The sequence below is a fragment of the Bacillus sp. (in: firmicutes) genome, assembly GCF_031983925.1.
Classification (GTDB): Bacteria; Bacillota; Bacilli; order Bacillales; family Bacillaceae_G; genus Bacillus_A; species Bacillus_A pacificus.
Map to the genome: position 1 here is coordinate 1 of NZ_DALYZR010000015.1, position 57,671 is coordinate 57,671.

General features: G+C 35.5%; 57 protein-coding genes. 18 read left to right on the forward strand and 39 right to left on the reverse strand.

The features are described 5' to 3' along the window. Window positions 1–1,345 (reverse strand): DNRLRE domain-containing protein (locus RTP99_RS24820; RefSeq protein ID WP_312367991.1); only part of this gene is annotated, 1,345 nt, incomplete at its 3' end. Window positions 1,346–1,501: 156 nt separating this feature from the next. Then, the gene (locus RTP99_RS24825) at window positions 1,502–2,356 is read right to left on the reverse strand and encodes a CvfB family protein (protein ID WP_000281266.1); all 855 of its coding nucleotides are present in this window, start codon (window positions 2,354–2,356) and stop codon (window positions 1,502–1,504) included. Between the two features lie 247 nt (window positions 2,357–2,603). On the opposite strand from RTP99_RS24825, the gene RTP99_RS24830 reads away from it, so the two are divergent. Further along, window positions 2,604–3,095: a YajQ family cyclic di-GMP-binding protein gene (locus RTP99_RS24830; RefSeq protein WP_001040153.1), complete on the forward strand. Its 492-nt coding sequence runs from the start codon at window positions 2,604–2,606 to the stop codon at window positions 3,093–3,095. 832 nt (window positions 3,096–3,927) lie between these two features. Here the strand turns inward: RTP99_RS24830 and RTP99_RS24835 are convergent. Beyond that, complete coding sequence (locus tag RTP99_RS24835; RefSeq protein ID WP_000397884.1) at window positions 3,928–4,812, reverse strand: helix-turn-helix domain-containing protein; 885 nt, start codon at window positions 4,810–4,812, stop codon at window positions 3,928–3,930. Window positions 4,813–5,072: 260 nt separating this feature from the next. Further along, window positions 5,073–6,374 carry an alpha-amylase family glycosyl hydrolase gene (locus RTP99_RS24840; protein WP_011040104.1) on the reverse strand — a complete coding sequence of 434 codons (1,302 nt, stop codon included), beginning with the start codon at window positions 6,372–6,374 and terminating at the stop codon, window positions 5,073–5,075. Window positions 6,375–6,587: 213 nt separating this feature from the next. Here RTP99_RS24840 and RTP99_RS24845 point away from each other — a divergent pair, with 213 nt between their 5' ends. Further along, window positions 6,588–7,823: an ammonium transporter gene (locus tag RTP99_RS24845; protein WP_001091649.1), complete on the forward strand. Its 1,236-nt coding sequence runs from the start codon at window positions 6,588–6,590 to the stop codon at window positions 7,821–7,823. A 120-nt stretch (window positions 7,824–7,943) separates the two neighbouring features. Here RTP99_RS24845 and RTP99_RS24850 read toward each other — a convergent pair whose 3' ends face one another. The 11 genes from RTP99_RS24850 to asnB form a co-directional block, all read right to left on the reverse strand. Beyond that, window positions 7,944–8,585: a helix-turn-helix domain-containing protein gene (locus RTP99_RS24850; protein WP_000076217.1), complete on the reverse strand. Its 642-nt coding sequence runs from the start codon at window positions 8,583–8,585 to the stop codon at window positions 7,944–7,946. Window positions 8,586–8,760: 175 nt separating this feature from the next. After that, on the reverse strand, window positions 8,761–8,997 hold the full coding sequence (locus tag RTP99_RS24855) for a hypothetical protein (RefSeq protein ID WP_071713437.1): 237 nt from the start codon (window positions 8,995–8,997) through the stop codon (window positions 8,761–8,763). A gap of 20 nt (window positions 8,998–9,017) precedes the next feature. Further along, the gene (gene ytaF / locus RTP99_RS24860; protein WP_229130798.1) at window positions 9,018–9,698 is read right to left on the reverse strand and encodes a sporulation membrane protein YtaF; all 681 of its coding nucleotides are present in this window, start codon (window positions 9,696–9,698) and stop codon (window positions 9,018–9,020) included. Between the two features lie 51 nt (window positions 9,699–9,749). Further along, window positions 9,750–9,983: a hypothetical protein gene (locus RTP99_RS24865; protein WP_000149057.1), complete on the reverse strand. Its 234-nt coding sequence runs from the start codon at window positions 9,981–9,983 to the stop codon at window positions 9,750–9,752. Continuing rightward, a complete protein-coding gene (locus RTP99_RS24870) occupies window positions 9,973–10,269 on the reverse strand; it encodes a hypothetical protein (RefSeq protein WP_000619722.1) in 297 nt (98 codons plus the stop codon). The genes RTP99_RS24865 and RTP99_RS24870 overlap by 11 nt, the downstream gene beginning before the upstream one ends. A 13-nt stretch (window positions 10,270–10,282) precedes the next feature. Next, window positions 10,283–14,821 (reverse strand): cation-translocating P-type ATPase, encoded by a 4,539-nt coding sequence (locus RTP99_RS24875; RefSeq protein ID WP_001190927.1) that lies wholly within the window; start codon window positions 14,819–14,821, stop codon window positions 10,283–10,285. A gap of 45 nt (window positions 14,822–14,866) precedes the next feature. Then, complete coding sequence (locus RTP99_RS24880) at window positions 14,867–15,217, reverse strand: YtxH domain-containing protein (RefSeq protein ID WP_000488240.1); 351 nt, start codon at window positions 15,215–15,217, stop codon at window positions 14,867–14,869. Window positions 15,218–16,001: 784 nt separating this feature from the next. Then, window positions 16,002–16,307 carry a hypothetical protein gene (locus RTP99_RS24885; protein ID WP_000382768.1) on the reverse strand — a complete coding sequence of 102 codons (306 nt, stop codon included), beginning with the start codon at window positions 16,305–16,307 and terminating at the stop codon, window positions 16,002–16,004. Window positions 16,308–16,423: 116 nt separating this feature from the next. After that, window positions 16,424–17,890 (reverse strand): catalase KatB, encoded by a 1,467-nt coding sequence (gene katB, locus RTP99_RS24890; protein ID WP_046646733.1) that lies wholly within the window; start codon window positions 17,888–17,890, stop codon window positions 16,424–16,426. Window positions 17,891–17,949: 59 nt separating this feature from the next. Continuing rightward, window positions 17,950–18,909 carry a ferrochelatase gene (gene hemH / locus RTP99_RS24895; RefSeq protein ID WP_001075098.1) on the reverse strand — a complete coding sequence of 320 codons (960 nt, stop codon included), beginning with the start codon at window positions 18,907–18,909 and terminating at the stop codon, window positions 17,950–17,952. A gap of 188 nt (window positions 18,910–19,097) precedes the next feature. Then, on the reverse strand, window positions 19,098–20,945 hold the full coding sequence (gene asnB / locus RTP99_RS24900; protein WP_000334012.1) for an asparagine synthase (glutamine-hydrolyzing): 1,848 nt from the start codon (window positions 20,943–20,945) through the stop codon (window positions 19,098–19,100). A gap of 238 nt (window positions 20,946–21,183) precedes the next feature. On the opposite strand from asnB, the gene RTP99_RS24905 reads away from it, so the two are divergent. Further along, window positions 21,184–21,738 (forward strand): DUF2777 domain-containing protein, encoded by a 555-nt coding sequence (locus tag RTP99_RS24905; RefSeq protein ID WP_000616071.1) that lies wholly within the window; start codon window positions 21,184–21,186, stop codon window positions 21,736–21,738. A gap of 60 nt (window positions 21,739–21,798) precedes the next feature. On the opposite strand, the gene RTP99_RS24910 is transcribed toward RTP99_RS24905, so the two are convergent. Continuing rightward, complete coding sequence (locus tag RTP99_RS24910) at window positions 21,799–22,164, reverse strand: YisL family protein (protein ID WP_000233489.1); 366 nt, start codon at window positions 22,162–22,164, stop codon at window positions 21,799–21,801. A 150-nt stretch (window positions 22,165–22,314) separates the two neighbouring features. Between RTP99_RS24910 and rocD the strand changes: the two genes are divergently transcribed. Both rocD and RTP99_RS24920 read left to right on the forward strand, forming a co-directional pair. Continuing rightward, window positions 22,315–23,505 (forward strand): ornithine aminotransferase, encoded by a 1,191-nt coding sequence (gene rocD / locus RTP99_RS24915; RefSeq protein ID WP_000616655.1) that lies wholly within the window; start codon window positions 22,315–22,317, stop codon window positions 23,503–23,505. Between the two features lie 110 nt (window positions 23,506–23,615). Continuing rightward, window positions 23,616–23,900, forward strand: a complete 285-nt coding sequence (locus tag RTP99_RS24920; RefSeq protein ID WP_000926868.1) for a hypothetical protein — start codon at window positions 23,616–23,618, stop codon at window positions 23,898–23,900. 35 nt (window positions 23,901–23,935) lie between these two features. On the opposite strand, the gene RTP99_RS24925 is transcribed toward RTP99_RS24920, so the two are convergent. Beyond that, window positions 23,936–24,835 carry a fumarylacetoacetate hydrolase family protein gene (locus tag RTP99_RS24925; protein ID WP_001241718.1) on the reverse strand — a complete coding sequence of 300 codons (900 nt, stop codon included), beginning with the start codon at window positions 24,833–24,835 and terminating at the stop codon, window positions 23,936–23,938. Between the two features lie 247 nt (window positions 24,836–25,082). On the opposite strand from RTP99_RS24925, the gene RTP99_RS24930 reads away from it, so the two are divergent. The 7 genes from RTP99_RS24930 to gerPF all read left to right on the forward strand — a co-directional run bounded on the left by RTP99_RS24930 (window position 25,083) and on the right by gerPF (window position 27,347). Further along, complete coding sequence (locus tag RTP99_RS24930) at window positions 25,083–25,262, forward strand: aspartyl-phosphate phosphatase Spo0E family protein (protein WP_000462840.1); 180 nt, start codon at window positions 25,083–25,085, stop codon at window positions 25,260–25,262. Window positions 25,263–25,358: 96 nt separating this feature from the next. Further along, window positions 25,359–25,580 carry a spore germination protein GerPA gene (gene gerPA, locus RTP99_RS24935; RefSeq protein ID WP_001111187.1) on the forward strand — a complete coding sequence of 74 codons (222 nt, stop codon included), beginning with the start codon at window positions 25,359–25,361 and terminating at the stop codon, window positions 25,578–25,580. Window positions 25,581–25,594: 14 nt separating this feature from the next. Further along, window positions 25,595–25,801: a spore germination protein GerPB gene (gerPB, locus tag RTP99_RS24940; RefSeq protein ID WP_001012508.1), complete on the forward strand. Its 207-nt coding sequence runs from the start codon at window positions 25,595–25,597 to the stop codon at window positions 25,799–25,801. 70 nt (window positions 25,802–25,871) lie between these two features. After that, a complete protein-coding gene (gerPC, locus tag RTP99_RS24945; RefSeq protein ID WP_001070749.1) occupies window positions 25,872–26,486 on the forward strand; it encodes a spore germination protein GerPC in 615 nt (204 codons plus the stop codon). 6 nt (window positions 26,487–26,492) lie between these two features. Continuing rightward, the gene (gene gerPD / locus RTP99_RS24950; RefSeq protein ID WP_001102341.1) at window positions 26,493–26,687 is read left to right on the forward strand and encodes a spore germination protein GerPD; all 195 of its coding nucleotides are present in this window, start codon (window positions 26,493–26,495) and stop codon (window positions 26,685–26,687) included. A gap of 15 nt (window positions 26,688–26,702) precedes the next feature. After that, on the forward strand, window positions 26,703–27,089 hold the full coding sequence (locus RTP99_RS24955) for a spore germination protein GerPE (protein WP_000902338.1): 387 nt from the start codon (window positions 26,703–26,705) through the stop codon (window positions 27,087–27,089). Window positions 27,090–27,131: 42 nt separating this feature from the next. Beyond that, a complete protein-coding gene (gerPF, locus tag RTP99_RS24960; protein WP_001141566.1) occupies window positions 27,132–27,347 on the forward strand; it encodes a spore germination protein GerPF in 216 nt (71 codons plus the stop codon). An 80-nt stretch (window positions 27,348–27,427) separates the two neighbouring features. Here the strand turns inward: gerPF and RTP99_RS24965 are convergent, their stop codons facing one another. The 10 genes from RTP99_RS24965 to RTP99_RS25010 form a co-directional block, all read right to left on the reverse strand. Next, window positions 27,428–27,715, reverse strand: coding sequence for an RNA polymerase alpha subunit C-terminal domain-containing protein (locus RTP99_RS24965; RefSeq protein WP_000179961.1), 288 nt, complete (start codon window positions 27,713–27,715; stop codon window positions 27,428–27,430). Between the two features lie 12 nt (window positions 27,716–27,727). Beyond that, complete coding sequence (gene addA / locus RTP99_RS24970; RefSeq protein WP_000970454.1) at window positions 27,728–31,453, reverse strand: helicase-exonuclease AddAB subunit AddA; 3,726 nt, start codon at window positions 31,451–31,453, stop codon at window positions 27,728–27,730. Beyond that, window positions 31,450–34,965 carry a helicase-exonuclease AddAB subunit AddB gene (gene addB, locus RTP99_RS24975; RefSeq protein WP_000058555.1) on the reverse strand — a complete coding sequence of 1,172 codons (3,516 nt, stop codon included), beginning with the start codon at window positions 34,963–34,965 and terminating at the stop codon, window positions 31,450–31,452. Before addB ends, addA begins: the two co-directional genes overlap by 4 nt. 116 nt (window positions 34,966–35,081) lie before the next feature. Then, the gene (gene lepB / locus RTP99_RS24980; protein WP_000751900.1) at window positions 35,082–35,645 is read right to left on the reverse strand and encodes a signal peptidase I; all 564 of its coding nucleotides are present in this window, start codon (window positions 35,643–35,645) and stop codon (window positions 35,082–35,084) included. Window positions 35,646–35,702: 57 nt separating this feature from the next. Beyond that, window positions 35,703–36,296 (reverse strand): TVP38/TMEM64 family protein, encoded by a 594-nt coding sequence (locus RTP99_RS24985; RefSeq protein ID WP_000347516.1) that lies wholly within the window; start codon window positions 36,294–36,296, stop codon window positions 35,703–35,705. A gap of 603 nt (window positions 36,297–36,899) precedes the next feature. Then, entirely contained in the window at window positions 36,900–37,481 is a 582-nt protein-coding gene (locus RTP99_RS24990; protein ID WP_312368010.1) for a hypothetical protein, read from the reverse strand. A gap of 274 nt (window positions 37,482–37,755) precedes the next feature. Then, window positions 37,756–38,415, reverse strand: a complete 660-nt coding sequence (locus RTP99_RS24995; protein ID WP_042874587.1) for a response regulator transcription factor — start codon at window positions 38,413–38,415, stop codon at window positions 37,756–37,758. A gap of 54 nt (window positions 38,416–38,469) precedes the next feature. After that, entirely contained in the window at window positions 38,470–39,690 is a 1,221-nt protein-coding gene (locus tag RTP99_RS25000; protein ID WP_225991048.1) for a sensor histidine kinase, read from the reverse strand. A 92-nt stretch (window positions 39,691–39,782) separates the two neighbouring features. Next, entirely contained in the window at window positions 39,783–40,745 is a 963-nt protein-coding gene (locus RTP99_RS25005; protein ID WP_225991049.1) for a hypothetical protein, read from the reverse strand. Between the two features lie 377 nt (window positions 40,746–41,122). Next, window positions 41,123–41,704: a competence protein ComK gene (locus tag RTP99_RS25010; RefSeq protein WP_000444430.1), complete on the reverse strand. Its 582-nt coding sequence runs from the start codon at window positions 41,702–41,704 to the stop codon at window positions 41,123–41,125. 284 nt (window positions 41,705–41,988) lie between these two features. Here RTP99_RS25010 and RTP99_RS25015 point away from each other — a divergent pair, with 284 nt between their 5' ends. Both RTP99_RS25015 and RTP99_RS25020 read left to right on the forward strand, forming a co-directional pair. Next, complete coding sequence (locus tag RTP99_RS25015; RefSeq protein WP_000391455.1) at window positions 41,989–42,174, forward strand: hypothetical protein; 186 nt, start codon at window positions 41,989–41,991, stop codon at window positions 42,172–42,174. A 319-nt stretch (window positions 42,175–42,493) separates the two neighbouring features. Beyond that, entirely contained in the window at window positions 42,494–42,715 is a 222-nt protein-coding gene (locus RTP99_RS25020) for a hypothetical protein (protein ID WP_000412680.1), read from the forward strand. Between the two features lie 337 nt (window positions 42,716–43,052). Here RTP99_RS25020 and cspA read toward each other — a convergent pair whose 3' ends face one another. Beyond that, window positions 43,053–43,256 carry an RNA chaperone/antiterminator CspA gene (cspA, locus tag RTP99_RS25025; RefSeq protein WP_000301522.1) on the reverse strand — a complete coding sequence of 68 codons (204 nt, stop codon included), beginning with the start codon at window positions 43,254–43,256 and terminating at the stop codon, window positions 43,053–43,055. Window positions 43,257–43,540: 284 nt separating this feature from the next. Here cspA and RTP99_RS25030 point away from each other — a divergent pair, with 284 nt between their 5' ends. Together RTP99_RS25030 and RTP99_RS25035 are read left to right on the forward strand one after the other, a co-directional pair. Continuing rightward, window positions 43,541–44,035, forward strand: coding sequence for a DUF6584 family protein (locus RTP99_RS25030; RefSeq protein WP_000182387.1), 495 nt, complete (start codon window positions 43,541–43,543; stop codon window positions 44,033–44,035). 19 nt (window positions 44,036–44,054) lie between these two features. Continuing rightward, entirely contained in the window at window positions 44,055–44,846 is a 792-nt protein-coding gene (locus RTP99_RS25035) for a phosphotransferase (protein ID WP_000073781.1), read from the forward strand. Window positions 44,847–44,988: 142 nt separating this feature from the next. Here RTP99_RS25035 and aceA read toward each other — a convergent pair whose 3' ends face one another. From aceA to RTP99_RS25090, 11 genes are all read right to left on the reverse strand, one after another. Next, window positions 44,989–46,266: an isocitrate lyase gene (gene aceA, locus RTP99_RS25040; RefSeq protein ID WP_000787356.1), complete on the reverse strand. Its 1,278-nt coding sequence runs from the start codon at window positions 46,264–46,266 to the stop codon at window positions 44,989–44,991. 23 nt (window positions 46,267–46,289) lie between these two features. Then, a complete protein-coding gene (aceB, locus tag RTP99_RS25045; RefSeq protein WP_000107320.1) occupies window positions 46,290–47,879 on the reverse strand; it encodes a malate synthase A in 1,590 nt (529 codons plus the stop codon). A gap of 188 nt (window positions 47,880–48,067) precedes the next feature. After that, window positions 48,068–48,727, reverse strand: a complete 660-nt coding sequence (locus RTP99_RS25050) for an S-layer homology domain-containing protein (RefSeq protein WP_000731024.1) — start codon at window positions 48,725–48,727, stop codon at window positions 48,068–48,070. Between the two features lie 340 nt (window positions 48,728–49,067). Further along, window positions 49,068–49,727, reverse strand: coding sequence for an S-layer homology domain-containing protein (locus RTP99_RS25055; protein ID WP_000739938.1), 660 nt, complete (start codon window positions 49,725–49,727; stop codon window positions 49,068–49,070). A 411-nt stretch (window positions 49,728–50,138) separates the two neighbouring features. After that, on the reverse strand, window positions 50,139–50,810 hold the full coding sequence (locus RTP99_RS25060; protein ID WP_001214820.1) for an S-layer homology domain-containing protein: 672 nt from the start codon (window positions 50,808–50,810) through the stop codon (window positions 50,139–50,141). Window positions 50,811–50,894: 84 nt separating this feature from the next. Beyond that, window positions 50,895–51,797 carry a DMT family transporter gene (locus RTP99_RS25065; RefSeq protein ID WP_000469090.1) on the reverse strand — a complete coding sequence of 301 codons (903 nt, stop codon included), beginning with the start codon at window positions 51,795–51,797 and terminating at the stop codon, window positions 50,895–50,897. Between the two features lie 95 nt (window positions 51,798–51,892). Continuing rightward, window positions 51,893–53,158 (reverse strand): M48 family metallopeptidase, encoded by a 1,266-nt coding sequence (locus RTP99_RS25070; RefSeq protein ID WP_001233283.1) that lies wholly within the window; start codon window positions 53,156–53,158, stop codon window positions 51,893–51,895. 134 nt (window positions 53,159–53,292) lie between these two features. Beyond that, the gene (locus tag RTP99_RS25075; RefSeq protein WP_000949421.1) at window positions 53,293–53,481 is read right to left on the reverse strand and encodes a hypothetical protein; all 189 of its coding nucleotides are present in this window, start codon (window positions 53,479–53,481) and stop codon (window positions 53,293–53,295) included. 11 nt (window positions 53,482–53,492) lie between these two features. Next, entirely contained in the window at window positions 53,493–53,792 is a 300-nt protein-coding gene (locus RTP99_RS25080) for a hypothetical protein (protein ID WP_001006054.1), read from the reverse strand. A gap of 25 nt (window positions 53,793–53,817) precedes the next feature. Continuing rightward, window positions 53,818–54,180, reverse strand: coding sequence for a hypothetical protein (locus RTP99_RS25085; RefSeq protein WP_000750872.1), 363 nt, complete (start codon window positions 54,178–54,180; stop codon window positions 53,818–53,820). Window position 54,181: 1 nt separating this feature from the next. After that, window positions 54,182–55,036, reverse strand: a complete 855-nt coding sequence (locus tag RTP99_RS25090; RefSeq protein WP_000115762.1) for a CPBP family intramembrane glutamic endopeptidase — start codon at window positions 55,034–55,036, stop codon at window positions 54,182–54,184. Window positions 55,037–55,170: 134 nt separating this feature from the next. Here RTP99_RS25090 and RTP99_RS25095 point away from each other — a divergent pair, with 134 nt between their 5' ends. Both RTP99_RS25095 and RTP99_RS25100 read left to right on the forward strand, forming a co-directional pair. Further along, entirely contained in the window at window positions 55,171–55,875 is a 705-nt protein-coding gene (locus RTP99_RS25095) for a response regulator transcription factor (protein ID WP_000272683.1), read from the forward strand. A gap of 9 nt (window positions 55,876–55,884) precedes the next feature. Beyond that, window positions 55,885–57,627 carry a sensor histidine kinase gene (locus tag RTP99_RS25100; RefSeq protein WP_001010417.1) on the forward strand — a complete coding sequence of 581 codons (1,743 nt, stop codon included), beginning with the start codon at window positions 55,885–55,887 and terminating at the stop codon, window positions 57,625–57,627. Window positions 57,628–57,671 lie beyond the last annotated feature (44 nt).

Below are 57,671 nucleotides of genomic sequence, written 5' to 3' on the forward strand. Positions count from 1 at the left end.
CTACCCATGCTTTCACTGTATTCGTTACATTGAACTGGGCCCATTTTCCGCGTCCCACATCAGTTTGTGCAATGTTGTTAGAACCTGGCTTATTATTCCAGTTCACACCACCAACATTCCATCCACCTGTTACTTCATCTAGCCATACACCATTTGGTTGATTTCCATAATAATGCCAAACTGCATAGGCATGAAATGTGGCGCTTTCAATCTTTGCACCTTTTAAATCTGAAACGTTTGGCTTAATAAATGAAAAGTTTGTCCCAGACGCTCCGTCATAATAACCAACTTTTAATGTATAAGCATTTTGGCCAGCATCCCAGAGCTTTCCTCCTGAATAATTGACAGTTGGATACGCACTTGAAGCATAAGCATTTTCAAAGTCATCAACCTCAATTGAAGGATCCACATATACTGGATATTTTCGCTCTGGTGCTTGTAACCACTGCGGGTCTGCAGTAACAGTTAATGTATATGTTTTTTCATCTTTCTTCTCAATATTGTAACGAACCGCATCTGACGTTACAGCCTCACCTGATTGTTGATCCACATTTGAATCATTCATATACGGTTTCGGTAATGTGAATACTTTTTCTTTTTTCTCATTTTGGAAGTCGATTGAACCATCTTCCTGTAAGCTCGGTGTTAAATCTGTTTCTAATGCAAACGTAAAAATATGATGTCCTGTATATTCACGTAAGACAAAATCTTCTTTTACATTTTCGTTAAACGTCGTGCTCTTTAAATCAACATTTGGGAAGATCCCTTTATACCATACTGTATTATTTTCATGTGTCGCAGTGACCGGTGATGGCTTCACTTCACCTTTTTCACCATTTGCACTCATTAATTTATACTGAATCGTATGATCTTTTACTTTAAATTGAACGTACTTTCCATCTTGTGTTGTTTTCTCAAACTCTGGTTCTAATGTTGTATTTTCCGTTACAATTTTTTCATTTGGTGCTTCTACTAATTTCAATGAAACTTCTTCTAACTTTCCATCTTTCTCAACATGAATTGGTTCTGTATATACCTTTTTCGTATACGTACCATCATTATTGTCGAAAACTTTTTCTGTTTCCGTTCTTTCTTCTATAATCTCAGTCGGATTCTTCTGTACTCTAGTCTTATCCTTCTTTAACTGATCTGGATGTGGATCTGGTAACTCCTTCTCTTCTTTCTTTTCCACTTCTGGACTTTGTTCTGAATTTGGAGATGGTGTAAACGGTGGTGCCGTTTCCGCCAATCCATTGAGTGGTATGGAGGTAACAATTAATGCAACTACGATAAGTTGTATTACGTACCTATACCAACGTTTTTTTTTTACTTTTTTCTTCCCCATACATTCACCCCTTCAAAAAATAATCCCCTAATATTTTCAATATTAGTGAAAATGATTAGAATATTCAATTAATTTGTCATATCTTGCAGAAAACAGAAAAACAAAAAAAGACCTATTCCCTAGCCAACTAGAGAAAATAGGTCTTTTCCATTTCCTTTATTTCTTAAAGTACGTCCAACCTTCTTCTTGGTAAACCTTTTCTTCTTTCATCAACTTACCAAGTGCACGCTTAAATGCAGCTTTACTCATATTGAAACGTTCTTTAATGTCTTCTGGATAGCTCTTATCCCAAAACGGCATTGCTCCGCCTCGTTCTTCCATATATGCATAAATCACTGCAGCATCATCTTCCATTCCTTCTTCTTTACGAGGAAGAAGGGAGATGTTAATTGTACCGTCATCTTTTACATCAATAATTCGTCCCGTTACACGTTGACCGATGCGAACTTGCTCTTTTCTTTCTGTGTGATGTAAAAATGCACGGAAATGCTCATCTGTTAATACAAACGAACCAACTTGAAGTGAACGATACACACGTCCGTTTACGTTTTTATTACGCATAGATGGTGTCGCATCTACAACGATTTCTTGCATATCACTATCTCTTGCTGGAAGAGCAATTAAACGATCACGATTCGTTAATTTTAACGTACAATATAATTCGTCTCCAACTTCTGGCCATACTGGCATATAAATTGGGAATTCATCAGCTGGAATTAGTATATCTTTTGATACACCAATATCAACAAACACACCTAGACTAGGAATAACTTCTACAACCTTTACCCAGTTCCAATCATACGTTGTAATAATTGGTTCCTTCATTGTTGCCGAAATACGATTTTGGTGATCAAGATATAAGAATACATCAATCGTATCGCCTTCTTCAATTTCTCCAGCTACTTCATTTTTATGTAGGAAAATTTCTTCTTCTTCATTCCCAACCATATATCCGATTTCCGTTTCGCGTAAAACAGTTACCTGTTCAATCGATCCTATTTGTAAATACATATTTTTTTAATTCCCTTCTATATATATAAAATGAACTTTTTTAACTTTTTATATTTTTATCATTCCAAACAAAAGTTAATTATAACACGATTTTCTCTTTATTTGTCCAACTGCCCAAAATTCACTATAATAAAATGAGGTTACATCATTATAAGCATGAAAACACTTAAGTCTAAGCTCGTTTTCAGCTATACTTTAGTATGTACAGTACATAAAAAGATTAGAAATTTATTTGGAGGTGCTAACTATGGCAAAAGATAGTTCTTTTGACATCGTTTCGAAAGTAGAATTACCTGAAGTAACAAACGCAATTAACACTGCATTAAAAGAAATCCAAAACCGATATGACTTTAAAGGAAGTAAAAGTGATATTAAACTTGAGAAAGAAGTGCTTGTTTTAACTTCTGACGATGAGTTCAAATTAGAGCAAGTAAAAGACGTTCTTATTTCTAAACTCGTAAAACGTAACGTTCCAATTAAGAACTTAGATTACGGAAAAGTTGAAGCGGCGGCTGGTAACACTGTTCGCCAACGCGCAACACTTCAACAAGGTATCGATAAAGATAACGCAAAAAAAATTAACAATATCATTAAAGAAATGAAATTAAAAGTAAAAACACAAGTACAAGATGATCAAGTACGTGTTACGGCGAAAAGCCGTGATGACTTACAAGCAGTTATCGCAGCAGTTCGTAGCGCTGATTTACCAATTGACGTACAATTTATTAACTACCGCTAAAAAGAAAAACATCCTCTGCATAGAGGATGTTTTTCTTTTTAGCGGGTAGAAACAATATGACGAAGACAAGAAGGTATTTGCGGTGAAAATTGCTGAGCGAACAGTGTTTATTCATGCGAATATCTTACAGGTGACCGCGTCGTTAGACTAGGTCTCATTGTAGAATTTTTTTATACATGGAATTGAGGATGACCTTTTAAAAATAAGGAAAAGACACCTTAGAACATTTCCCTTCAACTTGAAGCACTTTCTTTATCAATTGAATCCCAAACCAAAATCCCTCTCCTACTCAAGCGTAACAATTTATGAGTATAAGAATATTTTCCACCCTTCAATGTAATGTAAAATTAATAAGGAATCTTATTCCGTAAAAAAAGTTAATTATAAAAGGGTTAGAAGTGGTTATTTGAAGAAGTTAATATTATGTTTTTTATTGGCTATACTCTCTCTACATATGACAGGATGTTCTAATAATGTAACTACACTAAATGATAAATCTAATTGCATTCACAAAGCTTGGTACAAAAAAACTACGTTATGTAATAATCTAAAGAAACACTAAATAGTTGATGATAAAGCTCATAAAAAACACTTTAAGTTGCCTTCCTCTTACTTGAACCATCTTAATTTTAATATGGAAGGAAAAGAAGTATAAAGTGTTAATAAGGATGCAGATTTCAACATAGAAAGTACGTTAAGTAAACTTTCATTAAAAAATTCATATTAAGTAATAATATTTTAGAATCAAGTTTATAAAAAATATTAAGAGGTTTATAAGTGTAAAACCTACAGGAACTTTTCCTGTAGGTTTTATTGTACTATAAGTAGTTATTTAGCAATTATGTTTTTCGAAATATCCTTCTTTAATTATTTGTAATTTTTTTTCGTTTTTTGTTAATTCAAATATAAATAACGCTGTTTTCATGTTATCAGCAACTTCTTCTTTATTAGATTGTTCAAGCTTTAATAAATTCGAACCTTTTTCATAGTATAGTTCACCCAATAAGTATAAAGTATTTAGATTAATAGCTAATTTGATACCCTTATCAATGTATTTTTTTGCTTCTTCGTATTGATATGTGTAATTTAAACATTTTGCTAAATTATAAATAATTTTTAATTTAATTTCTTTATCTCTAGGAAAATCTAACTTATCAAAATTGTTTAAACATCTTTTTAATATATTAATACTCTCTTTATATTCTTTATTTTCTGCATGAAATATAGCCATTGTCTGCATAATATCTATTTCTCTCTCTGTTAAAAAATCAATATTCGTTACAGTTATTTTTAATGCATTATTCAAAAGAGTTAAAGCTGTTTTTATTGAGTTATTCACACGATATATAGCAATTGCTTCATGCCATATTAGAAATTGTTTATCTTCTTTCATTCGAAAATTATTTAAGTTTTTTTCTTTTGTTACTATTTCATAAAGCTCTTTATATTGATGTTGTCTTATGCAGTCTTTCATTACACATTTTACATTTTCTATATATTTTAATTTTTTGTTTTGAGTTAGTGCAAATATATTATTCGGATCAATACCAAGCCTTTCTGATAATTGATATAACAATATGCTAGATGGATAAATCACACCTTTTTCAATCTTGCTAATTTGACTTTGTGAACATATTCCATGACACAATTCGGATTGTGATATATTTTTTTTAATTCTAAGTTCTTTAATGGTAATACCCAAATCGTAAAATTCCATTTTCGCTCCTCAAATATAACCCTTAATGAGTATAAAATTATTTTTCATCTTTTAATGTAATGTAAAATTAGTATAGTTGCAATTATTGTTTCTTCTATTGTTCTTTTCACTTCTTTGCTCAGATGCATTTCGAGGCGCGAGTCTTACTTCGCAGAAAAACAGGTTAAGGAGAAAGTCTTCTCTTTAACCTGATCCCCTATACTTATTAAGAGCAACGCCTTACCTTAAACTGAAGACGAGATACTAAAGAAAATCGTTACTTATTTCCGTCTCTTTTTAACCGCAATTAAAAAAGCAATAAACAATACGTTCACACCAACTATTAAGGAGATAAATAACCAATTCACACCTGTTTCTCTATTAACTTTATACACATTTGATTCTTCACGCTTTAAAACGAGATAAAACTTCCCATTTTCTTCTCGTATAATTTCATCTTCTAACAATCCTCTTAACTCTTGTTTTTCACCAATCGTACTTGCAGGTAAAGCAACTTTTTGCGTCTCTTTCGTATTATTAATCGCTACTAATGTGACTTCATCTTTATACCTTCTCTTTAGTACACTCATTCCATCTTTATCGTATAGAAGCTCAAACGTACCACGGCGTAAAGATGGTCTCGCTTGTCTAAGCTCACCAAGTTTCGTTATGTGTTGCATAAACTTTTCATCTGATTTGAAGTCCATTAATCGTCTATTATCTGGCGTACCTCCTCCATCCAATGCAATTTCAGTTCCGTAATAAAAATTCGGAATACCTGGTGTTGTTAATAAATATGTAAGAGCTAGTTTCAAACGAGATGGTGGATAATTCATATTCTCTTTTGCAATACGAGCAAATCTTTTTGTATCTTGATTATCTAAAAATGTAGCGGCTGCTCCGTCTTTTTTACTCACATCATATAAAGGTTTCACCGATACGTCCGCTTTGGAAAACGCATCTACTATTTTTTCGTTGTATTCACTATCTTCTTTTGTCATAACTCGAAAATCTTTCTTTATCACTTGCATATCTTTTTGCACATCATCCCAAAAAGCAGGCGACTTTTTTTCACTATGTATTACATAACTTGCATCTAAATCAACTTCTTTGATCCACCATTTCATCGAGTCAATTACTTGTTGTTCGTTTTCTCCAAGTGGAAATTGAAATACAACTTTCATTCCTTTTGCATGAGCTTCTTGCACAAGTTCTTTCACATCATTTTCTGTTCCGAAATGTTCATTTACCTTCTGAAAATTGCGCACGTCTAACCCATCGTATTTTACACTTTCAAAAAGCGGCGAAAGCATAACAGTAGTAAATCCCATTTCTTTTATGTAATCCAACCTTTTTATAATACCTCTTATATCTCCGCCCTGATATCCTTCTAAATTGCCAACTTCTAACTGTTTGTCATTTTTCGGTTCCCCATTATTAAAACGATCAATCATAATGGAATATATAACTTCGTCTCGCCACTCTCTTTTTTCGTCTGCAAATGTATGTATTGGTACAAACAAAACGACAGCTAAACAAAAACAAATGAATAGTTTCCTAGTATGTATTTTCCCCACACGCATCCCCCATGTATTTTAATTGTAAGAATATTATACCAATTATCCAAACGAATCGCATACGTTGATTTCATTCTTATTAAATTACCCCATGTTAGATTTTCTAACATTACATATAAAGTTTTCTGAATTTTTAGTTGATTTTTCTCTTTATTTCGAATATGATATGAAACATAACAAATTGATGTTATTTTTTCTAACATTATAGGAGGAGAGAGAATGAATACAGGAGATACGGTTTTTATGTTTGTAGCGACAGTAATGGTCATGTTAATGACACCAGGATTAGCACTTTTTTATGGAGGTATGGTTCGCAGTAAAAACGTACTCAGTACGACAATGCATAGTTATAGCGCAATGGCTATCGTTTCGATTCAATGGATTGTAATTGGTTATTCTTTATCATTCGGACCCGATTGGCACGGACTTATCGGCACATTCAATTGGTTCGGTTTAAACGGAGTTACCTACGCACCAAATCCAGACTACTCATCTACTATTCCTCACAATTTATTTATGATGTTTCAACTCATGTTTGCTATTCTAACCCCCGCTCTAATTTCAGGAGCATTTGCCGAAAGAATGCGATTTTCAGCTTTCCTTATTTTCATCCTTCTATGGACAACAATCGTTTACAATCCTGTCGCTCATTGGGTATGGGGCGTTGGCGGATGGCTAAGAGAACTTGGCGCATTAGACTTCGCTGGCGGTAATGTCGTTCATATTACATCTGGCGTGGCTGGCCTCGTATTAGCTATTTTCCTTGGAAAACGAAAAAACATAAACGGTTCGTCTCCTCATCATTTACCATTTACGATGTTAGGCGCTGGGCTGCTATGGTTCGGCTGGTTCGGTTTTAACGTCGGAAGCGCATTATCTTTAAATGATGTAGCTTTAACTGCATTTATTAATACAAATATAGCTGCCGCTGCCTCCGCATTAACTTGGATGCTTTCAGAGTGGTTCTTCCAATCAAAACCGACCGCGATGGGAGCTGCTTGTGGCGCCGTTTCCGGTCTAGTCGCTATTACACCAGCTTGCGGGTTCGTTACACCTTTCTCAGCTCTTCTTATCGGAGCAATTGGCGGCGTATTATGCTTCGGAGCGGTCTTTTTCTTAAAAACAAAATTCGGATACGACGATACACTCGATGCATTTGGATGTCACGGCATCGGCGGAACTTGGGGCGGCATTGCGACAGGACTATTTGCAACTACTACCGTAAACAGCGATGGCGCTAACGGATTATTTTACGGAAACGCCGCGTTGCTGTTTAAACAACTTGTAGCAATCGGCGCAACATATGCGTTCACAATTATAATGACGTACGCGATTATTAAAGCAATTAACTTCTTCCTCCCTGTCCGGGTAGATGAGCACGAGGAACATATGGGACTTGATATTTCAATGCATGGGGAGAAAGCTTATGAGTATGTAGAAAAATCGGCTAATTAAAACGAAAAAGGTGTACTCCGTTCTAACACGGGGTACACCTTTTTCGTATATTCATAACGATACAATTATCCCAAACTATTGGTATATAAATATCTTTATCTATCTATTCATATAAACATCTTATCTTTTCATTAGTGCATTTAAAACGAGTTGTACCGCAACCGCATCATCTAAATAGCCGATTGGAAATATATAATCTGGGATTACATCGACCGATAATATAAAGTAAATGAGCGCACTTCCCATTAAAGCAAGTTCTGCAGTCGTTCCTTTCTTCTTCGAAAATCTCTCGTACAATTCTTTCAAATCATTAATAAATGGGCCGATACTGCTTACCTTTTGAATCTTTTCAAGAAACCCCTTTTCAATTGTTTCTTTCCCTTCTTCTGTTTGCGAATATTGTTCATAATTCGCTAACTGCTGCTCTACATTTGATATACTAAACTTTTGATCATATAGCTGAGCAGATTCAAGTAAATGTTCAATATTATTAATGGAAACGTGAATATCAGATTGCTCCTCCTGTTTCGTGTCAATAGAATAACCTGCCGCTACAAACAAATCACCTACCGGAACATCAAGGCTCTCTGCGAACTTTTGCAAATGCTTCGGATTCGCCTTTCGCTTACCATTTATAATCATTGAAATTGTAGCGGTATCAATATTAGTGAGCGCACTAAGTTTTCGCATCGATAAAGACTTTTCCTTAAGTAATTTTTTCAACAACAATCCAAGATTACTTTTTTCATTATCTTGAGACATATCTCATTCCCCTTTATTCACGAGAATAACCATAGTTATTATATAAAAAATAACTACATCACTATACATTTTATATTAACAAATTTTTCTGACCATTTACAAGGTAGAAGTCCCTTTATATGTTTACATTTTACAAACAAAAAAGCTATCTTCTATTCAAGATAGCTTTTTAAAATCATTTTAACCATTTCCGCAATAATACAAATACACTACCGCAAATTATATAAGAACTCACGAATATGACGATGGCCATAAAAAATGAATGATGTAGAGAAAAGGTTAGTATCATCAATAAGAAAGATACAAAGAATAAATCTAATAAAATAAAGTACCCTGAAGTTAAAACACTTTCTACTAACTGCAACTCCGACTCTAACTCCGAGTACTTTAGCCTTTTATACAGTAATCTCAATTTCACTCACCTTCTATGAATTAATCAAAAAATGCAGCAAACGCAATAACTAATAATAATGTTCCACTAATCAATGTACCAAACTGACCTAAAGTGAACTTACCGATACGAACGTGAGCAATCTTTCTCCCTAACGCAACTCCGCCCCATACTGTAATAAAACTACCAACCGCGGCTGCAATACAAATCGCAATTGGATTCAAACCAAATAATCCCGCGCCTAAACCATTCGTTAGTGCATTCGCAGACAAACCAATTCCAAGAAAAATAGATTCTACAAAACCGATTTCACCAGATTTACCGATATTTTTCGTTAAACCATTTATTTCTGTACTTGCCACTTCTCCCTCAGTCTCTTGCACCGGAACTTTACGAGGAATTGCTAGTAAAATAATTCGGAGACCAATTATCACTAATAAGAACGAACCGATTACAACAGGCATAATCCCAGGTAAAATTTTTGACAGCCATAAGCCAAAATATATTCCTACTACACTAAATAAAAAACAAATTATCGAAATAATAAAGTTTGATAGATGACTAATTTTTATATTTCGAATGCCGTAAGAAATTCCTACTCCTAAGTTATCGATACTTGATGAAAATGTTAATGCCAATACCATTATCCACGCTGCCATTTCGTTCACCCCTTCATATTGTTGAACATTCCGGAAACTAACGTGACATACATAGTACGGAATATGGATAAGGGAGACAAAACTCCCTATATCCCTTCCAATTAACGGCCCTGTTTACAAACGTGGTAGCGTGAACCACTTCATTATATTCATGCGATTCACCTTTCCTTTTTCACGAACAGATCGAAAAATTTCTCCTGTAAAAGACCCCATTTTAGTAGCAATCTCTTTTTGCATCTCTTTATTTTCTGATGCTACCTTTACACTCAAGTCTAACGCCTGTTCAAAATGCTCTAACGCTTTTTCTAAATGGTAATCTACATTTTGTTCAACAACTTTATGCGTCATTTCTTACTTCCTCCTTTTCCTCAACCTTTGCAGCCGCTTCTATTACCTCTTGCTCTTCAGCATAATCATCTTCAACATAAGAAAGTTCTTTCTCAAATTGTTTTTGCATTCTATCCATTTTCGCTTCTACGATAATATCTTCTACTTCTTCTTTAATTGTTTCAAAAGTAGATTTCACAACTTTTGTACCTGATTCAGCAAGTGGACGAAGTGTATTTCTTACAACAGGTAATAAAGCGGCACTCGCTAACGCTAAAGTAGACCCAATAACAATTTTTCGTATCATCTTCATTACTCCTTTACACTGTTTTTAATAATGCTAGTTCATTAACTGCCAATTTTTTCGAATCATCATTCTTATATGAAACTAAATTAATAATAGGTTTTGAAATTTGAGATACTGTGCCTGCTACAAGAAGAACAGGTACCCATTGCATAAATGTCAATGGAACGGTATGGAATATACGAGCAAACGGCGGAACATATATAGCTGATAATAATACAAGCCAAGACGTTCCTAATGCTGTTACAAAGAAACGATCTTTTGACCAATCACGCATCGTTTCATCTGACCCTTCTTGTCTCCAAGAAAATGTTTGAATAAGTTGACCTGCAACTAATGCAGCAAATGCTGATGTTTGCGTTACCGCAAGAGGCACGCCAGCTGCTAAGCTCATACCGAATAAAGCAAGTGAACCCGCTCCAAGCAGTATGCCTCGCGTTACAACCTTTTTGTATAGCTCTTTATCAACAATATCTTGACGTTTCGTTTGCTTCGTTTTGTTTCCAGGATTTACAGCTAAAATCATCGCTGGTAAAGCATCTGTAATAAGATTCATTAATAAAATTTGAATTGGCACTAACGGAATGGGCATTCCTGCAATAACTGCTGCACTTGTCACTAATACTTCAGCTAAATTTCCCGTTAATAAACACCCAACCGCTTTTCGAATATTACCAATGATCGTTCTACCTTCTTTTACCCCTTCCACAATGGAACCGAAATGATCTTTTTTCAATATAAGATCGGCAGCCTCTTTCGTTACTTCTGTTCCCGTTTGCCCCATTGCAATACCGATGTTCGCTTTCTTTATAGCAGGCGTATCATTCACACCATCTCCAGTCATCGCAACAATTTGACCGTCAGCTTGATATGCAGTTACTATGCGTAATTTATGGGCTGGTGTTACTCGCGCAAACACAGACGTGTTTTTCACGATATTTTCCAACTCTTCATCTGTTAAATTATCAATTTCTATCCCTGTTAAAACACGATCATCACGATTCCAAATGCCAGTCTGCTTCGCAATAGAGATCGCCGTAGTAGGATGATCCCCAGTAATCATGACTGGTTTTACACCAAGTTCAATCGCTTCACGAATACTCTCTTCCACTTCAGGTTTCGGCGGATCAATCATACCAACTAATCCAACAAAAATAAGGTCATCATTTTCACCATTACTATACGCAAACGCTAATACTCGCAGCGCCTGTTCTGCAAAACCTTCATTTTGTTGTAAAATCACTTCTTTTTCCTCATCACATAACGGATAGATTTCGCCATTATATTGATACCATTTACATCTAGTAAGAATCGCCTCTACAGACCCTTTCGAAAACTTATAGATTGATTCATTTTCCTTACAAACGACACTCATAATTTTCGTCTCAGAGTCAAACGGTTCTTCATGATGTCGTTCAAATGATTTCATATCTTCATGTGACACCCCCACTTTAGAGGCCAAACTTAACAAAGCTCCTTCAGTCGGGTCACCTTTCACAATCCACTGATCCTCCTCTTGTTCTAATTTACTATTATTACAAAGAACACTAATTTGCAGAACGCGAACTAAATCTGGATGTTCTAATGGTGTGTTTTCACTTTCATGATAAGTCACTTCTTCTACTTCCATCTCTACAGCAGCAGCGACTTTAGATGACGTTACATCCGAAATCTTACCAACTGGTTCATATCCGTCACCAGATACACTCCATACACGATTTGGCGTAGCGATCACTTTAACCGTCATTTCGTTCTTCGTAAGAGTACCTGTTTTATCAGAGCAAATAACCGTTGTTCTACCCAACGTTTCTAAACTGGAAAGCTTCCGAACGAGCGCATTTTGCTTCTGCATACGGAATATCCCTGCGCTTAAAGCGATTGTAATCATAATCGGCAAACCTTCTGGAACAGCTGATGCTGTAAGAGCAACCGATGTTGTAATCATTTGCGTAATTGGTAAACCACGTAGTAACCCCGCTACAAGTACAATACCACCAGCTACAAAAGCCCCTTTAATGAACGTTTTACTAATAGACGTCACCTTTTGCTGGAGTGGTGTAGGTTCTGTTTCTTCTCCTTTCATCAAGGAAATCATATAGCCCATTTCTGTATTCATCCCTGTTTCCACTACTATAGCTTTCGCCTTACCGCGCGTTACAGACGTACCCATAAAGAGCATATTATTCCGCTCCGCTAACGAACATTCTTCTCCTATAGCATCCACTTTCTTCTCAACAGGTAGAGACTCCCCTGTTAACATTGCTTCATTCACTTCCAAATTCCAAGAATGTATAGTACGAAGATCAGCAGGTACACGGTCTCCAGCCTGCAGGCAAACAATATCACCGGGAACAAGCTCACTACTTGCTATTTCTACTTCTTCCCCTTCTCGAAGTACTATACAATTCGGCACACGGAATTGATTTAAAGCTTCCACTACTTTTTCGGCCTTCCGCTCTTGAAGAGTTCCAATTACCGCATTGACAACGAGGATTATGCCCATTGCTAACCCGTCAAACACACCGCCTGATAATACAGACAATCCAGCTGCTCCAAGTAAAATAAGCGATGTAAACTCTTTAAATTGGCCCATAAATGAAACAATCCAAGAAACAGACTGCTTCGGTTCAATTGTATTCACCCCATACTTTTCTTGTCGCACTTGCACTTCTTGCTCACTTAATCCTCGCTGTTTCTCCACTTGTAAATCATTTATTACATCTTCTTGCGAGAGTGTATACCATTTAGTAGAAGGTTCTCTCACTGACGAGTCGTTCTTATTTACTATCTCTTTATTAGAAAAAATCTTCTCACTCACCCGCTTTGCTCTAGATAAAAATGTTAAAGATAGAGCATTCGCCATTAAAGCGATGACAGGTGCAGTAAATATAGACCAAACAGCCAACATCTCTCCAGCAATATTCCACATTTTTGCTACTCGAAAATGTTCCTTCACTAGCATATCTATTCGTTTTGCATACGCTATTGATTGGAAAATATTTTTCATTTCATAGTGAGCTACTGACGGAAATTCAATCTTTTCCTCACATACAAATAACACTTCTTCCCCATTCAAACGGATACGCTCTACACGTTCTACAACATCGCTATGTCGCCAGCTTGTATCTATACCGTATTGCGTAAGAACATCCTCATTTATATTTAAACTATTTCCCATAACAGCTATTGCCCATTTATTTTCGTTTAACTTATGAAAGATATGTGCAAACTCAGGAACAATTGTTATTTTTGATCCAACTAACAATCCGAGGCATTTTTGACCCTTTGCTACAAACTGAATGTTAAACCCTTCTTTGCTTAGTCTCTTCGCTTCTAACTCATATAGGCTTATATCTACACCATTTCGTTCTGCAAATTCTTTACTACCGACAAAAGATGGCATACCTTGTATTTCACCTTTTATCCCTTCATCATCAGCTTCAACTTCAAAAGCTTTCCTTAACGTTCTTCTTGTTTGCTTCGCTCGTTGCACAACCTCATCTTTCCAATCATGCTCACTTTTCTCTAGTAACGAAGCTGCCGTGCACAAAACTTGCCCTTCATCTTCTGAAACGCAGCTAATCTCCGCTTCTTCATTACGGAATATACGAGACACATCGTCAAATACGACCGTTCTCGTTCGAGACAATTGAGATAATGACCCTTCATTTGGAATAACGTATCCTCTTTCTCGCGCAACGAGATCCCCTTGTCGCCACGCATACTCAGCAGATGAAACAGCAGGTTTTGGATTCGCAGCTAATAAAACCGCCATTCCGCGTAACGGATTTCTCGTAAATGCCCATGTTGCTCCGCCAAAAAGCATACCCCATTTCGATTGTCTTTCACTGTATGCTTTAATCTCCGGGGATAAAATCCTTTCTTTGTACGAATCTGTTTCTTCATTTATATTCGCCTGACTACGCTTCCAATTTAAATAGTTTAATAGACTAAGTCCCGCTAATACGATAATATTTTCTCGCGCAAGTGCTAGCGCTAGCGTTCCTATGCCAAGCACTAAATCAGAATTCACTTTTTTGCTAGCAACCATTTTTTTGAATCCTCGTTTAAGAAACGGATATCCTGTTACAACGGATAAAGCACCCGATACATAAAAAAGCCCTGGACTTCTAGCTAAAGCTGACCTTCCCATAAATAATTGCTTTATACCAAATGCACCTAATCCAGCGACAGAAAGCGCTAACGGTAACGGGACACCTTCACCTTTTTTCTCGTAAGAAATTACACTAGATGAAGAATCTTCTACTTTCTTCGTTTCTTCCATATTATTAAGGTTATTATTTTTTGTAATTTGTTCTTCTAGGAGTTTAATTATTTCACAAATTGTATGTAGAGAGGTCTTGTTGATATCGTAAGTAATAAGGGCTCTTCCCGTAGAAATAGAGGGACTTACTTGATAAATACCTTCCACGTCACGAAAACGTTCTACTATCAAGTTCGCCATATTTGTATTGTATTTCAGTTTATATATTTCAATTCGAATTCTTCCAGGTAACGATCGTATAAATCTCGTTTTCAATGATTTACTCTGCATCATCATCCTCCTTATTCTTGTAAATGAAATAACATCACTTACTATTTAAGGAGTAACAGGTAGGCTTTCATAATCTACACTCTCATTCGAATGATATGCATTTACACGAGATGCCCATTTTTCCTGGAATTTAGAAATTGTAATCGGCACTGCTTCTACCGCTCCGATAATCGGTGATACTGTTTTTACCGCCGCTTTTCGTGCCGCTTCTTTAACTTTCGGCAGAGCTTCTTCCATTTCTGAACCAGCACTTTTTATTTGTTCTTTTGCCCCGAGAAAAGCAGCTACTGTTTTTACCGCTAATTTTCTTAACCCCGTTCTCGCTTTCGGTGACGCCAATATAACTGCTGCTACCCCAACAGCTATACCGATTGGTGATTTCATAAATCGAAACATGTACATTTCTCCTCACTTCATTATTTTTGAGTCTGTAAACTGAATCAATCCTATCCAAGCTAAGTAAACGTGTAATCCATTTTGTCACATCCTTTTTTTGTAAAAAGTATATATCGAGTATATATTTTCATTTGCATTATTTCAACAATTTATTAGTTTTTTGTAAATTTTATGTTAATTCAGAAAAAGGTTTTGTGAACTTTTCTATTCTTATGCAAGTATACAGGTAATATATTCCACATTATTCTTGCTCAATTATTGAGATTATATTGAGAATTCGTTTTGTTTTTTTACAAATCACAAACTAAGACATGCACTTTTACGAAACAAATTTTATATACTATAAAAAATGCCTCAGGGAGTGATTTTCATGAGCTTATCCTATTGGAAATACGCAATTCTTAATCATATCACTACAAATTTCCGCACCTTCTTATTTAATATCATTGTCGCTATTTTAGGTGAAATCGCACTTTTCCTCGTCCTCAGTTTTGTCCCAAAAAGATTTCATAAATTTTTCGCATAAAAAGGCCTGAGTTCCTATCTATTGTAGAACTCAGGCTGCTTAGCTTTATCGAATGTAGGGGAACCGTTACATATTGTTTATATTCGCATCTCGAAATACCCCATCTAGTATTTGGTAGAATATATCGGCGATTCTTCGGATATATCGACGATTTTTCAAATATATCAGCGATTATTTCAATATATCGACGTTTCGACACAGGATATCGATTTACCAGCAAATTTCGACATGACTTAAAAGTAAAATACCCCGTGTCACTCACGAATCACCATACTTACTTTTATTCAAACTTAATATAATAAGAAATGCAATCGCTATTACAGCTAAAAAACGAACTGGATTAAACGGTGTTCCTACCGTTTCATTAAAACGATGATAAATAAAAGGGATCATCTCAAGTACCATTAGCCCCATTGCAATTTGAAACGTCTCAGCCATCGCTTTGTTTTTTATAAATACAGCACGCTCATCACCTTGTTTCCCAATCGCTATAAACATTTTTATAATAGCAAACACTACAAATAAAAAGACACTTAACGCAATAATAAAAATCAAAACATCCATCAAAATACACCTCTTATATGTAAAACTTATTTGACAAGAGTATAACACCTTTTACCCATCATGTAAAATATCTTTTACACAAAAAAGACGACCGTTTAACAGTCGTCTTTTCCAATTTATTTCGGAGCATTTCCTACATATTGCGTAATATCAACATTTAATGATTGCGCTAAACGCATACCGTACTCTTGATCTGCACGGAAGAAGTTACAAACAGCTAGTAATTTCGTGCGTTCATTTACGTCTTTTAAGTCATTTGTTAAGTTTGCAATTAAGTTGTCTTGCTCTTCTTTAGAGAATGAACGGTAACGCTCACCAGCTTGTTTGAAGTCATTTGGTTTGTCAATTTTCTCACGAGATACATAGCCTTCTACTTTCATAGTTGAATCGCGGTAAGCTGGGTCTTCAACTGGATTTTCAGCATGACGGCTCGGTTCGTAGTTGATTGTAGATGGGTTTTGATTGGTTTGCATCGCACCATCACGTTGTTGGTTATGAACAGCTGCATATGGGCAGTTTACAGGAATTTGTAAGTAGTTTGCACCAAGGCGATAACGCTGTGTATCTGGATAAGAGAATAAACGACCTTGTAATAATTTATCTTCAGATGGTTCAATACCATTTACAGTTGCACTTGGAGAGAACGCCACTTGTTCTACTTCAGCAAAGAAGTTTTTCGGGTTACGATTTAACGTCATTGTCCCTACTTCCATTAATGGAAAACGATCTTCTGGCCAAACTTTCGTTGGATCTAACGGATCGAAATCTAAAGAATCCGTTTCTTCTAGTTGCATCACTTGTACGTGTAAATCCCACTTCGGATAATTTCCTTTTTCGATTGCATCGAATAAGTCACGAGTTGCATGGTTGAAGTCTTTTCCTTGTACTTCTTGCACTTCTTTTGCACTTAAGTTACGTACACCTTGCTGTGGTTTCCAGTGATATTTAATGTAGACAATTTTACCTTCTGCATTAATCCATTTAAATGAATGTACACCGAAACCTTCCATTTCACGATAGCTCGCTGGTGTACCGTAATCAGAAAATACCCATGTCATCATATGTGTAGATTCTGGACTTAACGTCATGAAATCCCAGTAACGATCTGGTGTTTGAATATTTGTATCAGGTGCTGGTTTTAAAGAATGCACCATATCAGGGAATTTAATTGCATCACGAATGAAGAAGACCGGTAAATGATTACCTACGATATCATAGTTTCCTTCTTCTGTATAAAATTTAACAGCGAACCCACGTGGATCACGAGCTGTTTCTGGAGAACCTTGACCATGAATAACCGTTGAAAAACGAACAAATACAGGCGTTTCAGTTCCTTCATTTTGTAAAAATGCTGCTTTCGTATATTGCTTCATGCTATTTTTCGTAACGAATACACCATGAGCACCTGCACCACGTGCGTGCACAACACGCTCTGGAATACGTTCACGATCAAAGTGAGCCAATTTTTCTACTAAATGATAGTCTTCTAATAATACCGGTCCACGGCGACCAGCTGTACGAGAATTTTGGTTGTCTCCAACCGGAGCACCTTGGTTTGTTGTTAAACGATTATTTGGATTCATCTAGGGGGATCCTCCTCTTTCTTTCATAGTAATTATTATTTATTTAAAATTATTATAATCTAATTATTATTCAAAACTAAATCTTTGTCAACTACTTCTTTCATTTTTTTGGAAACAATTTCAGTTAAGCAATCGATAAATATGGATTGTGAATTTGGCATATTCGGTCTAAAATACGCAGCATTTATTTCATCCGTTACAACTCTACACTCGTAATCGTTGTCATATAAAACTTCTAGATGCTCTGCGACAAAGCCAACTGGGCAATATATGAAAGATTCATATCTATGCTCCTCAAATAAATCTCTCGTTAAATCTTGCACATCCGGTCCAATCCATGGATCAGGTGTATTTCCGGCACTTTGCCAACCTATTGTATAATTTTGAATGTTTGCAGCTGCTGCGATTAAATCCGCCGTATGCTGCAATTGCTTCACATAAGGATCACCCGCCGCAATAATTTTCTCTGGTAAACTATGCGCAGAAAAAATGACAACTGCTTTCTCTTTATCTTCAATCTTTGTAAATGTTTCTTTTATTTGATCTGCCCAATACGAAATAAATTTTGGTTCATCATACCATTGTTCAATTGGTTCAATAACAGGACCACCAATTTCTTCCGAAAGACGAATAGCACGGTCATTATACGCTTTAATGCTAAATGTAGAATAATGCGGTGCTAATACGATACTAATCGCCTGCTCAATCCCATCACGCTTCATCTCTTCTACTGCATCTTCTATAAATGGGGCTATATGTTTTAATCCTAAGTAACAATTAAATTCATACTCTGTAAATATATTATTCATTGAATCTGTTAATTTATGCGCTTGCTCTTTCGTAATTTTTGCAAGTGGTGAAATTCCGCCAATCGCTTTATAACGCCCAATTAAATCTTGGAGTGCTTCTTCAGAAGGTTTGCGCCCGTGGCGAATATGTGTGTAGTACGCTTCTACATCCTCTAATGATTCTGGCGTTCCATATGCCATTACGAGTAAACCTATTTTTTTCTTTGCCATCTATATAACACCTCAATTTTATAAATGAGAATCTTTTTCAAGAACATTTGTTTCCAATTATAACAACTAATAATAAGTACGTCAAAATAATTATTCTAAATAAGTATTTTTTATAATATGATTTTGAATTTTATATGACAATTTTTTTAATAAAAAGCGACTTACATATAAAGTAAGTCGCTTTTCTTCTATTCTTTAATATTTACCCCGTATTCTTTAAACCAAACATGAATTTGCGCTAAATGAGCTAAAAGCTGAGGCCCAGTCATTAATTGACCGAACCAAGGTGTTTGAAATGCGCTGCCGCCTGACTCAATTAATCCGCTCAGCTGTTCTTTATCAAATAGTTCGTGTAAAATCGAGCCTTTATCCGTTAATAAATCTTGTAGCCACACCGTTACTGCTTTCGTATAGTGCGGATTATGCGTTTTCGGATACGGGCTCTTCTTTCTATATAAGATGTCATTTGGAAGTAATCCTTCTAGTGCTTTACGCAATAGACCTTTTTCGCGATTTTTATACATTTTCATTTCCCAAGGAATATTCCACGCATATTCGACAAGTCGGTGATCCGCAAATGGAACGCGTACTTCTAAGCTTGCGCCCATACTCATACGGTCTTTTCTGTCTAATAATGTTGTCATAAACCATACCATATTTAAATAAAATAATTGTCTTCTCTTTGCTTCAATTGGGCTTTCTCCCTCTAAAATAGGAACTTCTTGAATGGACTCTTCATAGCGCCTTTGTACATATTGTTGTAAATTTAATTTATTTCTCCATTCTTTCTTTAGCAATTGTTCACGTGCTTCTGTAGAACGCATCCACGGAAATGCACTCGATTGTAAATCATCTTCTCTATAAAACCACGGATAACCACCAAATATTTCATCTGCACATTCCCCAGATAAACCGACGACAAAATCTTGTTTAATTTCACGACAAAACCATAATAATGACGAATCAATATCTGCCATACCAGGCAAATCACGAACGAGTACAGCTTCTGTTAAATACTGCGCCAATTGTTCATTTGAAATGACGCATCGATGATGAATCGTTTGAAACGTCTCCGTCATCAAATGAATAAATGGTGCATCTGAATTTGGCTGGAATGCATTCGCTTTAAAATATTTGTCATTATCTTCATAATCAATTGAATATGTGTGTAATTGCCCTTTTCCTGATCTTTCGTATTCTTTCGCAGCAATTGCTGTAATCGCACTCGAATCTACACCACCAGATAGAAAAGTGCACAGTGGTACATCAGAAACGAGCTGCCTTGTAATCGCATCTTGTAATAAAAAGCGTGTTTTCTCTACTGTTTCTTCAAAGGAGTCTTCGTGCTTTTTACTTTCTACATTCCAATATCTCCATATACATAAACCGTTCTTTGAAAATGTCATCGCATGACCTGGACGTAATTCTTTTATACCAGCATATATACCGTGACCAGGCGTTCTAGATGGTCCAAGGCCGAATATTTCGGATAATCCTTCTAACGTCACTTCCGCCTTCACATCTGGGTGCGCCAATATCGCTTTTAACTCTGAACCAAATAGTAATCGCCCACTATCATATTTATAAAATAGTGGTTTTACACCTAATCGATCACGCGCGATAAACACTTGTTCTTTCTGTTCATCCCATACGGCAAACGCATATATACCGTTTAAATGATCGACACATTCTTCTTTCCATTCCATATACGACGCTAATAGTACTTCCGTATCAGAATGACCTTTGAACGTATATCCCCTTCTTAATAGTTCCTTTCGAATATCTTCCGTATTATACAGTTCACCGTTATAGCAAATTGCATAATTCGTTTCACCTTTTAAACAAGTCATCGGTTGTTTCCCACCTTCAGGATCAACAACGATTAACCGTTTATGTCCAAATGCAACATTTCCTTTAATCCAAACTTTATTATCATCTGGGCCACGCTTCGCTAACGTCTCAGCCATCTTCGTAACGACGTCCCGTTCTCCTTCTAATGAGCGTTTATAATCCACCCATCCTGTAATCCCGCACATATAAATCATCCTTCCATCTTATTTCTTTTCTTGAACGTGCAGTAATCCCCACCCTAAGAGTGCGGATTTAAAAATAAAAAAATTGCCGATAACCTACTATCCACATATGGAATAGCATCTTCACTCAGTAAAACGTGTTTTATTGTATGCCCACCTATGTGTAGATGTGTCTAGTTATAAAGAACGCATGAACTGTCTATAACAGAAATAACTACTTTTCATAAAGGAGAAATCATGTATGATACAACGTAACCATATTTTATATAACCAACCTCGCGCTCATACAGTCGGTAATGTAGAATATATAAACAATGAATGGGTATTCTTTGATGATGAAAATGAGGAAGCATTTTTATTAGAAGATATTGCCGGTGATGGCTTTGAAATTTTATATAACAACAACTGGCTACCAGCTCGTTTCTATGAACAAGATATATTACAAATTGCCAACGAACAGCACCATTTGCAAAATGGGGAAATGATACGCATTCGTAAAAAATTACTCCTTAGCTATACGGAATGGCTTGAGGAATTACCTGACTCTGTCTTTTCCTTATTAACAGAGGCATTGCAATCACTTCATTACTCTTTATATGATTGTATGTATTGTCATAATTATTTATCCTTTTTACCGAAAGAGGAAGCATGCGAAGGAGTAAATATTCTTTTGTTTGATAACGAAGAGATGATTTGTACACTACAGCACCATTTCGTTCGTCACGCTACATCAAATAAAAATATGTTTCGTTTTACAAAAGTGAACGGAGAAGAGTTGCATATCGATGCGACATAAAATAAAAAACCACCTTATCTCCCAAGTCTTTGAGATTATAAGGTGGTTTTATTTTCTTTATTAGAATACTTTCCAACCAATCGGTAATTTCAGTCCTAGATAAATTACCGCTACTAGCGCGACAATAAATAAGCCCCAAACCGCCCCTGTTGGTTTGTTTTTGCTCATTTTTACAAGAACCATTTCCATTCCACCGATTACTAATATACCAGCTAACATTTTTAAACCGTACCACATGTGCATGCTACCTGTTGCTGTTTTCACAATACTCATGTACAACATGAATCCCGTCACAATAATGAAGATATACATTAGGCGAAGCCCCATATGTACACCTTTACCTTTTCTTCCTGCTGAATAAAGTGAATACGCAACGAAGAATAAAATTAAACCTAACGCCCATGCTGTAATATGCATATGTACCATCGTATCCCTTGCCTCCTCTTTTCACACTTTTTCATTCTATATGATAACATGTTCATTTATTTTCAGGAAATGTTTCGCTTTTTTACATTTAAATGCTATAATATTTAGAGTATTTACAAACTTCTTGTAATAACAAAAGGGGGAACAATCATGATTCAAACTAAGGATATTATCGAACTTACAGACACATACGGGGCAAATAACTATCACCCACTTCCAATCGTTATTTCTAAAGCAGAAGGCGTTTGGGTAGAAGATCCTGAAGGAAACCGCTATATGGACTTATTAAGTGCATATTCTGCAGTAAACCAAGGTCATCGTCACCCAAAAATTATTAACGCTTTAATTGACCAAGCTAATCGTGTTACGTTAACTTCTCGTGCTTTCCATAGCGATCAATTAGGTCCTTGGTACGAAAAAGTTGCGAAACTAACTAATAAAGAAATGGTACTTCCAATGAATACAGGTGCAGAAGCTGTTGAAACTGCAATTAAAACGGCTCGCCGATGGGCTTATGATGTGAAGAAAGTAGAAGCAAACCGTGCTGAAATTATCGTTTGTGAAGATAACTTCCACGGACGTACGATGGGTGCTGTTTCTATGTCTTCAAACGAAGAGTACAAGCGTGGATTCGGTCCAATGCTTCCTGGCATCGTTGTAATTCCTTACGGTGATTTAGAAGCGTTAAAAGCTGCTATTACACCAAACACAGCTGCATTCATTTTAGAGCCAATCCAAGGTGAAGCAGGAATTAACATCCCACCAGCTGGTTTCTTAAAAGAAGCTCTTGAAGTATGTAAAAAAGAAAACGTTTTATTCGTAGCAGATGAAATCCAAACTGGCTTAGGTCGTACTGGTAAAGTATTTGCTTGTGACTGGGACGGTGTAACTCCTGACATGTACATACTTGGTAAAGCACTTGGCGGCGGCGTATTCCCAATCTCTTGCGTTGCAGCAAACCGCGACATTTTAGGTGTATTTGAGCCAGGTTCTCACGGTTCTACATTCGGTGGTAATCCACTTGCATGTGCTGTTTCTATCGCAGCTCTTGAAGTGTTAGAAGAAGAAAAATTAACAGAGCGTTCTCTTCAATTAGGTGAAAAATTAGTTGGACAATTAAAAGAAATTGATAACCCAATGATTACTGAAGTTCGCGGTAAAGGTTTATTTATCGGTATCGAATTAAACGAGCCAGCTCGTCCTTACTGTGAACAACTAAAAGCAGCTGGACTGTTATGTAAAGAAACACACGAAAACGTAATTCGTATCGCACCACCTCTAGTAATCTCTGAAGAAGATTTAGAGTGGGCATTCCAAAAAATTAAAGCTGTATTATCGTAATAATAGAGAGGTTGTCCTACATGTTGGGACAACCTCTTTCATTTTATATTGATTTATACTAAAATAAAATTGTAATTTTCTGTATTTTAAAATCATAAAGGAGGTGCGATATGTTATTAAGATACGGCAAACATATTAACTATTTAGCTACAACTTTTCTTTTAGTTACATTCTTTGGCTTCCTACTTTCCGTAACATCGCTTAGTCACTACTCAACTCCCACTACATTCACACTACTGAAAGCATCATTTTGGACTACTGTTATTCTTACTATCATTGGTTTTGGACGCGAAAAAAGCGCACTTACGGTTATACTATTTGGCATTTGTACACTTGCAGTCATTGGTCTTTACACTTTTTCCGTTATCGATTACCTCTATCACCCAAGACCATAGAAAAGAGCCATCTATTAATAAGATAGCTCTTTTCTTCACTTCACTACATTTCGCAAAGTACCAATTCCTTCTACTGTAATGACTACTTCATCACCGGCATGCAAAAACTTCGGTGGTGTGAAACCTTTTCCAACACCAGCCGGGGTTCCTGTTGCGATAATATCTCCTGGTTCTAATGTCATTCCTTTACTTATCGTTGAAATGATTTCTTCTATTGAAAAAATCATTTTATTTGTATTTGAAGTTTGTCTTACTTCCCCATTTACTACCGTTTCAATGTGTAACGCATTTGGCGCACTAATCATCGATTTATGAATTAAATACGGTCCCATCGGACAAAATGTATCGAAACTTTTTCCAAGGAAAAATTGTTTATGCTTTCTTTGAATGTCGCGAGCAGTTATATCATTTATAATGGTATAACCAAAAATATGCTCAAGTGCTTTTTCTTTTTTTATTTGTTTCCCTCGCTTACCAATGATGATAGCTAGTTCTCCTTCATAGTCTAGTTCATTCGTTGCGTGGGGATGACTATTAATTTTTTCATCCATGCCAATAACTGTCGTTGGCGCTTTCGTAAAGATCATTATATTTTCTGGAATTGACTCTACTCCGCCCATTTCTATCGCATGCTCACGATAATTTTTTCCAACGCACAAAATATTCTTCCTTGGCCTTGGAATTGGTGCTAATATTTTCACCTCAGTTAACGGGTAATACGCCGTTCCTTCATTTTCCTTCGCCCAATTGACAATTTCACACATTTTTTCAACACATTCGGTTCCTCTTTCAATACACTCTAACATTGTAATTGGAATCGTAACCTTTTCCCCTTTTTGTCTTTGCGCTTCTCTTACATGCAATACCTTTTCTTCCTCTTCATCCACAATACCTACAAATACCTTTTCATCTTTTTTCGCCGTTACCAAACGCAATATTTCCACTCTCCATCCTAAAACTCATACACTTTAATTGTATTCGCATCCGCAAGAAAAAAACCTTCTCATACACGCTAATTTTTACAATATTCTTCTCATATCCGATTCGTTACTCCTTTATCATTTGGCATAAAATGTATAAATTTTACTTTTTTTAGCGAATGCATTTCTTTTTTATGTTTTTTTTGTATAATATGTACTACATATATACCAAAAATTTCATTTAGAGATGGAGCCGATTTCAATGTTTGAGCAAGCGATTGAAAAAAAACGTGAAAAAATGATTTATTTTGCTGAACGCTACGGAATGACTTCCCAAAAAACAGTGGATTGTAGCCAAGAACTGGACAGGCTCTTAAATGCAATTTGGCATGTACATACGGATTTTCACCCTAATCAAACACTCGATACACACACGCAATAACGTGTGTGTTTCTTTTATTTCAAAAAAACACACATTTTATTGAAAACGCCCATACAATAGTAGAAAAGAAAACTTTAAAAACGAAAGGTGTTTTGTATGCCAGCTATGGTCGGACATATTCGTATCGTCAATATTGGATCAAGTGGTATTTTTCATATTGGAGATGTATTTGCGATTAGGCCTATTAGTTATTCACGTGCTTTCGCTGGGGCCGGCTCTTTTAATGTTGGGGATAACGTTTCTGTCTACAATTATCAAAGCGCAACGACTGTCAATGATTCAGATGTCATTGATCAAGCGATAATTGGTTCAACTTAGAGGAGGCGATTGTATTGAATTTTTATGTAAACCAAAGTATCATCATTAACAGCATTAAAATTGATAGCATTACAACCTCTTCTGTATTCCAAATTGGTACTGCTGGAAGTATTAAAGCACTATCTAAATTCTCAAATACTGGCGGATTTACAGAGCCCCTTCGCCCATTACAGGCGAAAGGACAAATTATTTCTATCAAACCATCAACTAGTTCTTCTTAAGACATCCTTGTCATAAATATATATAGCAGGAATATATTTACCCTCCCTATTGAAAAGGAGGTTTCACAAAATGAATCAAGATATATATACTTACTTACACCAACTTCAACAAGCTCTTCAAGCACAACAAACAGCCATCCTGAATTTAGAAGATCAAGTACGTCTATTACAAGAAGAGCTTAACGAATTAAAAAATCGCCCCTCCTCTTCTGTAGGAAAAGTGGAATACAAATTCGATCAATTAAAAGTAGAAAATTTAAATGGCACTTTAAATATTGGTTTAAATCCGTTTTCAGCAAAAGGACAACAAATTGAAGATTTTCAAGTAGATACAGAAACTTTGAAGGTCAATCCTGAAACCGACACAAATCCAGATTTTTACCAAGGCATTCTTCAGGAAATGCATCGCTACTTAGATGAAGAAGCATATAATCGAATTCTCCATTTTGAACAAGAAGAGAGAACGCCACTCGATGAAATGTATCGACAAATGATGGTTGACGACATCAAAAAACAGATGGAGCATAGACTCCCTTATTACTTATCACAAGCGCAATCACATGAAGGGATTTCAACAGATCCAGATTATTTACGAGATATCATTATTCAAGCTATGAAACATGATATCGACAAAGCCTTCCTCTCTTTTATTCAACACATACCGGGCAATTTCCGAAAGGAGTAAGTATGTATGAATGTTAACGTTGTAAATCGTGAATTAAAGGTCGGACAGATTAAAATGAACGGTGTATCGTCGTCCGCACTCTTTTTAATTGGGGATGCAAATTTCCTCATACTATCTTCTATTCTTGATACACCATTCGAAACTGTTACAGAGGGGCCATTTGTACCATTAGTAACAGATGTCCCTCCTACTCCAGGTTAAGGAGACTGAGAAATTATGTTACATCATGTGTCTGTTGTCCAAAATGTTTCTATTATTTCTTTAGGGATTTCTGCCGTATTTCAAGTTGGAGACGCCAATCAAATGGAATTAAAAAGTAGATCTCTTGCCGTCCACCGGGAAATTCCTTGTTATATAAAAGACGAAGGTCGCTTAGACGCATTTGAAATCTTTACAGATGAACACATCACAATCCCAAAACGAACGACAGACGTGACATTAAACATTGTAAATGAATGCCCTTTTATTGAAGTGAATGACGTTGAATTACGAACACTTTTAAATTCCGGTTGCTTTCAAATTGGAAATGTTGATTATGTTTTTAATAACTCTCGTATTATGCAAATTCGCCAATATATTACGGATGAACCTTCCGCTCCATAATTCATATAGTAATTAAAAAGCTTAGTAAAGTAGGTGGATGGTATGCCTTCCGTTGTTGGAAATCTCGTCGTTCAAAACAGTAATGGTTCTTTCAATTTAGGGGATTTTTATAACGTGTCTCCGAAAGAAAATACGAAAGCTTATAATGGTTCCGGAGCTTCCAATGTTGGATTTGTCGTGAATACGTTTAACGGTGTTAGTGCAACAAATACATTTGATTCTGATGTGGCGGATCAAGATCAGATTGGAACAGCGTAAAAAAAGTAGGAGAATATCTCCTACTTTTTTCTTTTACCTCATTTGATATTATCAAAATCTCCACTGTTTACTGTTTCATTTTATTTAAATGATAAACCACTCTCTTCCAAAGCTTTTCTAAGCTTTGGCATCGACGCAGGTCCCATACCATGCAATTTTAAAATTTCTTTCTCACTATACTTTGAGAGTTTTTCTACAGTGTAAATTCCATGATGTTCTAGCGCCCTTCTTGCTGGTGCTGAAAGAAGAGCGAGAAAACCTTCTTTCGGCGCTCTCTCGTTCTCACAGGTTGGGCAAGTTGGACAATCGCTACTTTTGTAGTATTCATGTCCTTTTTCACACGTTCTTAACGTTTTTTCTGTTGCCATTTTCAAGTTCCTTTATTCTTCGATTTTTACAACATGATTACCATCAAAGAAGTATAAACATTTCTCTTTCACAGGGTGTTGTAAGCTTTTCTCGAGCGCTTTTGCATATAACGAAAGTTGCACTTTATATCGCTCTTCTAAAATTGGTTTCGCTTGATCAAATCCGCCTGGGAATTTCCCTGCAATCGTATCCGTTTTGAAGTCGATTAACGTAATACCATCTTCCTCTTCGATCATGCAGTCAATAACCCCTTGGACAAGAATGGATTCCCCGCTCTTCCCTTGCCAATCTTGATATGCTTCTTCTGCTGCAAGCATCATCGTAAATGGTACTTCACGCTCAACACTTTTCGCCGCTAATACCCTTTTACCTAGGTCACTGTCAAAGAATGAAATCACTTTTTCAATTGCAATTTCTTCCGCCTGCTCGAATGTTAATAATTCTTTATTTACCATTCCAGCAATTTGCTCCCGAATCACTTCTTCTGTAATCGGCTTCTTCAAATCAACATGCTGCATAACGGCATGTACTGCTGTTCCGCGCTCTGCGTATGTTAATCCCTTTTTCTCCATAAAACGAGGACGTGTTTGAATTGGTGCACGTAATTTTTTAATAAAGGCGTTATCGCTACCTTCTTCAGATTGATAATTTCTCTTTATTTCTGTAACAGACTGTTTCGCACGATGAGATGTTGCTTCCTCATATCCGTACTTCCACATTAATCTATCATACACTTCTTCTTTTCGTTCACTTTGCAGGGGAACAGCTTTTTTCTCACGAAGTGCTTCTAATAATTCTTGTTTCTCTTCTTGAACGGGTTCTGGCGCGAGTAACGTGTTACCGTCAACAACTTCTACTTTCCAGCTCGTGTCGTATCCATAAATTTCATCTGGAATGCTCCCTTGTCCTAATTCAAGAAGTATTTCACTATCACGATGTCTATATAAGGAAGGTGCAATCCAGTCTAAATAACAAGACGCTCCGGCACGTATATGATCTGGTAATAACCATTCACTATGCTCCCTCGCATCCAGCCATTTTTCCATTTCTTTATTTGCATCCTTAACCGTTCCAATTAAAATTAACTTCTCTTTTGCACGTGTTAACGCTACGTATAATACACGCATTTCTTCCGCGATTAATTCCATTTTCATTTTACGCTTAATCGCAAGTTGCGATAATGTCGTATATTTAATTCGTTTACGAGGATCGATAAATTGCGAACCAAAACCGAAGTCTTTATGCAGTAAAAAACGCTTCATTAGGTCTTGTGTATTAAAGCGGCGACCTAGTCCAGCTACGAATACGACTGGGAACTCAAGTCCTTTACTTTTATGAATTGTCATAATGCGAACGACATCTTCTTGTTCACCTAAAGCTCTCGCCGTACCCATATCATCACCGCGTTCTAAAATACGCTCAATAAAGCGTAAGAAGCGGAATAGTCCTCTAAACGATGTTGCTTCATATTGTCTTGCGCGGTCATATAGTACACGCAGGTTTGCTTGCCTTTGCTTTCCAGCTGGTAAACCACCGACAAAGTCATAATAACCTGTCTCACCGTACACTTTCCAAATTAAATCAGAAAGAGACTGTTGGCGCGCGAATTCACGCCATCCTTGCAGTAAGTTGTAGAACCATTCTAATTTGTCATGTAGTTCTTTTTCTTCTTCAAGCGGTGCCCCTTTTAAGAAGGAGCTCATTACTTCATAAAACGAGCCTTTCTTCCCATGAGCACGAAGCGTTGCAAGTTCTTCATCATTTAATCCAACGATTGGTGAACGAAGTACTGCTGCAAGCGGAATATCTTGCATCGGATTATCGATCACGCGGAATACGTTCATCATTATATTTACTTCTGTCGCTTCAAAGTAACCAGTCGCAAGATCAGCGTATACTGGAATTCCTTGCAATTTTAACTCTTCCATAATTTGCGGTGCCCACGGCATGGAGCGAAGTAAAATAACGAAGTCGCGGTATTGTACAGGGCGCATACTATCCGTTTTACGATCATACACTTCATAACCTGAATCGACCATCGCTTTAATGCGCTGCGCCATAAGACGAGCTTCAAGCTGCGCTTTTTCTACTTCCGCACCTTCTTCTCCATCTATTACCTCTTCTTCCGTTTGCTGAATACATAATAGCTCAGCCGCTACATCTTCACCTTCTGGATAACTAGCACCTAGCTTTAATTCAGCGTCAGCATCGTAATCAATTTCCCCAACTTCTTCGCCCATAATTTGTTTAAAAATAAAGTTCGTACCCGCTAACACTTCATGACGACTACGGAAGTTTTTCGCTAAATCAATCTTCATTCCGCCGCCTAATCCTTCTTGCGTGAAGCGTTTATACTTTCCTAAGAATAATCCTGGTTCTGCTAGTCGGAAACGATAGATCGACTGCTTCACGTCACCTACCATGAACAAGTTTCCTTCACTCTCAGAATCTTTCGTTACAAACTTAATAATCGATTCTTGTACGAAGTTCGTATCTTGATATTCATCGACTAATACTTCAGCAAATTTATTGCGATATTGAAGCGCTACTGCTGATGGCTTCATTTCACCATTTTCACTTTGTTCACTTAAAATTTGTAAACAGAAATGCTCTAAATCTGTGAAATCGACCATTCCTTTATCTCGCTTCATCGCTTGGAAACGCTCTGTAAATACTTTTACGAGCTGAACAAGCTTTTCTAATACAGGATGCATATCTTGAAAATCTCGTAAGAAACTTTCAGGTTTGCGACTAAATAGCTCTTCTTGTAATTTCTTCACTTCATCTTTCGCTTTATTACGAAGAGAGTCTACTTGTTTGACAATATCCTCGTTGTAATCGCTTTTCTTAATACGCTTTAACGTTTGCCACGATACGTTTTGCATCGCTTCATACACGCTTGTCCATGACTCACGAGCAGCTGATGATAACGTTCCAAGTAAAGCTAAATCCGCTTGCAGTGTTTCAACGCGAGGCGCTGGACCGTCAGGGAGCATTGCGAGCTCTGTCGCTTTACGAATATGCTGTTCTGCTGTTTCAAGTTGGAATTTCACATCTTCTAATAAGTAGGAAGCGTACACTAAATCTTCAATTGTCTTTCCTTCCACATCGTATGCTTCTACTAATTTATCAAGCCATTTTTCCGGATTTGGATGTGCTCTTGATTCTGTATGAAGCGCTAAAATCATACGTTGTAAATCATCGTCACTACGGTCACTCGTATAACGATCAACAAGTTCAAAGAATATCGTATTATCTTCAATTCCATACTCTTCTTCTAATATGTCATCTAGCACTTCTTCTTTTAATAGTTCATTTTCTGTTTGATTCGCTATGCGGAAACGAGGATCAACATCAAGCATGTAATAGTATCCTCTAATAACTTGTAAACAAAAGGAATGGATCGTTGAAATGGAAGCTTTATTTAATAAGCTCAGCTGCTTTCGGATGTGCTGAGAGCCAGGCTCATCAATTAATACTTTTTCTAACGCTTCCCCAATTCTGTTTTTCATCTCTTGCGCCGCTGCATTCGTAAATGTTACAACGAGCAGGCGGTCGACATCGACTGGATTTTCTTCATTTATAATCTTTTTAATAATACGTTCAACTAATACTGCTGTTTTCCCTGAACCAGCTGCTGCCGCGACTAAAATATCACGTCCGTTCGCTACAACGGCTTTCCACTGGTCATCTGTCCATTGACTACCTTCTGGTTTTTTAGGCCAATTTTCCATCATTCTCCGCCAACCTCCTCTCTAATTTTCTCCATCGCTTCACTATCTTTCATATCTTTTAACGTACGGAACTGGTTATCTTCAAGTGATTCATCGAACTGGCAAACAGATTTGAAGTTACAGAACGTACACGCCGCTTTATTCCCCTTTTTGTAAGGAGCAATATCGATAACGCCTTCTGTAATGTCTTTTCCGATATTTTCAAACGTATGGTGTACGTATTTTTGCAGGACGTTAAACTCTTGTTCACTTGCAATACTTGAACGCGCACTAAAACTACCGTCTTTTTTCAGACCAGCAGAAATAATATCAGAGCTTCCTGTTGAAAGTTTATTATCCATTAAACGAACAACGTCAGCATCTCCTAGTACGAGACCTTTCATTTTGAATTTCTTTAAAATTTCCTTTTCAATTTCTGCTTCAGATGCGTCACCTTTTACCTCCACAATTGGGTTATGAATGTGGAAATACAATACACCAGCTGGTGATGCCGTGCCGCCTTTTTTCATCCACGTATGCGCATTTGAAGTAACAACATCTAAATACGTTAACATTTGAAGTGCTAATCCGTAATACACTTCCGTTAAGTCTAACGCTTTTGAGCTTGATTTATAGTCAATAATACGTAGGAATGTTCCGTTTTCATCTTCTGCCTTATCAACACGGTCAATACGGCCAACTACTTCCATCTTCACACCATTTGGTAATGAGAATTCCATTGGCGGAAGCGATCCTGTACCGCCCATACCGAATGGTACTTCTAAATCAACTGGTACGAAACCACTCGATTTCGCGTGCTCACGAAGAATGATTGACGTACGGAAAATGATTTGTTGTAGTTTTTGTTTTAAATAGAAATGACGGTTTGAACTTAATAAAATTTGTCTTTGTAATAACGGTGCAATTTCTTCTATTACTACAGCAGAAAGATGCTCACACTCTTTTATTGATAAATCCGCCCAAGTACGGTTTTCACGTAATAGCCTGTCCGCAATTCTCTTCAGTGCTGCATGGAATAGTTCCCCAATATCTGGCGCATCCAGTTTGAAAATATCACGCTCTCTTAACGATAAACCGTGCTGCGCAAAATGAGCGTACGCACAACGGTTAAATAATTCCATACGAGAAACGCTTCCTTTTATTTTGTCTCCATATAAATCTCTACTTACAGCTGTACTTAGCTTTTGCGCACGATTTCGGTAGAATAAGCTTGATAATACGCGGCTACTTTTTTGCTTCCATTCATCTGAAGTAACGTAGAAATTATATACATCCCACCAAAAGTCTAAGTTGCCTTCAAATCCATATCGCTTCCATGTTTGAAGTTGCTGCATAACATATGACAACGTTACTTCTGGTGTTGCTACATATGAAATTTGTTCCGAACGTGATAAATCATTTACGTCGTTCGTAATAAATGTATCTTTCACATCAGGGAACATTCTTTTTATTTTCTTAATAAAGCTAGAAGCAAGTAACGTCTTTCCTTCCTCATCTGCAAGCGGGCATGAAATGTATAATTTCTCAGTTGCTCTCGTTACCATTTGGTACATAACAAACTGTTCTTCTAATAAAGTTTGTCTCGTCGTTGGTGCGAGTTCAATACCTGCAGCGCTAAGAACATCTCTTTCTTCATCAGAAAGCATACCTTCATCCATCGGTGCTGCTGGAATCACACCTTCATTCACTCCAATGACGAATGTTGCTTTCACATTTGATAATCTAGAACGATCAATATTCGCAATTAACACTTGGTCTAATGACGGCGGAATATTTGCGAATTGAAGCGCCTCAAGACCTGTCGACATAACGTCTGTGAACATAGAAAGTGACATTTTTTCTTCGCCAAGCATCTCAACAAACGTATCAAGAAGACTCATTACTTCTTCCCATACTTGTTCATGATCTGTCGCAAATAAGAAATCTCCGCTCTCTTCTGCACGAATACGTAATGCTTCTAATTTTTTCGGAACGTCAAGCTCTTCTAAAAATAAGTAAACAGCTTCGCACATTTGCATAACCGTTCCCGCACGCTTCAGTCTTTTTTGCATACGAATAACGGGCGTTCTTACAACGTCACGCAATCGATTTATTTTCTCTTCCATTTCACGTTCGCTGTCTGTAATCATCCCGTTCGTATCGTCAAGAGAACGATAGCGGCGATACATCCACGGATCCTCAGAAGTCCATCTTTTCCCTTGTACACCGTATGCTAAACAGTAGTTTTCAAACTCATCCATCTCTTCGCGCATCGTTTCTTTTCTTACGTCTAATGGATATAAAAGCTCTGTTTTCACGCAGCGAAATACTGCATCATAACGCCAATTCCCGCTAATAATCTCGAGTGCAGAACGAATGCATTCTACTAACGGATGATGTGACATCGGGCGTTTTTCATCGATAAAGTGCGGGATATTATAATCTGTAAATAGAGTCCGCATTACATCGTAATAACTTTCTCCGTTACGAAGAAGAACTGCAATATCTCGGTAACGATAGTCTTCATCTGCCACAAGCCTACGAATTTCACGAGCAACGCCTTCTACTTCCGCTCGTAAATTCGCGGCTGTATGAATCGTTACACTTGCTTCCCCGTTAAATTTCTCATTCGGACGCGCTTCATAATGAGCTTCTAAATGCGCTAATGCTGGAGAATGAAAACGCGGTTGTTCCATAAGTGGAATCGTTTTTTCAATTTCTATTTTCTCTTCACGCGCTACTTGTTTTATTTTTTCATACGTTAACGTCGTTTCATAAAATAAATCTAGTTCATTTACTGGCTGCGCTAACGTTTTTTCATCTAGCGTTAACGTGATTGTCACTCTCGCTCCGCAAATCATAAGCTGTCTTACAATTTCTAGTTCTTGCGGTGAAAACGAATGGAAGCCATCTATATAAATTTCAGCTCCCTTTACATATTCAGACTGCGGAAGCTTTTCCACTAGCAATTGCAGATAGTCTTCTGAATCTAAGTACTTTCCGATTAAAGCACGTTCAAAATCATCATATAATAACTGTAAATCATACACTTTATTCGCTAATAGCTTTTGTTCGGCACTGCTACTATGCGCATCTAATTGTTGCCACATTTCATATACGTTTGATGGCGTCACGTTATATCGTTTAAACTCCGCAATCATACTGCCAAGATGTTCAAAGAAACCATTTTGCTCCGCTGCTTTTTGGAATACCGATAATCCATCTTTACGAGACTCTACAATTTTACGAAGTAACATATGTACGCCCGCTTCATCAATGTGAAGACGACTCGCTCCGCCAACTTCTTGCAATACTTTCCACGCTAATCGTGAAAAACTAAAAACTTGTGCCCGAATAGAACCTCTAACATCCTCACTACCAATTAACGCCTGCTGCGTTTGGAATGTCATCTGTTCTGGCACAAGATATAATATTGTTTCCCCTCTTGGGCGCTGCTTTAACTCTTCTTGCACTTCGTGTAAACAAAGTGTACTTTTTCCACTTCCCGCTCTACCAATCACAAATCGAAGTGACATGTAACCCCACCTTTCACTTACATAACGAACGTTAGTTTGCTACTATAATTGTATTATAGGACACGAAAAAAGACAAACGGAGTAGTTTGTCTTTTTCTATACTTCTACCTATTATATCAACCTTTTGAAAAATTCGTTTGCACTTCTTGAATTGGCCAATATCGTAAATCAACTTTACCGACAACTGTATCAGCTTTTACAAAACCAAAATGTCTACTATCCCAGCTCCCGAGGCGGTTATCACCTACTACAAAAATATATCCAGGTGGCACCGTTTTTTCCTTCGTTAACTCTTCTAGCGTAAAATCACCTGTTAGTTGTCGTCCATTTATCTCTTTCTTATATTTCTCTAGATAAGGTTCATCCACGAATTGTCCGTTTATATATAGTTTATCATGCTTATATTCAATATGGTCCCCAGGTAAACCGATAATTCGTTTTACGTAGTCCTCTTTTTTGTTCGCATGAAATACAACAACATCAAACCTATTCAAGTCCCCCACTTGATAACTCACCTTATTTACAACGAGCATATTGCCATCTTGCAATGTCGGCATCATTGACTTCCCCTCTACAACATACGTTGAAAAGAAAAACGTTCGAAAAAATACAGCTAATAATACACCAATTAAAATTGTTCGTATCCACTCTATGCCTTCTTTTTTCAAAGTTTTCTTCATCCGCTTCTCCCCTTATCCTTTAATAATGAAGCTTTCCTTTACAAAGAAGACTTATTCTTAATGCAGTTCTAACTTTACTTCAATTTTCTTGCCGACATACCATAAAATAAAAATACCAATCGCTACAATGACTGATTTCACCGGATTATGAATAAATGACATTAAATCATGACCGATATACGTTAAAATAAAAATCATCACAAGCTTTCCGAACGCGAGCGCAAGACCAAACTGTTTTACACTAATGCGCGATAGACCAGCGACAACATTTATAAGCGCAGACGGTGTAAACGGAAAACAAAAGATGACGAAAATCGGCGCGAACCCTTTCCTTTCAATCCATCCCATTGCCTTTCGTACTTTCTCATGTTTATTCACAAAAGAAAAGAAACGACTTCGGCCAAAATGGCGGATTATGAAAAAAACAAGTAAGGCACCCATTACTGATCCAAGCCAAGAATAAAGAAAACCGAGCCAAAATCCAAATGCAACAGCATTCGCCAGTACAAATACGATAAGTGGCAATGCTGGAATTAGCGCCTCTATCATCGGTAGCCCAATACCAAGAAGTGGTCCGAACGCTTTATAGCTTTCAACAATATGATCCATATTTTCTGGTGAAAAATACTCTTTGATTGTCTGAAAATCCATTCTACACTTTACCCCTTTACTCTAAGTACTACCTCTACTGTATCATTGCCTATATGAAAGAGGAAATGGTAGATACGACATATGGAGATGTAATTATTAAGTTTCCATATCTTTCATGAGAATTCCTTCATTATTATGCTATGATAATCTATCAATATTCGACAATATTTAGAAAGGAATGATATACATAGTGACAATCAGTATTTTTCAAAAATAAATTTGCTGTGCATAATGCTATTTTATATCAACAATACACCCTATAAATAAAAAAGAGTTTGACCCGAGTAGCTATTCAGCTACTTTTGGGTCAAACTCTTTTTGAACTTCAATATAATCTTAATAATAAAATTTAATAATTCTTTTTATCCTTAAGAAAAAGAATTACAGAAATAATCACTAGAACAATAACTATGGTATCTAAAACATATGATACCGTTGTACTTAAACTCATTAATTTCATATTTATAAGCCCTGCATACAAACCTACAAATATCATTAATAAATCGTATATCTTTTTTAATTTTAAGTAACGAATTACAAAAAACACTGAAAAACTAAAGAAGAAAATCGTACTGATGATAGTCATATTTCACTCCTATATCATTATTCAAAACAAGCAGAATAAATACTTCCTAAAGCAAAGAAATCTAGCAACGCTTGTTTAGCTTCTAGTCCTGCTGCACTTGCTGCTTTTTTCACTGCAGAAGTTGCGGCTGCTTTTTTACTTTGTCCACTAGCTCTAGCTGCATTATATGCTGGAATCAATTTATTCACAAATGTTTTTGCCCCACCTAGTGCTTGTAATGCACTTTTAATTTTTGTAAGCTTAGTAATTGAGAATACATTAGAAACTAATGCAAACCCGACAGCTGAAACACAACCTGCCACCCCATATGCTACAGCTTCATCATTCTCAATAGCATCCATAACTTGGAATAAGCCATCATAATTATTTTCCGCCATCCACTGATTTACAGAATCACTACCTTCTGCTAATACACTATCAGGAATTGATTCAATAACACTTAACACCTTAAATGCTTTGTCCATTTCAGCCTTCTCTTCTAATGAATAAGTTGGTGGATTAATTTCTGCCGCACTTACAGAAGTTGTATTTGCTAGACTTCCACCTAAAATTGCAGCTGAGAGCATTAACGCTGTACATTTAAATAGTTTCTTTTTCATCACAATTTCCCCCTATTAAACTGACATAACGTCGTTTTTAATATTTACCAAGTTACTTCATCTTGGTTTCTATACATAACTATATTAAAAACAATGTAAGTTTCATACGAAGAGTTTATTGTATTTTTCCGAAATACAAGTTTCGGAAAAATACAAATTTACTTTTCTACATCATAATAAAGGGAATGAAAAAGTAAACTTGTAGGAAAACAAGAAAAAGAAGTGATTGAAGGTTATTTCAACAAACTAAATTTTTGATCTTTTATTACATATATCACAAATTAATTTTAGATAATATCCCCAGAGACTTTGCTTTTTCTACAGCCTCTACCCTAGAAGATACTCTTAACTTATTAAATAGCTCCGTTAACGTATATTCTATAGAGCGTTGGCTTAAATTCAATGTTACTGCAATATTTTTATTAGTCATTCCTTGCTGTACAAAAATTAAAACTTCTCGCTCTCTTTGAGTTAAAGTAATAGGAATTTCATTTATTTTTTCAGATTGTAACACTGATTTTGCTGAAAACTGCTGAATTCGCAATTGCCTAAATAAGCCTAATGGAATAACCACTTCTTTTCGTTTAGCACAACGAATCGTAGTTATCATCTGTTCTTTAGACGCAGTTTTACTGATAATTCCAGAAATATTATTTTCTAGAAGTAGATTAAAATGCGGCTCTATGTCAAAACCTGTATAAATTATTATAGCAGCATCCGGATCATGCTTTAAAATCCCCTTTGTAACTTCCAACCCATTTAAATTAGGCATAAATAAATCCACTAAATAAACATCATATTTTTTTTTAGTAATACAACTTAAATATTCAGCACTGTCAAACAAAACATCTGCACAAATATCTTCTGTTTCTATGAGTGCCTTTGTTCCCATTCCAACAGCCATATGGTCATCTATAATAAGAACCTCTATCATTTCCATCCTCCTATTAACAATTTTTTGCACATCACATATAGTCTTTAATTAAATTTAATATCTATCTCTAATCCTTGACCTATATTCGAGTTTATTTTTTATTTCCCCATTTAAGCTTTTTACCCTAGTAACAACCCCTGATATTCCCATGGTTGTATAGGATTCAGTTATTGCACTTATTTTCATTCCGATACCGTCATCTTTATATACAAGATAAATCGATTCCGCTTCCTCGAACACATATAGATATACAACAGAAGCTTGCGAATGCTTTAATGCGTTATTTAACAACTCTTGTATAATTCTATATATAGCATTTTCATACTCTAAATTTCTCATATTAAACTTTTCTTGAATGTCATAATTCAAATGAAAATTCGCCTCGAAACTTATCTTTTTAAACAATCGCTGAAGTGATTGTTGCAAACCTAACTCCTTTAGAAATGGAGGTCTTAAATTGTTGCATGTTTCTCGAACAATATATATTTGATCCATTAATTCCTCTTTGATTTCATCTAATACTTCTACTACTTTTTCATCTACAAATAATTCTTTATATCCTTCCATTTTTCGATACAAACGTAACTGATCTTGTAAAACGCCATCGTGAATATCCCGAGACAAATCCCCTCGCTCCTTTTCACTTATCATTACAGATAAACGAGCAAATCGATTGACATACTCTTTTTCTGAATTTTCACGAGATATTTCATCCATAAAATCTTCTAAATTTTTGGCAGCTTCAAATTGCAAATGGATATAATTTGAAATTGTTTCCAACCATAAAATCTCGTCAATACTTAAACTCTCTCTATCACAAATTAATACTACTTTACTTGCATTTAAATCTGAAACCACAACGATAAAATATCCTTCTATCCATATCACGGATCCTACTGTGAATTCGCACCACTTTACTTTTTTTAATACCTCATAATTTAGCGACACTTTTCCCTCAATAGGTTCTATTTCTTGGTTGGCATTATTAATTTGTAGAAAAATTATTTCCTTTATCGCTAATACGTCTATAAACTCTCGTTTAATTACTTTTATTAAATCAGATTGTTTGTACTCACTTTTCATTTGATGAAGAAATCTATTTAAACTATTTGAATAAATTTTCTTATGGTCATATAAGACCTTACGAAACTTAAAATCTAAATAGTCTTTAAAATAATAACTCACAATAATAAAAATAAAAGTAACAATATTTACTTGAATAAAATCTAATACATTTTCCAACTCAAACTTCTTATCAAAAACAATTATTTCCATTATCAATATTAATCCTGAAACAATCAATGATACAAATAAGTAATATTTAAATCTACTAATGATAAAATTCACATCAAATAAATCCCTTGAAATCAATAAATAAAAAAATAAGTTGGAATGAATAAGAAAAATATTATAGATATTTCAAATTCTATTAATTCTTTCCCTAAAAATAAGCTGGGAATAACAAAAAAGAATATAAACGGTATTAAAGAAATCAAAAAACTAATAATAATAGCTTTAATAAACTCCAATTTTACATTTTGTTTATTCCGAAAAATAAAGCGCACTAAGAGAAACATTATAGTAAATAACAATATTAAAAAGGTAATTCCGTTTATTAATGAACCTAATCTATTATAAAAAAATCGCAGTGCATTCGTTGATATTAATAGAATAATTACAGTTTTTTGCAGAAAATTAAGGGTTTTAGCATTGATAATCCTCTTATTCCTATTGTTAAAATACGCATTTAAAAATAATAGGAATAACACTAGGGAGTAATTGAAGCTACTTGACATAACAATCATACCTAATACATCCATTCTCCCATAGGCAATTGAGCTAATATATGTCAGGCTAAACAATGTAAGGAATTGCAACAAGTAGTTAGACCAATCATTATTTTTTCTACCGTTATAAATTATTATAAATAGACAACTACTAATAAATATTAAGTAATATAACAACGGCATAAACAAATGATATGTAAATTGTTTATCACCCTTTTCATACATTACATTATATTTCCTTTCAGTTTCACCTTGTTGAACATGAATAGTTTGTACCTTTTCCACTCTAGAAAACATGTTTACAGATGAATTGAATTCCGGGGGTTCTCTATCTAAATTCTTTATAATATCTCCCCTCTTAATTCCTTGTTTTGCAGCCCATTTATCATCATCCAAATCTACTATTTGATAATTTCCATCTATCTTCTCTACTTCAATTCCCAGCATTGGATATTTAACAATAATAGTCGAAAAATAAACTACTAATAAAAAAGAAATAAGTATAAAATTTATTTCTTTTTTATAACTATGGATATTTTTCATCAAAACCCTCCCAGAATAAGAAATCTTGCCGAGTATACAACAAAAAAAGGAGTTATCAATATAACTCCTTTTCAGAACTGCATTTGTTTATGGCCATAACATATTACGCAGTGTAGGCAGCGCCACTACTAATACAACAAAGCTAGAAGTCATATACTTGAAATATAAATTATAATTAACTTTTTTCATAATTAATACCCACTTTCTATTTTTTAATTCTATAATTTGAAATCGACATAATCTCTTTTAATATTATATTATAAAAAAATATATATTCTCCCGAAAAATATATGCGTCTTTCCGAAATACTTTTTTCGGAAAGACGCATATATTAAAAGACCCCATACTATATTTTAAACTACTTCTAAAATCCCTTTTTACAGATCCTCTTCTCTAACAAAATACACTTTCTCATAAGCTGGTCTTAATGTTGATTCATCCCTTTGATCAACCTCTTTAAAACAAGGATTCCCTTGTTTTTTCCTACGATCTTCATACTCCGTTCGCAATTTCGCAGTACGATTTTGTTGATTTTCAAAACTAGTTTTCGATATCTCTAACTTCACCGCAAAGCCATTTATAAATCTAATAATAAGGTTTCCATCTTTTAATTCTTTATTGCTTTCAATATAAAAATGAGATAACCACGCGCACTCTTTTCTAGAATACGAATAGGTAGGGAAAAAATAAAGTTGATCGGTCGGACTAATTGCAATTGGTGCTTTATGTGTAATATGAGTTAACTCTTTCGTTCCTTCTTTTCTGCCTAAGAAACTAGAACCATGCTTGCGACAACTTCTTTCTATAATATCTAGAGGTTTTTGAAATACGAAAAAAGAGTCTTGCACCTCAACAACTCGCGTAACAATTTTCTTTTCACTGAGAATTACAGGAAGTAAGGCCATTGTATTTTTATTTACAACATAGTTTTCGACGTAGCGTTCTACTTTACTTTCCATATTCCACTATCTCCTTTTTTCTATTTATATTAGCAGCTGCATGTATAATTTTAGCATCTATGAAAAGGAAATGGCTTACAGATTCCGCTTTTTTACAATACTTTATTATTTGTCAAATACCTTTTAAATTATAAAATAAAAATATATTGTTTTTACAATAATAAACCTATACAAAATCTATTTATACTACCTATAAATATTTACAACTACTTCCTCATTTCGCATCATTAAGACAATTAACTTTGCTATAATAAAAATAAAAATCCACTATATGGAGGTCCACTATGGAAGAAAAAGAAAGCCAGCCAACAATTCAAATGAAAAATAGTAGTATTGTGATTGTGAAAAACTCAGCTAGTATTATATTTGGGCTATTTTTCATTCTCTTATTCTTTGCAAGGCCTTTTCGTAAATCGAAATGCTCTGAATGTAAAAAACGAGAGAAGAAAAAGGTTGAAAAAGAAAAGTAAAAGGCTTTCCATTTCGGAAAGCCTTTTACTCTTCTTCATATTTTCTTCCAAGTGTCCCTATACCCCCTTTATTTTAATATTATTACATAGTAAAAATATGATAAAAAAATTATCGACTACATTAAAAAATACTTGCACGTGTTACCCGTTTTTATTTTTTATTAAGAACTTCAACTTTATACATCACTAGCAACTTTTTAACTCGTTAAATCTGCAATATAAGTTTTGTATATAATTCCACTTCAAAACACAAAATATGTAAGTGATTATTTATGATTACATTAGTTTTTTATCTAATTCCAAAAAGGAGCTGTATAATATGGAGAAAAAAAGTCTATTAAGCCAACAGATTAATAGCGTCCCATCAGATGCTCTGAATACCCCTAGTAAGGAGCAAGAACAAATGTTAGAAACATCATCTCAAGACGAACAAACTTCTAACAACAACAATGCTAACAAAAAAGATGTTACTCAAAGCCTATATGGCGCAGATTTACCCATTTCAGATGTAGACAGAACAACAAATAAAGTGAACCTTTAATCAGTGGGGGTTTTGTTCATCCCCCACTGATTATTAGTTGAACCAATCGGACTTTTACGGACAGTTGATCCCCCACCTAACTTCTTTGCTTCCACTGAATTTTGAGGTGGGGGTCTTACTGCCCGTTAACGCGGGATAAAAAATGAATTGTAAAGAAAAAAATTAAGAACAAATAAACTTAATACTTTCTTATTTATAAAGTGAAACTTTAATCAGCCCTCAACAATTGGGCGTTAACAGGGAGTTGGTCTCCCGCCGAATTTTAAGATGGAAAGACTTTCTCCACAACAAAAAAAGGATGGCAGCTGCCATCCTTTTTCCATAATAAACTATAAAATTATAGTTTGATTACGTTTTTAGCTTGAGGTCCACGGTTACCTTCTTCGATTTCGAAGCTAACTTTTTGACCTTCTTCTAGAGATTTGAAACCTTCAGTTTCGATTGCAGAGAAGTGTACGAATACGTCGTTTTCGCCTGGAACTTCGATGAAACCGAAGCCTTTTTCGTTGTTAAACCATTTTACTTGTCCTGTTACTGCCATGATTATTTCCTCCTAAGAAAATACATTTTTTTAAATTTTTAGTTTTCCTATCTAAAAAAAGAATCCACACATTATCAAATACGAAACATAAACTAGTTCTCACATACTTTTTCTCGTTCGTTTTCAGCACTTGATAATATATGGATTGCTTAATTTAACTATTCAACTGACACTATCATAGCATACTTAAAATAAAATGTACAATCTTTTTTGAAAATAGAATTTCTAATTTTTAGTATTTCTTATAAAATATAATTATCTCTATCCAAAATAAGGAGGAGTTTATGACCAATAAAATCCCTAGAAAAACATTAAAAAGAATTGAAGAGGATATTGAAAAGAATAATCTTGGAAAAGCAAGAGATAGATTGCATGGCCTCATCTTTACATACCCAAATGAATTACATCTTCGAAAACAACTCGGAGATATTTATTATAAATTACAATATCCAGAAATGGCTGGACGTTACTGGTATCTAGAGAAGCATAAAACAGATATTATGCATGAATCATGTTTATTATTTGAAAAATCAATGGGAAATAATCCTCATCATATTGCACGTGCTTTAAAGTTTAAAGGCGATTCTAACCATTTAAAAGGTTTGTATAAAGCTCAACCGTTATCTTCCGTGCAGATGAAAGTAGCAGAGGAGCTAATTTATGATTATAAAGAAACATGGCAAGATAAGCTAGTTCCTTTTGGCTGTCTAGCATTGCTTGCTTCCCTTCTCTTTTCTACCATTGTTGGTCTATTCACTATTTGGAATTGGATTTTTTAATCACAGGGGGAATTTTCACATGTCAAACTACGCCAAAGAAGAAAAGCTTACAGGGGGAAACGTCTCAAACGTATATCGTTCTAAAAATACTGTTCGACGAGAATTGAAGCCAGACAGTGCAAAAGTTCATAAGTTATTACAGCATTTAGAAAACAAAGGTTTTCATTACGCACCAAAGTTTTTAGGTATAGATGAGAAAAATAGAGAGACTTTATCTTTTATTGAAGGAGATGCTGGAAATTATCCTTTAAAAGAATATATGCGATCTAATGATGTGTTAAAAGAAATAGCAAAGATGCTTCGCCTTTATCATGATGCGGTAAGTGACTTTCCGTTATTAGATGATTGGAAACCTATGGACCATACCCCAAATAACATTGAGGTTTTATGCCACAATGATTTTGCCATATATAACATTATATTTAATAACGAGAAACCAGTAGGTATTATTGATTTCGATGTTGCTGCTCCTGGCCCAAGAATTTGGGATATCGCTTATACGCTTTATACTTGTGTGCCTTTAAGTAGAGTGTATTATACGGAATCAGGCGAGGCAATTCGTTATGAATCAACACAACATGCTGATCGTATAAAAGAAAGAGTGCAATTGTTTGTTCAGTCCTACGGGAAAAGTATGGACGAAGATTACTTAGGAATGGTACTACTACGCCTAGAAGCGTTATGTACGTATATGAAAAGAAAAGCGCAAGAAGGTGACTTGAATTTCCAAAGAATGATTGATGAAGGACATTTAGAGCATTATGAAAAAGATATGAAGTTTATTCGTGATCATGGAGCTGAGTGGATTTGATCATATTGTCTTTTTTTGTCGGTAAGTCGATATTTTTTGTCGAATCGTCGATATATTTGAAAAATCGTTGATATATTTTCATTTACTCTCGAATCGTGCGAAAAATAATAAGGGGCATCCTTCAAAAAGGGGCCCCTTCCTTTTATTTCGTAAATTGTGCTTCTTCTGTAGATCCTTTTAATGCTGTCGTTGATGAAGTACCGCCTGTAATCACCTGTGCTACTTCATCAAAGTAACCTGTTCCTACTTCTCGTTGATGGCGAGTTGCAGAGTAGCCGTGTTTTTCTGCTGCGAATTCCGCTTGTTGTAGTTCAGAGTACGCTGCCATGCCGCGCTCTTTATAGCCGCGTGCTAATTCGAACATGCCGTAGTTTAATGAGTGGAATCCAGCAAGTGTTACGAACTGGAACTTATAACCGTAAGATGCGATTTCTTTTTGGAAGCTCGCAATTGTTTTCTCATCTAGTTTTTGTTTCCAGTTAAATGAAGGTGAACAGTTGTATGCAAGCAATTTCCCTGGATGTTCTTTATGAATTGCTTCCGCAAATCGTTTTGCATCTTCTAAATTTGGTTCAGACGTCTCGCACCAAACAAGGTCTGCATAAGGAGCGTATGCTAAACCACGTGCAATTGCTTGATCAAGGCCCGCCTTCGTACGATAAAATCCTTCTGGTGTTCTTTCTCCGGTAATAAACGCTTTATCAACAGGATCGATATCGCTCGTAATTAAATCTGCTGCATCCGCATCTGTTCTTGCAACGATAATTGTCGGCACTCCCATTACGTCTGCCGCCAGGCGTGCCGAAATTAAATTACGCACCGCTGTTTGCGTCGGTAGTAATACTTTTCCGCCTAAATGACCGCATTTTTTCTCTGAAGATAATTGATCTTCGAAGTGCACACCTGATGCGCCTGCTTCAATCATACCTTTCATCAGCTCAAATACGTTTAATTGTCCGCCAAATCCAGCTTCTGCATCTGCTACAATTGGCACGAAATAATCTGTATCACCGCTTCCTTCCATATGCTGAATTTGATCCGCACGTTGCAGTGTTTGATTAATTCGTTTTACTACAGCAGGTACGCTGTTCGCTGGATATAAACTTTGGTCTGGATACATATGTCCAGAAAGGTTCGCATCCGCCGCTACTTGCCATCCACTTAAATAAATTGCTTTTAACCCAGCTTTTACTTGTTGCATCGCTTGGTTTCCTGTTAATGCGCCAAGTGCGTTAATATAATCTTCCGTATGAAGCGACGCCCAAAGCTTTTCAGCACCGCGGCGCGCTAATGTATGCTCAATATCAATTGATCCACGCAGGCGAATTACATCTTCTGCCGAATATGGACGTGTGATCCCTTTCCAACGCGTATCTAGTTCCCAGCTCTCTTGTAATTTCTCGATTCTTTCGTTTTTCATTTGTTCCATCCCCTTTTCACTTTTTATAAAATTTCATAACCCGGTAATGTTAAAAATGGTACAAATTCATCATTCCGAACGAGATTTGTAAATAACGTTGTCGCCTCTTGGAATCTCCCTTTCTTAAAGGCTTCTTTACCAATCTCTCTTTCTATTTTTGCTAACTCTTCTTCTTTTAGCTCTTCCATTAATTCAAGTGTAATATTACGGCCATCATTTAATTTTCCACCTTCATGGCGAATCCATTGCCATACTTGTGCCCTAGAAATTTCTGCTGTTGCTGCATCTTCCATTAAGTTATAAATTGGTGCTGCTCCCCGGCCGCTTAACCAAGATGCAATATATTGAATACCTACGCTAATATTCAGACGAAGACCCTCTTCTGTAATCGTTCCCACTGGTACTTCTAATAAATCCTTTTCTGTAACATGTATTTCTTCACGTTTTCTAAAAATTTGATTCGGCGTTTTCATAATGTGATTAAATACTTCCATCGCGACTGGTACAAGTCCCGGGTGGGCAACCCAAGTCCCATCATGACCGTCTAAAGCTTCGCGCTCCTTATCCGCACGCACTTTTTCAAAAGCTGCTTCATTCGCTTCTGGATTGTTTTTAATTGGAATTTGTGCTGCCATTCCTCCAATAGCTGGTGCATTACGACGGTGACACGTTTGAATGACTTTCAAAGAATACGCGCGCATAAACGGCGCCGTCATCGTGACTTGCGCTCTATCTGGAAGTAAAAATTCATTATGATTACGGAAACCCTTTAAAAAACTAAAAATATAATCCCATCTTCCGCAATTTAATCCAGCAGAATGATCTTTAAGCTCATACAAAATTTCATCCATTTCAAACGAAGCGTGAATCGTTTCCAATAATACTGTTGCTTTAATCGTTCCGTTTGGAATACCGATATATTTTTGAGCAAATACGAAAACATCATTCCATAGCCTTGCTTCTAAATAGCTTTCCATTTTCGGTAAGTAAAAGTATGGACCGCTTCCTTTTGCTAAAAGAGCTTTCGCATTATGGAAAAAATAAAGTCCAAAATCTACTAAGCTACCAGACATATTCTTCCCGTCAACTTGCATATGTTTTTCTTCTAAATGCCATCCTCTTGGACGCACAATTAATACTGCTGTTTTACTATTTAAACGATATTCTTTTCCGTTTTCATTTTTATGTGAAATCGTTCCCTTTACTGCATCTCGTAAGTTTATTTGACCTTCAATTGCATTTTCCCAAGTTGGTGAATTCGAATCTTCAAAATCCGCCATAAAAAGATGTGCTCCTGAATTTAAAGCGTTAATAACCATCTTTCTATCTACTGGGCCAGTAATCTCTACGCGGCGATCCTCTAAATCTTTTGGCAATTTAGCAATTGTCCAATCCGCTTCACGTATGTGCTTCGTTTCTTCTAAAAACTTCGGAAACTCTCCTGCATCAATTCTCTTTTGTTTCTCCGCACGCTTTTGTAAAAGTTCTATGCGGCGCTCATTGAAATTTTCATGTAGTTCCTTTAAAAAACTAAGCGCCTCAGGTGTCAATATTTCGTTGTACGCTGGTAACATTTCTCCCACGAGTGTAACCCGTGAAGTTTGCGTCGACATATTAGCATCCCCTTCTTAAACTGTTTTATAACAGATTTGATTTTATGTTTTATATTATATAACAAATCTTCAGAAAAGGAAGTTTTTTTTGAAAATTTAATCGTTTTTTTTAAAACTGTATTCTTCCACCGGTATTACACATAAAAAAGAAGCCGGTGTTATACAACACCAGCTTCTTGTTCTATTATTTATTCAAAAATTGTTTTAAATAAGAATTGCGCATATTGTTCACGTGTTACTTTCATGTTTGGAGCAAAGTTACCCTTGCCATCTCCTACTGAAATACCATTTGAACCTACTGCATTAATCGCATTTTCTGCCCAATGTCCTTTTGGTACATCTTTAAATCCTTTTGTTTCTTTTACTTCTAACTCATATGCTACTGTAAGCACTTGTGCCATTTCTGCACGTGTTAATGTATCTTTCGGTCTAAAGTTTCCAGTTCCATCACCATTAAAGATACCTAATTCTGTTAATACTAAAATTTCTTCTAAGAACATTGTTGATCTTTCATTAATATCTTTATATGGATTTTCAAGAATATCGCCTTCCTCGAATACTTCACTGAAATCCATTGTGCGATAAATTAAAGCGGCTACTTGTTCACGTGTTACGTTATGTCCAAAACCGAACACACCATTTCCATAACCAAGCATAATTTCTTGTTCTGCTAAAGTTTGAATTGCTTCATAAGACCAATGTCCTGCTGGTACATCTTTAAAGAATGCCTGACTTGCTTGTTGTGGCTTTGCAGCTAATTCAGCTTTTGCTGTTGTCCCTTCAGCACCAAATGCTACTCCACCCATAATTGTTAAAGCTGTTGCTACTTTTAAAACTTTTTTCTTCAAAGTATTCTCTCCCTAAAAAACATATTTTTTTCTAATATAAAGAATTAATGGAAGCGTAACAATATAATTTTCATGTGAGTTTTGTCTAATTTATGAACTATATTTCACATACTTTTATTTACACTTTATTAATAATAAAGTTACTAAACCGTATATTTAAACAATAAAAAGTCACTTTATTCAACCTCTTCTTATCCACTAAATTCGAAAAACTAAATTACGAATAGAAAATCGATATAATTACAAATAATTTTAAATAAGAAAAAAGCGTGGAATTCCCGCGCTTTCTTCTCGATATATATTATATTAATATAACTTAAACATCCTTATATTTTAACTTTCATTCATAATCTTCATCTTTTACTGGAAAATAAAAAACAGCTTTATTTAAAAACGTTGCATATTGCTCACGTGTTACAACTTTATTCGGTTCAAATTTCCCATTCCCTGTTCCTACTATGACATGATTAGACTGTAGTGCACTAATCGCATTTTTTGCCCAATGATTATTTGGTACATCTTTAAATGTATGATTCTTCTTCACCTCAAATGTAAATGCATTCGTAAGAATTTGTGCCATTTCTGCGCGTGTTACTGGTGCAGTTGGTCTAAAGTTTCCTTTTTCATCACCTTTAAAAATACCATGCTCTGTTAATACTAAAATTTCATCCAAAAACATTGTTGCTCTCTCAGAAATATCTTTGTATGGATTTTTTAAAGGTCCTTCCCTTTTCAAATTCAATGTACGATACAGCACTGCTGCTACTTGTTCTCTTGTTACATTATCACCTACACCAAACTTACCATTTCCATACCCTAACATTACTTTATTGTATACTACATCCATTATATCGTCATATGCCCAGTAGTTTACTGGAACATCATCAAACACAATCATTTCTGGATATTCTTCCGCTTTTACGTTTGGAACATTCGTACTTACAAACAAACCACCCATAATAGTTACCGTTGCCATTATACGTAACATATTCTTCTTCATTGCCCTCTCCCCTTTACCTCCATTTGAAAAAACGGAAAATAATAGACTGAAATCCTTTCCAATATTACATATGTTGCCTTTGCACCATTTATGCAATATATTACATTTAAAAAATCTATTATTGTGAAAATCACTACTAAAGGAGAGCCAATTCGCTCTCAATTTCAACTTTTATACCGAATTGTACGCAAACTAATTTTCTTTCCTGTATTCATGTAAAGGTGTTTCTATAATATAAATATTCTACTTTTTTTTAAAGAAATCCTTCACGTTTTAAGAGTTCATTTTCTAGACAAAAAATGCAATTATATCGACTTAACTACAACATACGACAATAGTAACCTCTCTATTAACAAAAGCTCATAATGAGCGAAAGATACCTCTTCCACAAATTATGAGCTTTCCCTTTATCTATTCCATTTTCCCTGGAGAATTATCAATTGATCGTTGTAAAAACTTTGCAAATTGCCCACGTGTAACGAGCATTTCAGGCTGGAACTTGCCATCTCCCGTTCCTACCGCTACTTTATTAGAATGCAATGCGCTAATTGCATCCCTTGCCCAATGATTTTCTGATATATCTGTAAATGTATGTGGACTCTTTGTTTTCAACTCATATGCTTTCGTTAAAATTTGTGCTAATTCTGCACGAGTCAATGTATCTTTCGGACGGAAATTCCCATTTTCGTCTCCTTTAAAAATACCAAGCTGTGTTAAGCGTAAAATTTCGTAAGGGAACATGGTTGATTTCGCACTAATATCTCCATATGGATTTCCAATAGTCGCACTTCTTTTTACATGAAGTGCGCGGTACAATACTGCCGCCGCTTGTTCACGTGTTATATGATCTTCTGTCCCAAACTTACCATTTCCATAGCCATACATAATGCGATGATATACTAAATTTGTAATTTCATCATATGCCCAATGATCTGTTGTTACATCATCAAACTTTATCATAATATTAGGACTAGATTTTTGGATAACATCTGTATTTGCAGACACACCATTTGCACTTACAAATATTCCCCCCATTAAAGTTAGTGATGTCGCGATCTTTACTAGCTTTTTCATCCCTCTCATCTACCTTTTCCTTTATTCCCCTGCAAATTATATTATACAAAAAACCTGAAAATTTTAAATGCAATTAAACCTAATTATTTACAATTACGAATACAATTTTTCTTTTACTGCTATTTCCTCATCCTTCGTTTTTCGAAAAGTAAATGCCATTCCTACAAATATAAGAACAATTCCTACTACTTGCATACTAGTCGGTCTAAACCCAGTAAAGACGGTATCTAATAGTATTGCAACCGCAGGATCCAAAAATACTAATACAGAAATCATTCTAGTAGATAAATCTCTTAAACTGTCAAAAAATAAGTAATATACAAATCCAGTATGTATAAGACCTGTCGCTGTAATCATCATCCAATTCATCTCTGTTAATCCTTGAAACTTGCCAAAATCTACGAATGGTAGCAATAAAAATATACCTAAAAACGTTTGTAAAAATGTCATCGCATATGCGCTCGTATGCTGAATTCCTTTTCCTAATAAAGTGGTAAAAGCATAAAATAGTGCCGCAAGTAGTGCCCATACCATGCCAGATGACATCAGTTTTTCAAGTGATAGACTTCCATCTACTCCAGCCACTAACACTGTACCGATAAAACAAATGACAATGGACAAAACAGCAAACATTGTAAGTCTCTCTTTAAATACGATACTACCAATCATTAATACGATAATGGGTGCTAGATGATAAACTGAAATCGCAATTGTAATCGACATAACTTCAAACGCTTTAAATAGAAATACCCAGTTAAAAACGAGAAATACACCGCATGCTAATATTTGCATGATTTCTTTTTTATTCCATTGCTCACTTTTATATTGTCCTGTTACGAGCCAACATAATGCTAAAAATATAGTCGCACAAATACAACGAACGAATACTAATTCAAAAGACGGTAAACCTGTTTGAACAGAGAAAAATCCAATTGATCCGAAAATAGACATCGAAAGGATCATTTTTATAGCCGGCATTGATTTTGAATGAAACAAAATATTAACCTCCTAAACATTTCACTGAATATTCCATATATTATACACTATAATTTTCCAAAACTCGAATAACGCATAAAAAAAGAAGCAGTACACTACCGCTTCTTTTCCTTTTCATATTGTTCAAACGTATGAATTCTTTCGAAAATTGGTGGATGTGTGTATAAGAAAAACTTCACTAACGCAGGAGGATTTACTTGGCTTAAACTCGTTTTTGATAAATATTGAAACGTTTTTACACCAGATTTCCCGTCCTTCGTCATGTCTAAAGCATATTGATCTGCTGCTCGTTCTTCTATACGAGAAACATAGTTTGTTGCTGGTTGTGATACAAAAGAGAGGACAGAAGAAATTAAGAAAAATAAAGGTAAAATTGAGAAACATGCTGCTTTTGGAATTTGCAGCGTATCTCCCCATTTTCGAATACACATATTGATAATACGACTAATGAGGTACATCCCTATAAACGATAGCAACACATAACTCGCAACGCCCCAATATATATGTTTCATAACATAATGCCCCATTTCATGGGCCATTATAAATAAAATTTCTTTATCTTTTAATTGCTTAAGCGTCGTATCCCACATTACAATACGCGAGTTAAGTCCTATTCCTGTTACGTAGGCATTTAATGCATTCGTTTTTTCCGACATATTTACTTCATATACATGTTTTGCTGGAATATCAGCTTTGTCTGCCATCGCTAAAATTTTCATTTCTAATTCTTTATTTTTCAGCGTCGAGAAGTCGTTATACAGTGGATCAATCACAACAGGCTGTATGAATGTTAAAAAGATTGTAAACGGAACAGAGAGTGCCCAGCCTGCTAACCACCATCTCTTCGGGAATTTACGGATAAGCCAGAGAAGAACCGTAACTACAATTAACATAGTTGCATAACTTTCCCAAAAACCGATAACATGATCTTTTATCCAGCTTTGTGTACTTTGCGTTGAAATGCCGTAATCAACGGAAACTTTTCGGCTAATCCATTGCATCGGCAAGGCAAGAACTGTTGTAAGTAATGATAAATAAAAGAAATAAATCGCAACTTGCAGGACACTTATTTTCGTCGTTTCCTTCGACCATTTCTCAAACTTTTTTGAAATACCGAGCACAAGTACAAATAATAAAATAATCCATTCAAGAGGCGTCGCTAAAAAATACAGTAAATTTTTCACGCGCGAATAATCTTGGCTTAGCGTAAGCTCTCTTGCATTCATAAACGTTTCTGGATCTGCACTCGTTCCTTTATACATGTCCGGAATTAGTTCATGATTCCATCCAAATAAATACCAATATATAAATAACGCAAACCCAACGTACAAAAAAAGCGACCACCCGATAACCTTCCTCACGCTATTCCCTCCTCTATGCTGCCTGTCTATTATTATTGTAAGTTCGTACATGCTAAATTAGAACAAGCTTATTACGCGAATTGCTCGAGATCCTTTTATTTACATAAAAAAACTCTTCTACATAAAGAAGAGTTTTACCTACCTTTTGACACTTTATTCGGTTCATACTCTGGGATAAGAAACGTACTTACAACCCAACATATTAAACCAACGCCTTTTATATAGCGTATATATTCATAGTCTTGAAAAAATAAAGTCGTTACAATAAGCGTAAAAAATCCAATTAAAACTAGTACATATCCTATTTGCTTCTTAGATAACATAACGTACCTCTTTAAGGAAGTACATCCATTAATAAGCTAAAATCTTGTAAAGAAAAAGAACTATATTTCATAATACCTTGTACAGCTAAAAGTAAAATAAGACCGGTCACACACATATAATTAACGCTTTCTTCACTCTTTTTTTCAGCAACTACGCCGCCACTAATACATAAAATCCCTAGCAAATGAAGTGCTAAATACATAAAGAAATAAGCTTCCTCCCAGCGAAGAATAACGTTGACTGTCGTTATTAGCACAATACTAAGCACAATCAAATAAAAAAACTTATTTGATGATATTGTTTCATTCATATAATTTTATACACCCCTTTCAAATTTAGAATGAATGATGTTTCAAAGCTATAAAGTAAATGATTGTTTTCATACTATAAAACAAAAGGAAAGCCACTATTACTTTCTCGAATATTTTATGAACCCACATATACTTCTCTTCATTTTTTCTGAAGATGCGCTTCATCATTTCTTCTACTATTAGACCAAATATTAGTAAAACCCCTAGCACAATAAGAAGAGAAATAATATTTTCTTTTAAATGATTACTAGAGAACAAATAATACTCCGGAAACACAATCGTATCTACTACAGGTTGAAGCCAATGACAAACGCTTTTATCACACATATCTGTAATAGACGTAGCATCTATAATGTCTTTCAATATTTTTTCAATCGTCTTCTTCATCTCATTTACTCCCCACGACATCTGAAAAGCTTTTTTCCTGCTCTACATATATAGCGGGCATTTCTTTACTCCAATATTTGCGGTTAACAAATAAAAAGATGAGTACTAAGTTTAATCCTGTTATAAAAATAATAAGTCCTGGAAAGAACGTCGTATAATTTGAGAAATCTGCAAAACTCATTATCTCTTCTTTATTTATTAAAAAAGAAGCACCGATTACAAATGCATTGTTTAACATGTGAATAGCAATTGGCATGAGTAAACTATTCGTACGAATATATACGATTGATAGTACAACGCTAAATACAATTGCACCTAGGAAATCAACGTGTAACAATGCAAACAATATTGCTACAACAATGATCGCTATACTCGTTCCCCATTTTGCTGCGAAGCGTTGCAGTAAAAATCCGCGAAAAACAAATTCCCCAATAATTGGTGCGATGAATACGACCATAATAACTTGATAAACATATCCCCCAGTGCTATCCATAATCGGTTCGCGTAATGCGTTCATAATAAATGTCGGTGTAATCCATGCAAAGCTATACATGTACAAAATAAGATATCCATAACTAAACACGCATAACATGATCGTAATGTATAAAACTTGCACCAGGTTAAATGTTTCATTTCTATTAATAAATAATGAAAATGCAACACGGTGTTTTTTATACGCAAAATAAATCCACGTAATCGGCAGGATATAGAATATAAGAATATTTATAAAAGTAGAATTTTGCATATGAAATGTATTTTCTATCAATTCATTACTGGCTCTTGCAACTACAGTTAATAGTGCAAATACAATTAAAAAATATCTAGCTCGCATCGTTTGAAACGGATTCACACTCATCTCCTCCCCTATGTTACTTTTATCATATCATTTGATTCTTAATTTTTTGAGAAAGAAAACCTTAAAATTTCCTTAAAAATTCCATAAGTTACCGAAAGATGATATGATATTCGAGGAAATTAGGAGGGATTTTTATGTATGAAGCAAATATTTTGCTCGTTGATGATGAAACAGCAATTTTACAATTACTAACTACCATTCTTGAAAAAGAAGGTTTTTCTCATATTACAACTGCAACATCAGCTGAAATAGCTTTATCTCTCACAGAGCAAAACGATTACGACTTAATTATTTTAGATGTCATGCTTCCTGGACAATCTGGTTTTGATATTTGTCCCATCATTCGACAGAAAACAGATTGCCCTATCTTCTTCCTCACAGCTAAAGCATCTGATTTAGATAAAATATCTGGATTTGCACACGGTGCAGATGATTATATTACGAAGCCATTTAATCCACTTGAAGTAGTAGCTCGTATGAAAGCACAACTCCGAAGACATATGAAGCAAGTAATGACACATGAACAAAAAGCACACTCTAGTTCATTTGGTAGATTTGCAATTGATCGCGATTCCGCAGAACTGACAGTGAATGGACATGTTGTCGAATGTTCTGCTCAGCTATTTCAGCTATTACTCTTCTTTTGCGAGAATCCGAACTACGTATTTTCGAAAGAAGAAATATACGAAAAAGTTTGGGGAGCACCTGCCTACAATGGCGATGACAATACCGTTATGGTTCACATTCGAAAACTACGTGAAAAAATTGAACAAGACCCAAGTAAACCAGAATATATAAAAACCGTTCGTGGACTTGGCTATAAGTTCATTACAAAGTAGGGTGACGATATGAACTTTAATAAACGACTTATTATCCAGTTTATTCTGCAACACGTATTTGTTTTAGTTACATTACTAATTGCTGTAGTAGCTGCTTTCACTTATTTAATTTTTCTTGTTACTAGTACTTCATATGAACCGAATATTCCAGATGCTGATAATTTTATGATTGCAAGATATATCTCTTCAGAAGATGGCGATATTTCGTTAAAAACTGAAGTAAAAGACTTAATGAAAGAGAAAAATGATTGGATTCAAGTTGTAGAGGAAAACGGAAAAGTTCTCTATCACTTTAATACACCTAGTGACGTACCGACATCTTATACGAAGGCATCTTTATTCTCATATATACAGAATCACATAGAAAGCCCTTATACATTTACGTATTGGGAAATTGAATTAGAAGACAAGAATGTGCTTGTTATTTATGGCAGTATGTTAAAAAGCAATGAATTACTAAAAACAATCCAGAAAACGCACCCTTCTGTATCTACAGATTCGTTCACATTAACAGAAGAAGAACAGCATTTACTTACTAAAGAAAAAGCAACACTTCAAATCTTTAATAGCGTTGGCGAAGAAGTATTCTCCTATCCAAACGGAAAGAAAAAAACATTTTCTGTTATACAAGCCGCTCTTAGTGAAAAAGAACCGTGGAATCATAAAGAAAACACGTCTAGCTTTTATGACACAAATAGCAATCATCTCCTTGTTGTAACTGCCAAAAATGAGCACTACTACCCAGATGATGAAATAGAAGATGTATTTACTAAAAAGTTTCTAATTGGATGCGGATTAATCCTTCTTATCGTATTTGTTTATTTAGTTATTCTTTCTATTTGGTACGGTAATAAATTTGGAAAACCGTTATTACATGCGATGCGCTGGCTTAAAAACATAGCTGGCGGAAAGTACGAAGAACCTGTTAGTAAAAAAGGGAAACCTATCAGATTCAGGCGATCTGGTAAAGAAAAATGGTCATTCCGCTTGTTTCGAGATGTTACAAGTTCACTAGAGCACCTTTCTATTACACTCCAAAAAAATGATGCGATGAGGCAAGTACTGCAGCAAACACGTGAGGAATGGATTACCGGTCTCACGCATGACTTAAAAACACCACTTAGCTCTATATATGGTTACGCATTATTACTAGAATCAAAGCAGTACAACTGGACCGATCGTGACATTCAACAATTCGGTAGTGTTATGAAAGAGAAATCTCAATATATGACGACATTAATTGATGATTTAAGCTTAACGTATCAATTAAAAAATAACAGTCTTCCTGCGCAACACGTAAATATTGAAATGAATCAATTCGTTCAAAAAGTATTATTACAATTCATTAATAATCCGACACTTCAAAATCAAAATATTGAATTCGTACCAAGCTCAAACAAAATTCAATATTTCATTGAAGAAAAATGGTTCCAGCGTATTATCGAAAACTTACTCGTAAACGCGGTAAAACATAATAACGAAACGACTAATGTCATCGTAAAACTTTCGCAAAATGAAAATTCATTTACACTATCTATTTCCGATAACGGAAAAGGAATGGATGATAAAACGAAAGAGCTTCTATTTGAGCGATATTACAGAGGAACAAATACAGAAGAAAGCAACATCGGAACGGGACTTGGCCTCGCTATTACGAAACAGCTCGTCCATGCTCATAACGGAACGATTTCTATCGATAGCGAACTAGGAAAAGGAACAACAATTATACTTGTGTTTCCGTTTCGTTCATAGAAAAGACGCTATGTGGCGTCTTTTCTTTTTTCTATTCTGGGAGA

What these genes read in the sequence shown, in the direction of transcription:
- RTP99_RS25005 (WP_225991049.1), bottom strand. Translation starts at nt 40,745, where the DNA reads ATGAAAAATATCCATAGTTATAAAAAAGAAATAAATTTTATACTTATT.
- RTP99_RS25000 (WP_225991048.1), bottom strand. Translation starts at nt 39,690, where the DNA reads ATGGAAATAATTGTTTTTGATAAGAAGTTTGAGTTGGAAAATGTATTA.
- gerPD (WP_001102341.1), top strand. Translation starts at nt 26,493, where the DNA reads ATGAATGTTAACGTTGTAAATCGTGAATTAAAGGTCGGACAGATTAAA.
- RTP99_RS24875 (WP_001190927.1), bottom strand. Translation starts at nt 14,821, where the DNA reads ATGCAGAGTAAATCATTGAAAACGAGATTTATACGATCGTTACCTGGA.
- RTP99_RS24865 (WP_000149057.1), bottom strand. Translation starts at nt 9,983, where the DNA reads ATGACGCATAAAGTTGTTGAACAAAATGTAGATTACCATTTAGAAAAA.
- RTP99_RS25090 (WP_000115762.1), bottom strand. Translation starts at nt 55,036, where the DNA reads ATGAGTGTGAATCCGTTTCAAACGATGCGAGCTAGATATTTTTTAATT.
- asnB (WP_000334012.1), bottom strand. Translation starts at nt 20,945, where the DNA reads ATGTGCGGGATTACAGGATGGGTGGATTATAAACGCTCATTAGAAGGA.
- RTP99_RS24840 (WP_011040104.1), bottom strand. Translation starts at nt 6,374, where the DNA reads ATGCGTGTGGGGAAAATACATACTAGGAAACTATTCATTTGTTTTTGT.
- rocD (WP_000616655.1), top strand. Translation starts at nt 22,315, where the DNA reads ATGATTCAAACTAAGGATATTATCGAACTTACAGACACATACGGGGCA.
- RTP99_RS24930 (WP_000462840.1), top strand. Translation starts at nt 25,083, where the DNA reads ATGTTTGAGCAAGCGATTGAAAAAAAACGTGAAAAAATGATTTATTTT.
- RTP99_RS24830 (WP_001040153.1), top strand. Translation starts at nt 2,604, where the DNA reads ATGGCAAAAGATAGTTCTTTTGACATCGTTTCGAAAGTAGAATTACCT.
- RTP99_RS25035 (WP_000073781.1), top strand. Translation starts at nt 44,055, where the DNA reads ATGTCAAACTACGCCAAAGAAGAAAAGCTTACAGGGGGAAACGTCTCA.
- katB (WP_046646733.1), bottom strand. Translation starts at nt 17,890, where the DNA reads ATGAATCCAAATAATCGTTTAACAACAAACCAAGGTGCTCCGGTTGGA.
- RTP99_RS25100 (WP_001010417.1), top strand. Translation starts at nt 55,885, where the DNA reads ATGAACTTTAATAAACGACTTATTATCCAGTTTATTCTGCAACACGTA.
- lepB (WP_000751900.1), bottom strand. Translation starts at nt 35,645, where the DNA reads ATGAAGAAAACTTTGAAAAAAGAAGGCATAGAGTGGATACGAACAATT.
- RTP99_RS25055 (WP_000739938.1), bottom strand. Translation starts at nt 49,727, where the DNA reads ATGAAGAAGAATATGTTACGTATAATGGCAACGGTAACTATTATGGGT.
- RTP99_RS24985 (WP_000347516.1), bottom strand. Translation starts at nt 36,296, where the DNA reads ATGGATTTTCAGACAATCAAAGAGTATTTTTCACCAGAAAATATGGAT.
- cspA (WP_000301522.1), bottom strand. Translation starts at nt 43,256, where the DNA reads ATGGCAGTAACAGGACAAGTAAAATGGTTTAACAACGAAAAAGGCTTC.
- gerPC (WP_001070749.1), top strand. Translation starts at nt 25,872, where the DNA reads ATGAATCAAGATATATATACTTACTTACACCAACTTCAACAAGCTCTT.
- RTP99_RS24995 (WP_042874587.1), bottom strand. Translation starts at nt 38,415, where the DNA reads ATGATAGAGGTTCTTATTATAGATGACCATATGGCTGTTGGAATGGGA.
- RTP99_RS24880 (WP_000488240.1), bottom strand. Translation starts at nt 15,217, where the DNA reads ATGTTTCGATTTATGAAATCACCAATCGGTATAGCTGTTGGGGTAGCA.
- RTP99_RS25085 (WP_000750872.1), bottom strand. Translation starts at nt 54,180, where the DNA reads ATGAAGAAGACGATTGAAAAAATATTGAAAGACATTATAGATGCTACG.
- RTP99_RS25015 (WP_000391455.1), top strand. Translation starts at nt 41,989, where the DNA reads ATGGAAGAAAAAGAAAGCCAGCCAACAATTCAAATGAAAAATAGTAGT.
- addA (WP_000970454.1), bottom strand. Translation starts at nt 31,453, where the DNA reads ATGATGGAAAATTGGCCTAAAAAACCAGAAGGTAGTCAATGGACAGAT.
- RTP99_RS24885 (WP_000382768.1), bottom strand. Translation starts at nt 16,307, where the DNA reads ATGGATGTTTTGATTTTTATTATTGCGTTAAGTGTCTTTTTATTTGTA.
- aceB (WP_000107320.1), bottom strand. Translation starts at nt 47,879, where the DNA reads ATGTCGACGCAAACTTCACGGGTTACACTCGTGGGAGAAATGTTACCA.
- RTP99_RS25030 (WP_000182387.1), top strand. Translation starts at nt 43,541, where the DNA reads ATGACCAATAAAATCCCTAGAAAAACATTAAAAAGAATTGAAGAGGAT.
- aceA (WP_000787356.1), bottom strand. Translation starts at nt 46,266, where the DNA reads ATGAAAAACGAAAGAATCGAGAAATTACAAGAGAGCTGGGAACTAGAT.
- RTP99_RS25060 (WP_001214820.1), bottom strand. Translation starts at nt 50,810, where the DNA reads ATGAGAGGGATGAAAAAGCTAGTAAAGATCGCGACATCACTAACTTTA.
- RTP99_RS24870 (WP_000619722.1), bottom strand. Translation starts at nt 10,269, where the DNA reads ATGATACGAAAAATTGTTATTGGGTCTACTTTAGCGTTAGCGAGTGCC.
- gerPF (WP_001141566.1), top strand. Translation starts at nt 27,132, where the DNA reads ATGCCTTCCGTTGTTGGAAATCTCGTCGTTCAAAACAGTAATGGTTCT.
- RTP99_RS25095 (WP_000272683.1), top strand. Translation starts at nt 55,171, where the DNA reads ATGTATGAAGCAAATATTTTGCTCGTTGATGATGAAACAGCAATTTTA.
- RTP99_RS24965 (WP_000179961.1), bottom strand. Translation starts at nt 27,715, where the DNA reads ATGGCAACAGAAAAAACGTTAAGAACGTGTGAAAAAGGACATGAATAC.
- RTP99_RS24955 (WP_000902338.1), top strand. Translation starts at nt 26,703, where the DNA reads ATGTTACATCATGTGTCTGTTGTCCAAAATGTTTCTATTATTTCTTTA.
- RTP99_RS24845 (WP_001091649.1), top strand. Translation starts at nt 6,588, where the DNA reads ATGAATACAGGAGATACGGTTTTTATGTTTGTAGCGACAGTAATGGTC.
- addB (WP_000058555.1), bottom strand. Translation starts at nt 34,965, where the DNA reads ATGTCACTTCGATTTGTGATTGGTAGAGCGGGAAGTGGAAAAAGTACA.
- RTP99_RS24910 (WP_000233489.1), bottom strand. Translation starts at nt 22,164, where the DNA reads ATGGTACATATGCATATTACAGCATGGGCGTTAGGTTTAATTTTATTC.
- RTP99_RS24905 (WP_000616071.1), top strand. Translation starts at nt 21,184, where the DNA reads ATGATACAACGTAACCATATTTTATATAACCAACCTCGCGCTCATACA.
- hemH (WP_001075098.1), bottom strand. Translation starts at nt 18,909, where the DNA reads ATGGCAAAGAAAAAAATAGGTTTACTCGTAATGGCATATGGAACGCCA.
- RTP99_RS25080 (WP_001006054.1), bottom strand. Translation starts at nt 53,792, where the DNA reads ATGAATGAAACAATATCATCAAATAAGTTTTTTTATTTGATTGTGCTT.
- RTP99_RS24835 (WP_000397884.1), bottom strand. Translation starts at nt 4,812, where the DNA reads ATGGAATTTTACGATTTGGGTATTACCATTAAAGAACTTAGAATTAAA.
- RTP99_RS24825 (WP_000281266.1), bottom strand. Translation starts at nt 2,356, where the DNA reads ATGTATTTACAAATAGGATCGATTGAACAGGTAACTGTTTTACGCGAA.
- RTP99_RS24990 (WP_312368010.1), bottom strand. Translation starts at nt 37,481, where the DNA reads ATGAAAAAGAAACTATTTAAATGTACAGCGTTAATGCTCTCAGCTGCA.
- RTP99_RS24850 (WP_000076217.1), bottom strand. Translation starts at nt 8,585, where the DNA reads ATGTCTCAAGATAATGAAAAAAGTAATCTTGGATTGTTGTTGAAAAAA.
- RTP99_RS25010 (WP_000444430.1), bottom strand. Translation starts at nt 41,704, where the DNA reads ATGGAAAGTAAAGTAGAACGCTACGTCGAAAACTATGTTGTAAATAAA.
- RTP99_RS25020 (WP_000412680.1), top strand. Translation starts at nt 42,494, where the DNA reads ATGGAGAAAAAAAGTCTATTAAGCCAACAGATTAATAGCGTCCCATCA.
- RTP99_RS24920 (WP_000926868.1), top strand. Translation starts at nt 23,616, where the DNA reads ATGTTATTAAGATACGGCAAACATATTAACTATTTAGCTACAACTTTT.
- gerPA (WP_001111187.1), top strand. Translation starts at nt 25,359, where the DNA reads ATGCCAGCTATGGTCGGACATATTCGTATCGTCAATATTGGATCAAGT.
- RTP99_RS25075 (WP_000949421.1), bottom strand. Translation starts at nt 53,481, where the DNA reads ATGTTATCTAAGAAGCAAATAGGATATGTACTAGTTTTAATTGGATTT.